This is a genomic window from Psychrobacter sp. I-STPA10 (genome assembly GCF_021012795.1).
Taxonomy (GTDB): Bacteria; Pseudomonadota; Gammaproteobacteria; order Pseudomonadales; family Moraxellaceae; genus Psychrobacter.
The window spans coordinates 1-57,671 of the sequence record NZ_VFYU01000019.1; the positions used below are offsets into that span (position 1 = coordinate 1).

Genomic DNA, 57,671 nt, shown 5'->3' on the forward strand with positions numbered 1-57,671 from the left:
CTCCCCCAAAGGTGGAGGGAACTGTTCCCCCTCCCACTGGGAGGGGGCTAGGGGGAGGGATTAGATTAAGGGAGAAGAAGTTTTAATTAAAACAAATCAGCAAGGTAATCTATGACCATAACACTAACTGCCCAGCCATTAACCAAACAAGCCTTTGCCCCTTATGGTACAGTAATTGAGCCTTATGATGACCATCAGCAAACCGATAAAAACACCTTTGTTATTAACAATGGCTATGCCACCCGTCATCATCGTATTGCCGAAGTGTTTACCGATGGTGGCAATGCAGGATTAAGCATTTTTGTTGCCAAGCCTCGCACTGTACCGATTGCCTTATCAGTGATGGAGTATCACCCATTAGGCTCACAGGCGTTTTTTTCGATGAATGGCTTAGATTATGTGGTGGTGGTTGCCAAAGCAGGTGATGCTCCCAAATCTGCCGATGATTTGGCGGTATTTTATGCCAAGTCTTATCAAGGGGTACAATATGACGCAGGTGTCTGGCACCACCCATTATTAGCCCTAGAAAAAGAGTGTGCATTTTTGGTGGTTGACCGTGTTGGTGGTGAGGGTAATAATTGTATTGAGGTCAATATTAGCGACTGGAATGTGGTAATTGAAATATAACAGTCTGCCTACTATAAATAAAAAGGAAATTTGGTGAATAATTCAGGATTTGTTGCAGGAACGCTAGTACATACAGATAAGGGTTTAGTACCAATACAGGATATTAAAGTTGGTGACCTTGTGTTATCAAAGTCTGAGAACGGTAGTGGTCAGGTAGAATATAAGCCTGTACTTAGCACTTTTAAGTCCACTCACAAAGAAGAGATATATAAGGTTGAATACCATAACGAGACTGCCGAAGAAGACAACGCATTTCACTTTTTGCTATGTAACCAAAACCATCCATTTTGGGTGACCAGAATGCCAAATGCCAATGAGGGCGAATGGTTACCTGCTTTTGCCCTGCCCGCAGGCTATTTGCAAGCTGTCAACGGTGATGTCTTGGCATTAAGTGACTACTCGTTTTTGCCCGTGCGTACCTTAGCCCACTTCCCGCAGGGGTGTGCTTATACCCAGTCGATTGAAGAGCACGACAGTTGGCAATACGAAGACTCAACTTACGATGTGATGTATCTGCAACTGACCGATACAGACTATCATTTTATCAGCCTAAGTGAAGATGCCAAGGAGCGAAAGTCAATAAGAGAAGCTTTTTGTGAGTTGAGAGCCATAGACCCAGTGACACGGTTAAGTCAATACGAACCCATCAAAACAGCGCCTGAGCGCTTTCAAAAACTTGATGTGTTATTAAAACAAGATATCAGTCCGTATTATCGCTCAAAAGAAATCTACCTCAACAAGATGTACTCGCCTTTTGTTATCGACGGCAAGGTTGTTAGAGACACGCACATTTTTGATGAAGCGGGCTTTAAAAAGGTAGTAAATAGGATGGAGAAGTATGGCATTGATTTGGGTGCCGATTATGGCGATAGTGTGCATTTGAGTATGCAACGCTATACCGATGACTGCCCCAACCCATATAAGGCTTATGTTTACAATTTAGAAGTCGCCGACCATCATACCTACTTTGTCGGGCATGATGGGGTGTGGGTGCATGAGTAAAATCAATCAAGGAAAGAATATGAGTTTTGTTGCAGGCACGCTAGTACATACGGATAAAGGCTTAGTGCCTATACAGAATATTAAAGTTGGCGACCTTGTGTTGTCAAAGCCTGAAAATGGTAATGGTGAGCTTGAATATAAACCTGTGCTCAGCACCTTTAAATCACCTGTAAAAGAGTACATCTACAAGATTGAGTACTATAACGTCACCGCTGCCGAACGTGGTGAAAAAGGGCTGAACTACATATTTTGTACCGACAACCACCCCTTTTGGGTCACCATGCAGCCTGTCAGTGATGCCAATGCGGATTTGCAAGGCGAATGGTTTGGTGCTGCCAATCTGCCACCCGCTCATCTGACCTCTGCGCATGGTGATGAAATAGAATTGAGCGACTATGCCATCATGCCAGTACGTACCTTACCCAACTTCCCTGCAGGTTGTGCCTATGTGCAACACGTTGAAGAGCATGATGACGGTTGGAATGATGCTGCGGGCGCTGAGTTTGTAGAATTTACTGACACTGGCTATCATTTTGTCAGTTTGGCAGAGACAGAAAACGCTTTTAGGCAACAGGTCAAAACATTGAGTTTACGTACATCTGATGCCAAGCATCTTATTAATGAAAATGCACCATTTTTGGTAGATTACCAATTATATGCCACATTAAGCACTAGGTTAGACCAAGATATCGATCCTAATACGCACAGTGTCACTAAATTTATAGATCATATGAACTCGCCTCTAATGGATGAGAAGGGTAAAGTTGTCTCTGAAAATAAAATTGGTATTGAAAGCTTGTACAAACAAGCCATCAGAAACCTTGAAAAGTATGGTGATGCCACAGGGCTAACAGAGACCAGCCTGCACGAGCAGATGCAACGCTATACCGATGACTGTCCCAACCCCTACGAGGATTACGTCTACAACATCGAGGTTGCTGACCATCATACCTACTTTGTCGGGCATGATAGGGTGTGGGTGCATGAGTAAAATCAATCAAGGAAAGAATATGAGTTTTGTTGCAGGCACGCTAGTACATACGGATAAAGGCTTAGTGCCCATTCAAGATATCAAAGTGAACGACATGGTGCTGTCTAAGTCCGAAACAGGAGAGGGTGAGCTGGTTTATAGCCGTGTTATTCGCACCATGAAGTCAGCAGACAAAAAACCCATTATGACACCAGTACAAGGTATCTACTGTACCCAAGAGCATCCGTTTTGGACGCACATCCATAGAGTGGGCAAACCTCGTTGGCTGGCAGCCCGACATATTAATTGGAGTGACCATGTCGAATGCTTGTATCCTTTTATAGATGGTATAGGACATCCATGTAAAATACGTGGTAGATACGAAGAAAGAGTATTTGGCAAAGATCCGTATGGGGTGGGTGGCGCTTATTTAATTGCAACCAGTGATCCCAATGTCGCCTTATATATGATAGATTCAGATGGCGACGAAGGTGGTCCAAACTATATACCAATGGGCGTTGTGGACTTTAGTAGTGGAGAGCCAGTAGAGATTTATAGCAATGATAAAAAGCATTACATTGGTTGGGATGGCTTTTTATCCAAAGCGCCTGATAAACCGTGGGCAGCCTATAAATTTTTGGACAAAGACAATCCCGAACATCATGCAGACATTGTTAGGTACTCCAAGCTGTGGGACGACTACCTAACCCCAGATTGGGATACAGATATCAATGCAACGTCCACTGCCTTTACAGATTATGTTTATAACATCGAGGTTGAAGACACGCACACCTACTTTGTTGGATATAATGGAGTATGGGTGCATGAGTAAAACTTTAGTACCATCAATAATGAAATTTGAGTTAATAATACCACATGAATAACAACATCTTGATAAACCAAAAACTAGACGTTATCAAAAACCTAACCTCAGCAAAACAGTTTAAGCAAATCTTTGCTAAGCCAGCATTGATAGAAAAAATAGAAAACATGGATTTTAACCAGTTTTTGGATTTTTTAATAGAGAAAGAGTTGATGATGGTGGTTGATTGGTCAGGGGAAGATAATGAGGGTGATCTTGCTTGTTATATTAACCAACAACTGAATTTTTTTGGCATTAACTTTGCTATTGATAACGAGCAAGTACAAAAACAGATTGCCACTAAACTTAAAAAGAAAAAACTACAGCGAGGTGATTATATTATTTTGCTGATTAAACAGTACCAAAAATTACTATCACCACATAAAATGGTCATTGCAGAATTTGTTACTTATTCTGACACTTATCTATTGAGTATCACCAAAAAAACCTACTTGAGCAAGCTCAAACAAATGCAGTTTCCTCATGACTGTTATTTTCGCAAATTTGGTGAGCGTAAAAAACGCGAAATACTTTATTGTCTACATTGTCCAGACCCAGACTGCCAATCTAATATGGCAGGTATTTGGGTACTAGATGTCAATGACCCCCCGCCATCAGAAGGGCTTTGTGATAGCTGTGGTACCATGCTATTTGATGAGACTGGCAAGCCTTATGCGACAATGGAGCAAGGTTTTGTTTAACTGCTACTAAATTAATAACAAAGTGAACTTATTATGAGATAGCTAAAAGGTAGCGTATAAGACTCGCCAAAGCAATCAAAAGCTTAGAAGAGTCTTTTTTGATGACACTAATCTCAATAATAATCTCTTAGTTATCTGCTATTCCGACTTATTATTACCAATACTACCGACCTTTTTGGTCGCTACAAAACCAACAGGTAATGCTATCACAGCACCAACAACGGCTACCATGATGATATCTGGAATGTCATCATATCCAATCACCAATGCAACTATCATCAGCACACCAATGATGACTGTGCTAGCAATAGAATACATCATACTAAAAAGAGGGAAGTTTAATGATTTCATGATGATAATTTCCTTATGATTTGTGTGGATATTACAAATATAGTTACTTTATATCTGATATATGTCTAATTGTTAAGCAATTAATACACACGCTGATCCCACACAATCACGATGACAATATTTAAAAACCATGTTATTATTAGGGAGATTATAAATCAGTAATTTATTTTCGATTTAACAGTCAACTTAATGTGCCACACTTGTATATTTGCAATCAGTTATCTATCCCAATACCACTAGTACACACGCTTTATTGATAAAATCTATTTATCTGTAGCCTTCCCTACCTTTTTTTCTTTGTGCATACCAACTTAACCTACAACTCTTACGATAAGCTGCAAAAAGTTTGATAGATTTTTTATACAAATTTCAGTACATTATGCCAACCTATATTTTTTTGGTATCACCTACCTATGAGCCACTCTAATAAATCACAGCAATCAACCCATGCCAGCAATATCACCACCAACGATACGGATATAGCAAAAGCAGCAGAAGCTAACACAACTGAAGATAAAGATATTGCCATTGTCACTGTTGATGATGAAGGTAGGGTTGAGCAGTTAAATGAAAATGACACTGTCGCACCACAAACCATACAAAATACAGATAACACAGAGCTTACTACCGAGTCGAACGTTAATAATACAAACAACCCATCAAATCATGACGCTATAAAACACAACCTGATAGAGGAAAATCACAACACTGAATCCTTTAAAGCAGACACCGACATCACCAGCACACACTCATCTGCCTCAAACAGCATCAAAACCACACCATCTAAAAAAGAAGCTCATAAACTGCCACAAGAACCTCAAGACTCAACCGAACCAAAAGATGACGAAACATTAAAAGAAGAAAAAGAAGCAAAGCTTGAATCTTATAAACAGTTTGTTGCCGAGCAAGCCAGCAATACAAAAATTGACTATCAAAAAATTCGCATCAATATTGAAGCCAATGCCCTTCCCAGTCGTATGTATTTTATTATGAATGCGCTGTCTGCGGTCATTGCCAGCTATGGTCTGGTTGTAAATTCTGCTGCGGTGGTCATTGGGGCAATGCTGGTGGCAATGATGTTAGGCCCTATTAGTGGTGTGGCACTTGCCATCATAGATTATCGCATGCCATTTTTAAAAAAATCCCTCTTAACCGTACTAGCTGGCGGTATTATGGTGGTATTTATAGGATTTATTATCGGACTGCTACATCAAGGTCAACCGCTGACCAATGAGATTTTGTCTCGTACGCAACCCACCTCTATGGACTTAATGATTGCTTTGGCAGGTGGTACAGCTGGCGCATACGCCATCATCTCCCCTCACCTATCCGTCGCTGTTGTTGGGGTAGCAGTGGCAACCGCATTAGTGCCACCTCTGGCTGCCAGTGGTATACTTTTTGCCAATGGTGAGATGTCATTAGCATTTGGTGCCCTACTACTGGCATTCACCAATATCATCGCCATTCAATTTACCAACGCGATGGTTTTATGGTTTACTGGCTTTCGCCGTCTGGTCAAAGATGACTATAAAAAAAGCACATCCATGGCATTTTTGCGCCGTAATGCTGTGCCCTTATTATTACTTTTTGGCTTGGGTATTTACTTATCAGTCAACCTAAATACCATTGCTCGGACACAGCGTTTTGAAAATGATGTCAACACAATACTGACTAATTATTTTATTGATAAAGGGGATGTACTTGCTGCCACACAATTTGTCAACCGAGACAATCATCAAGTGATCAGAGCGGTCATTCGTGGAGTAACCCGTCCTACTCCTGCTGATGTTAAAAAGCTAGAGCAACAAATTACTGATAAGATTAATAACAACTATTCCAATTTTTTACCTGTTCATCTTCAACTTCGTTATCTACCTGTTGTGGTCATCGAAGCTGATCCTACCTCTATCGAACAAATTGACCAAACAGATGCGGCTATTTTATCTAATGAAAACTAGTTTTGTATCCATCAAAACAAGGCGACTGACAACAACAATAACGATGGGCGTGAAACCCAAGCTAAAACTGTGCTAAAATCGCTGATTTGCAATTATCCTCTTACGCATTATGTAACAAATGAGTTTTGCCAGTTCACTGACAACTTTAATCGCCAAGTTAAAAAATGCAACCAGTACCACTTAACTAACAATCAGTCATAATAGGTAATATAAACAATTATCTTTAATGTACTGTAAGGAACAACCATCGTGACTCAGCCATATCGCAGCGCCGACATTCGCCAAGCCTTTATTGAGTATTTTCAAAGCAAGCAGCACACGCATGTGCCCTCTGCCAGCTTGATCCCACACAATGATCCCACATTACTATTTACCAATGCGGGCATGAATCAGTTTAAAGACTGCTTTTTGGGTATTGATAAACGTGATTATAGCCGTGCTGTCAGTGCGCAAAAGTGTGTACGTGCTGGGGGCAAACATAATGATCTAGATAATGTCGGCTATACCGCTCGTCACCATACCTTCTTTGAAATGCTTGGCAACTTCTCATTTGGTGATTATTTCAAAAAAGATGCCATCGCTTTTGCATGGGAATTTTTGACCTCAAAAGACTGGCTAGGACTCGATGCCGATCGTCTTTATGTCACGGTTTATGAAACAGATGACGAAGCCTATAACCATTGGCATGATGACATTGGCTTGCCCGCTGAGCGTATCATTCGTATTGGCGATAATAAAGGTGCGCCTTATGCTTCTGATAACTTTTGGGCAATGGGTGATACAGGGCCTTGTGGCCCTTGCTCTGAGGTTTTTTATGATCATGGCGAAGACGTAGAAGGTGGGCTACCAGGTACACCCGAAGAAGATGGTGATCGCTATATTGAAGTATGGAACTGTGTCTTTATGCAGTTTAACCGCCAAAAAGATGGCACTATGGATCCATTGCCTGCACCAAGCGTCGATACAGGCATGGGGCTTGAGCGTATTAGCGCCATCATTCAAGGGGTACATAGCAACTACGAAATAGATATGTTTGTGGCATTGATTGATGCTGCTGCCAAACTTTTGGGCATTGACAACCAAGGGCAAGCCTCGCTTAAAGTGATCGCCGATCATATCCGTGCGGTCAGCTTTTTAATCGCTGATGGGGTAATCCCTAGTAATGAAGGTCGTGGCTATGTGCTACGGCGTATTATCCGCCGTGCCGTACGCCATGGCAATAAACTGGGGGCGCAAGATGCGTTCTTTTATCAGATGGTTGCGCCTTTAATCGAGCAGATGGGGGCAGCCTATCCACAGCTTGTTGAGCAACAAGCCTTTATTGAAAGTACCATCGAAAAAGAAGAAAGCCAATTTGCCAAAACATTGGCGCAAGGCTTACGCTTATTAGCAACCGAACTTGAGCAGCTAAAAGCAGGCGATACCTTATCTGGTGATGCCGCCTTTAAATTGTATGATACTTATGGCTTTCCTGTTGATTTGACTGCTGATATTGCACGTGAGCATGATATCATCATCGATGAAGCTGGCTTTGAGACACAAATGGAAGCTCAAAGACAGCGTGCGCGTGATGCAGGTAAGTTTGATGTTGATTACTCCAGTGTGATTAACACCGATGCTGCCACTGAATTTTTGGGCTATGAACAGCTACAAGAAGATAAAGCCAGTATCATTGATGTGTATGTTGATGGCAAACCTACCAAGCAAATTAATGAGGGCGAAGAAGGTATCCTCATTTTAGATCATACTCCTTTTTATGCAGAAGGTGGTGGTCAAGCAGGTGAGATGGGTGAAATACGCACCCAAACTGGTGTGTTTAGTGTGCAAGATACCAAAAAATCTGGGCAAGCGATCATTCATCATGGTGTGGTCAGTGTTGGTTCTATTCATGTCGAACAAATTGCCGAAGCACAAGTGATGTCATCAATCCGTGCTGCCAGTGCCAAAAACCACTCAGCAACCCATTTATTACATGCTGCCCTACGCCAAGTTGTGGGTGATAAGGTACAGCAAAAAGGCTCGTTAGTGAGCAGCGAAGTCCTACGTTTTGATTTTTCATGCGATACCCCTGTTAGCCCAGAGCAGATCAACCGCATCGAAAAAATTGTCAATGAACAAATCCAAGCCAATGAAGCCACTCGTATTGAGCACATGAGCATCGAAGAAGCCAAGCAAAAAGGCGCAATGGCATTGTTTGGTGAAAAATATGGTGATACAGTACGTGTTCTGAGCATGGGGACACATCGCTATCAAGATGGCATTGATACCCCCTTCTCTATCGAGCTGTGTGGTGGGCTACATGTGCATCGTACGGGCGATATTGGTATATTTAAAATCACCAGTGAATCTGGTATTGCCGCAGGTATCCGCCGTATCGAGGCCCTTACAGGCATGGGAGCACTCAAATACATTCAACAAGGTGATGCCCAATTGACACAGCTTGCAGGACAGCTAAAAGCCAAGCGTCCTGAAATTGCACAGCGAGTACAAAACTTAGCAGACAAACAGCGTGAGCTTGAAAAACAGCTTGAGCGATTAAACCAAAAACTTGCCAGCTCACAAGCAGCAAACTTACTCGATAATATCCAAAACATCGCTGGGCATGATGTTGTTATCGCCACGGTTAAAGGCATTGATGGTAAAGGTATCCGCCCACTGATCGATGATCTAAAATCAAAACTGCCTAAGGCAATTATTGTACTTATCGGGGATAAAGATAATCAATTGGCTTTAGCCTCAGCAGTGAGTAAAACATTAACTAAGCAAATTAAGGCAGGTGATATTATCCGCCATCTAGCTGAGCAGCTTGGTGGTAAAGGTGGTGGTAAACCTGAATATGCCCAAGGTGGTGCACCTGCAACAGATAATTTAGCGCAAGTACTTGACGACTTACCCAACTGGCTAGAATCAAAGCTTGCTCCTCAAGACAGCTAATTCTCAAGACACTTCAAGAGAAACTTAAAGGAATACAAATATGGCTCTGATAGTACAAAAATATGGCGGTACTTCGATGGGTAGCATCGACCGCATCAAAAATGTTGCCAAGCGGGTGAAACGCTGGCATGACCATGGGCACCAAGTGGTGGTCGTTGTCTCTGCCATGAGTGGTGAAACCAACCGCTTGATTGATTTGGCACAACAAATCAGTAAACAGCCTGATCCTCGTGAATACGACCAAATGGTATCCACAGGAGAGCAAGTGTCTATCTCCCTGCTCGCTATGGCTATCAAAGAGTTGGGGGTTGGTGCACGCTCATTTACTGGTAGACAGATAGCCATTCATACGGATAGTACTCATAACAAAGCCCGTATCGAAAAAATCGATGTGCAGCGAGTGCAACAACAGCTCGATGCAGGTAATGTCGTTGTGGTTGCAGGGTTTCAAGGGGTCAATAGTGAAGATGACATCACCACACTAGGGCGTGGCGGTTCAGATACTACAGGTGTGGCAATGGCAGCGGCATTAGGGGCAGATGAGTGTCAAATTTATACCGATGTCGATGGCGTATACACCACCGACCCTCGAGTAACGGCAAAAGCTCGCAAACTAAGCAAAATTACCTTTGAAGAGATGCTAGAGATGGCAAGTCTTGGCTCTAAGGTATTACAAATCCGCTCAGTAGAATTTGCAGGCAAATATCAAGTGCCACTTCGAGTATTATCCAGCTTTGATGAAGGCAAAGATGGCAGCTTTGATGATGATTTTAAAAATAACGTTGGTACATTAATTACGATAGACGAAGGAGACGACATGGAACAGCCAGTAATCTCAGGCATCGCATTTAACCGTGATGAAGCAAAAATTGTAGTACGAGGTGTTCCTGACCATCCTGGTATTGCCTCTGCGATATTAACCCCAATCAGTAATGCCAATATCGAAATCGATATGATATTACAAAATCTATCAACCAATGGCACGACTGACTTTAGTTTTACCGTGAATCGTACAGAATTTGATAGAGCATTAGATATCTTAAATAACGAAGTCAAAGATGATATCAATGCCAAAGAAATACATAGTGATAGTAATGTGGTTAAGGTATCTTTGGTGGGTGTGGGTATGCGCTCACATGCAGGTGTGGCAAGTACCATGTTCCAAGTATTGGCAGAAAATAACATTAATATCCAAATGATTTCAACCAGTGAAATTAAAATTTCAGTCTTAATCAAAGAGCAGTATCTTGAAAAAGCAGTCAAATCTTTGCACACTGCCTTTGGACTAGACCGTGAAGATGGTGAAAGCCAAGTAGCTGGTTTATAAAAGATTATAAATATCTTAGTTAGAGTATCACGCTACTAAAATAAGTGACCAATATCACAACTGATATTGGTCACTTTTTTAAATCTATTGAAATTAACGTACAGTTATTCTATATTACATACCATAACCATGTTATAAACATTGATATAACAAGAAAAATTTAGGCTCTATTTTTATCTTGCACAGTGATAAGTTTTGTTAAAATCCGTGACAGCGTTGGGGTTCGACCTTATAATAGAACGCCTATTCATGGAAAGTCATTTGGGCAAATGACTGTTTATAGGGCAAAATTATGGAAATTATGATTTTTAATCAACCATCGCAAGGACAATACATATTGCGACATAAGGAGTGTGACGCATGTTAATTTTAACTCGCCGTGTGGGCGAAACTTTAATGATTGGTGATGAGGTCAGTGTCACCGTTTTGGGCGTGAAGGGCAATCAAGTACGTATTGGTGTGAATGCACCGAAAGATATTGCGGTTCATCGTGAAGAGATTTACCAACGTATCCAACATGAACGTGCGATGCAATCACAAATGCACCATTTAGAACAAGGAGGCTTTGCACCCTCGTTTGAAGATGAGGATTACTTTAATCGCTAAGCAATTAAGTTAACAAAATATTTGTGTTTTATGGATGTTGTGTAAGACACAAATATTAACTACGCCCCTAATCTGCTTACTACCCATTTAACCGTTGAATAAATGAGGATAATATGAGTATCAGACAGTCGGATGTTTCCGCTCTGCTCAATGGTCTACAAAAAAAAGCAATTGGCTTTAATGATGTTATCAATTTTATTGATGATTTTTACCGCTATTCACCAGTCAGTTTTACCAATGGTCAACTACACAACCATGTGGGTGAAAATGAAGGCAGCGCAAAAATTTTTGGCTTTGCAAAGCTACATCACTTAAACCAGTTAGATACCCTAAAACTTTTTGGGGAACACTATCACGAAGTGTTAGCTTCCCCCAATGGTACTAACCATCAAAACATTCGTAATTTTTTGCATTGGGGCTGGCAAGCATTTTTAATGGAGAAAAACCCATTAACACTCAGACCTGATGTAGATGTTAAGTCTATTTAACAGCTAAATAATAATAAACTTAATTAGGCTAATCATAAAATATGGTTAGCCTTTTTTATTATTTTATTATTTAAAATTGAAGTTAAGAACCTGTATTCACGACCCATAATGGTAGCTTTTTGCCTAAAATAGACGTACTACGGCGTTAAATTTTGGGTTAAATAGAGTGACTATTCGCCCCAAAATTTACCTTGTATTACGCAATTTTAGTTTAAAACTCCCCTGATTTTGGATTATAAATACAGGTTCTAAGAAAAAAGTCAGATATCAGCGCTTTTTACTACGTCCTTGTACTGCCTTAAAACGACCATCAGTTTTATTAATCACAAACACTCGACCCCGACGACGCACGATCTGACAATCTGGGTGGCGATTTTTAGCACTTTTTAGTGAACTTAATACTTGCATACAATCCTCTACTATCGAAGGTGAATGGAAACAATACGTTGTTAACTTATTAATTGTTATGTTATAACATAACAATATATATCATAAAGGATTTTATGCTAATTATCAATGGCAACCTCTCAATAATTTATCGTCAATATAAAAACAACTCAATAAAAATTAAAATACCAGTGTGATATAAAAGCGTACTTTTTCTCTTATACCACACGGGCTATTAGATAATTGGTTAGACAATCAAAATAATAGATGCTACTGAGCCGATGCACCCGACAACTTAACCTCAGCTCTATCTTCTTTGGCAATGCCTGCATAGTATTGACGCAAAATTGCTAATACTTCAGGGCGACTGAAGTTTTCTGGTACAGGCGCATCTTCTGATAATGCCTTACGCAGTTTTGTTCCTGATACTTTGACATGATGCTCGGCATCGTGTGGGCAGGTTTTGGTTGACCCCATAGCCTGACAAGCATTACACCAAAATGTCCAATCAATTTTGAGCGGCTGAGTTTGCATCGCATCTTTGTCAATCTCATCAAAGATGGCTTGTGCATCAAAAGGACCATAATAATCACCCACACCAGCATGATCACGTCCAACAATCAAATGACTACAGCCATAATTTTGACGGAATAAGGCATGCAATAACGCTTCACGAGGACCTGCATAACGCATATCAAGTGGATAACCTGCTTGAATGACGGTATCTTTTTTGAAGTAATTATCAATCAGGGTCTTAATTGCTTCTTGGCGTACTTCAGCAGGAATGTCACCGGGTTTTAATGCTCCCAATAATGAGTGAATCATCACCCCATCACAAATTTCAACGGCAATTTTTGCCAGATATTCATGTGAGCGGTGCATGGGATTACGGGTTTGAAAGGCAGCCACAGTTTGCCAGTTTTTTTGCTCAAATAAAGCGCGTGTCTCAGCAGGCGTTTTATAAATCTCAGGATATAAACTAGGAAACTCACCTTCACTAAGCACTTGTACTTTACCTGCAACATTGACTTCACCTTGCTCTAACACCTGTTTAACACCGGGATGCTCAGAGTCAGTGGTGGTAAATACTTGCTGACATTCATGATCTTTGTCAATCTCGTAAGTCTCTTCGACCGTTAAGATACCCATGATCTCACCATCACTACTCACCAATGCCACTTCATCACCTTGACTGAGGCTATCAGCTTGCTGCTTACTGGTAGATAAGGTAATGGGAATCGGCCAAAACAAGCCAGCATGTTCGCCTGATTTAAGCGTCATCTCATCAACCACACCTTGCCAATCTGCCTGATTCATAAAGCCTTCAAGGGGAGTAAATCCACCAATACCAAGCATGATTAAGTCGCCACGCTCACGTGAGCTGAGCTCAATTTTGGGCAGCGACTTAGCTGCTGCTAACGCTTGCTCACGTGCGCTGTCTTCTAGTAATAATGGCTTTAATTCATTGCTACCATGTGGTGGTACGATTTTAGTTTTTCCCAGTCTTTTGACAGCTTTGGGTTGATTGTTATCATTGCTATGGTTGTCATTGGCGGTTTGTGCTATTGACATAAAGATCATTTCCTTAATTTAAACAAAGGGTTTACAGGGTGAATAAAGATGAATAAGAAATAAAACTGCTTAGGCTATTTCTTATGAACTCAATCCATCAGATTTTGTATGCACATAGCCTACCGAAGTTCGCTTATTCTTTTCTATGCCTTGTTTGGATATGGATATGTCTTATTTGAATTTATTGAAATGCAGAACAATGGGTACTATAGCGTCATTCTCTTATTGCGAATAAACCCTGCTGATCAGCCACTAACTTTAGTGTTTTATTTTGATAGTCAGGCAGTTTTGATCAGTGACTCACTCAATGCTAAAAAGCTAAAAAACTGTGACTTAATCTGAATAATAACTAATATTACGAGCCAACTATGTATCAATATACTCAAGTAGACCAAGCGATGGTGGATGAGCGAGTGGCACAGTTTCGTGACCAAACTCGTCGCTATCTTGCTGGAGAACTGCCCGAAGAGCAGTTTTTACCCTTACGCCTCCAAAATGGATTATATATTCAGCGTCATGCGCCGATGCTACGTATTGCCATTCCTTATGGCTTGCTTGCCAGCTATCAATTGCGCAAAATTGCCGATATTACCCGCAAATACGACAAAAGCTATGGGCACTTTACTACCCGTACCAATATCCAATTAAACTGGCCAAAACTTGAAGATGTGCCTGACATCTTAGCCGAGCTTGCCTCTGTACAAATGCACGCTATCCAAACCTCGGGCAACTGTATCCGCAATACCACCACCGACCCCTATGCAGGCATTAATGCCAATGAGGTTGAAGACCCTCGCCCCTATTGTGAGATTATCCGCCAGTGGTCAACATTCCACCCTGAGTTTGCATTTTTACCCCGCAAATTTAAGATTGCAGTGATTGGCACTGAGCAAGACCGAGCTGCCACCCAAGTACATGACATTGGTTTGCACGTACTCAAAAATAAAGAGGGTGAAGTGGGCTTTGAAGTCATTGTTGGCGGTGGTTTAGGTCGTACCCCTGTGATTGGCAAGACCATCTGTAAATTTTTGCCACGTGAGCATCTGCTCAGTTATTTGGATGCCATTTTGCGAGTATATAACCTACATGGCAGACGTGATAACAAATACAAAGCTCGCATCAAGATATTGGTCGAGAGTATGGGTGAAAAAGAGTTTACCAAACTGGTCGAAGCGGAATGGAAAGCGCACAGCAAAGATGGTGAGCTAACCCTCAGCGACGAAAATTTTGCCACTGCAAAAAGCTATTTTACTGATTTTGACTATGAGCAGATTGATGCTCTCGCCTGCCAAACTGAGCTTAAAAAACAGCTAGATGCCAATAAAGCCTTTGCTGATTGGTATGCTCACAATACGGTAGCGCATAAAATAACAGGCTACCGAGCCGCTATTATCTCACTTAAGGCAGGTGTGGTGAATGGCAAGTATGTGCCAGCAGGTGATGTCAATGCTGAACAAATGGATGCGCTTGCCGATTTAGCCGATGCGTATAGCTTTGGCGAAATACGCGCAACGCATCAGCAAAATCTCGTTTTTGCCGATGTGAAAATGACTGATCTTTATACTTTATGGCAAGCATTAACTGAGCTAAAACTGGCACGAGCCAATATCGGTACATTGACCGATATGATTGTCTGCCCCGGTTTTGATTATTGCTCGCTTGCCAATGCCACCACCCATAACATTGCTGAGCAAATCGAAAATCAATTTGACAATCTTGACTACTTATATGATTTGGGTGAGATTCAGCTCAATATGTCAGGCTGTATGAATGCTTGTGCGCATCACCATGTCGGTGACATTGGCATCTTGGGTGTGGATAAAAAAGGCGAACACTGGTATCAAATTAGCCTTGGCGGTAGCTCAAAAGCCGATGCCAGATTAGGTAAAATTCTTGGTAAAGCTGTCCCAGCCGATGCCGTAGCTGACACTATTCAAAGCATCGTGGATGTCTATACTCGTGATCGCCAGCAAGAAGAGGACAACAGTGAACCATTTGCTGACTTTGTCGAACGTGTGGGCATTGCCCCATTTAAGGAGGCAGTCTATGGCTAATCATCACATACTTGACAATCAAGCTTATGACATTACTAGCAATGACACATGGCAAGCCATTGCTGTCGCTCAATTACCTGATGGCATTGCATCGAATGAAATAGAGCTAAGCGAACTGCTACACAAGCAAGAAAAACTAGACATTATCTTGCCTTTAACCGATGTACTGGCAGCACCAGAAGGATTGCTACATCAAACTTTAGAGCTGGTTACTGCTCGCTGTAGTCGTCTTGGTTTGTGGGCAGATACTGATATTTCAACCGAACAACTCGATGCCCTACTTGCCTTGCAAAAAGACAAAGACAACACCTTACTGCACGCATTAGACTTATTGGTATTTTATATGCCTGCCTTTGCTGATGGGCGTAGCTTTAGCCAAATTAAGCATTTACGCTTACAAGGCTACACAGGTGAAATTCGTGTTGCTGGAGCCTATGGGCGAGACCAAATCGCCTATCTGCTACGTGCTGGAGTGGATAGCTTTATTTTGCCCTCCTCTGAAGTGACCGAAGACATTCAAGCAGCTTTTGTGGCATTGCCTTCTGCTTATAATGGCGATAACGCCAGTCGCTTACCAATGTTTCGGTAAAGATGACAATGTTCCGCTAAATTTTAGATAAGAGCTTAAACAAACTTAAAACTATTTAGATAGCCATTTTATAAGGCTTTAACCCATAACTAACCAATAATTAACCAAAAGGATAATTTTATGAGTATTGACATCAATCTTGAGCAAGCCAATCAAGAGCTACAAGGCAAAACGCCTGAGCAAATCGTAGAATGGGCATTGGCAAAAGCCGAAAATCCCATCATTACTACCAACTTTCGCCCTTATGAATCGGCTATTTTGCATCTAATCGCCAAGCAGCGTCCTGACATTACCGTACTGTGGGTCGACTCTGGCTATAATACTGACGCAACTTATAAATTTGCCAATAAGCTGATTAAAGATTTAAACCTCAATGTGGTGACTTATATTCCACAACAAACTCGTGCACATCGTGATGTCACTTTAGGCGGTATTCCTGGTGTGGATGATGCCAAACATGAAGAATTTACCGAGCAGGTCAAACTTGAGCCATTTCGCCGTGCATTGGCTGAGCTAAAACCTGATGTATGGTTTAACGCCATTCGCCAAGACCAAACTGAGTTCCGTCAAGGCTTGGATGTACTTAGCCAATCTAAAGATGGCGTATTAAAAGTTGCGCCACTATTTTATAAAAATGATAAAGATTTAGACGCTTATCTAGAAGAAAATAACTTACCTAATGAGTTTGACTACTTTGACCCCACTAAGGTTGAAGAGCATCGTGAGTGTGGACTACATACTCAGCTTTAGTATGCTTAGGCTATTTAGATTATAACGAACAAAAACCCCTCTTAGCTGTTAGGCTCAGAGGGGTTTTTAAATTACTAAGTGACTGGCTTAGTCAACTCGTTGCCCTTGTTTATTGATTGAAAAAGATTCTCCATCTTTTTCAACTCTTGCAACACCTTCTGAAAAATCAGAAGCACTATCGTATTCTACAGGAATAACTATTTCCCCTTGTTTATCAATAAACCCATATTTATAATTATACTTCTTTTTAAAAGAAGGTTTAGATATAGACAAACTTACATTAACCTTATCTATTTTTGATACCTTTGCCATGCCTTCAGAAAACTCATGAATATCTGTATATTCTGCTGGTAATAGAATTTTACCTTGTTTATTTGCCAAACCATATTTATTTTTTAACTGACCATTATATTCTTTAAAGTTATTAATTAGCCTTATTAAGTTATCATCATGCATATAGCTTATATAGTCATATTTGAAAGGTACTATTACCTCATCAGCTTTATTAATTAGCCCCCACTTATCATCTTTTTTCACTGCTGCAACCATGCCAAAAAAAGGTTGCACATTATCATACTTCATTGCTATTACTTGTTTATTTTCTTTATCAATTAGTCCCCATTTACCATTTTTTTTAACTTCCACTATTCCTTGTGAGAACACACCGACTTCATCATATTCTATAGGGATAATAATTTTTCCTGAATTATTAATAAATCCAATTTTATTATTTTTCTTGACTGCTACCAAACCTTCTGAAAATATACCCACTTCATCATAATCTAAATTCAAAACCTCTTTACCTAACTTATTAATAAATATAAATCTATCATTTTTTATAACCAAAGCCGTGCCTTCAGAAAAAGAACTACTCATATCATATTCAAAAGGAATAACTACTTTACCTTGCTTATCAATAAATCCATATTTATCATCTTTTTTAACGGCTGCCAATCCTTCCGAAAAATTTTTCGCCTCATCATAATGAAAAGGAATAACTACTCTTCCTTGTTTATTGACAAATCCAATTTTCCCATCATAAAATGCATTCGAAAATACAATTTTTAATTTTCCTTGAGTTGCTCTTGCGAGTCCTTCTGAAAAATCACATTTGCCCTTATTATAAATTGTTATACCTGTTTGATAAAAAGATACACCTTTGGGTAAATTATATCCTTTATCCAATTCGCACGCTGCCATTACTTGACTACTTATTGCCATCAATAATGCCACTGTAAACATGGCCACTGGCTTTTTTATTATTAACATAACTAATCCTTAAGATGTTTTTTATTATAGTCAACTCAATATAAAAATTTTTTATTATCTTAAATCGACTATATTTCAATTAAAATATTTTAGAAAATAAATTTCCCTTAACTATTTTAAGTTGAAAAAATTTTAAATTTATTAAACAACCAAGTTAATTTAACTTTGTTAACTTAATTTTAATTAACTCGCTGACCTCGCTTATTAATTGTAAAGCTATTGTTGCCAACTTCAACCTCTGCTTTACCTTGATAAAACTCATAACATGAATCATAACGAAATGAGGTTATGGGCTTATTTTGTTTATTAATATAAGTACACTTATTATTCATACTCACACTAGCCAAACCTTCAGAAAATGAATCTACATACTGATAAGTCAATGGAATTACTACCTGCCCTTGCTTATTAATAAATCCATATTTACCATTATTTCTTACTACTGCCAATCCTTCGGAAAAAGAATAAGCTTCATCATACTGAAAGGGTATCACCACTTTATTAGACTTATTGATAAATCCCCATTTGTTGTTTTTGATAACAGGTGCTAGCCCTTCAGTGAATAAGCCAACATCTTCATATTGTGCAGGAATCACCATCGTGCCACGCGTATTGATAAATCCCCGTTTGCCATTAACCCAAACAGCTGCCATGTTATCTGAAAAAGTAGAGGCTACCTTATACTGTGGTCTGATAATAATTTGCCCTTTTTTATTAACAAAGCCATACTGATGGTTTTTATCAACAACGGGTGCTAATCCATTACCAAATTCGCAGTCTATTTCATCAACAAATTCTACATTACTTGGTAGATGATAGCCGTTCTCTAAAACACAGGGCTGATAATCAGCAAATGAATAATTACCAATAAATATACCACATACCACCATCACTACTGAAACTACACTTTTATTTGACATAATGATATTTCCTATATTAGATTAATCTATTTTTGATAATAAAAATTTGACTTGGCAACTATTTCTTCTCTATATTCCAAGATACTACCTCGATCAACGCTACTTCTTTTATTTATATATGTCAACTTAATACTACTTAAACGCTCATATTGGTTAGCATTCTGGCTTTAATCTAATGACCCTATATACTCCCCTTGTTTATTAATATAAAAAGATGTTCCATCACCTCTTATTATCTTAGCCATCCCGCCTTTAAACTTATAATACTGATTATTGTTTAATGATGAAATATGAAATTTATAGCTAATAGGAATAACTTCTTTGCCTTGTTCATTAATAAATCCAACTTTATCGCCAACGACAACAGCAGCTAAGTCCTCAGAAAAATCAAAAATAAGATCGTATTGAAAAGGAATAACTATTTTTCCTTGTTTATTTACAAACCCCCATTTACCATTTTTCTTAGATTTTGCTAATCCTTTATAAAAATCACTTAAATAATCATATTCTAAAGGAATGACTATTTCTCCTTGCTCATTTACAAATCCATATTTCTTATCTTTTTTAATTCTTATTAAGCCTTCATTAAGACTACCCATAGCATCAAATTCGTGGGGAGAAATTTTTTGTGCATGTCTATTTACAATACTAATTTTTCCTTTATTTTTTACTATAGCAAGTTCATCAGAATTAGTCGCAAAATCATACTCTACTGGCACAACCAATTTTCCTTGTTTATTCACAAAGCCATACTTTCCATTTTTCTTAACTAAGGCCAATCCCTCAAAAAAATTCTTAAAACCATCATACTCAAAAGGTATGACTACTTGTCCCTGTTTATTAATAGCACCCCATTTACCATCTTTTGTACCTCTTGCTAATCCTTGATAAAAAGAAGCTGCACTATCATACTCAAAAGGAATAATTACTTTACCTTGCTTATCAAGAAAGCCATATTTTTTATCTTTTGTAACGGCTACTAATCCCTCAGAAAAACCTCGGACTTCATCATATTCAAAAGGTATAACCACTTTTCCTTGACTATTAACAAATCCAAACTTGCCATCTTTTTTAACAGCAGCAAATCCTTCTGAAAAATGTTGCGCCCCCTCATATTTTAATGGAATAACTACTTTTCCTTGACTATTCACAAACCCAGATTTACCCTCTTTTTTAACCAAAGCAAATCCTTCTGAAAAAAGATAAGCCCAATCATACTCTAACGGGACAACTACTTTACCTTGCTTATCAATAAACCCATATTTGTTATCCTTTTTCACGGCTGCCAAGCCTTCAGTAAAAGGTCTAACTTCATCATATACAAAAGGTATGACAACTTGTCCTTGTTTATTTATCCATCCCCACTGACCATTTTTTTCAACTTCTGCTATACCATCAGAAAAAGCCAAAGCCAAATCATATTCTAATGGAATAACGATTTCTCCTTGTTTATCTACAAATCCATATTTTTCATCTTTTTTAATAACTGCTAATGCTTCTTTAAATTCACATAAAAAACCAAACTCAACTTTATCTGGTAGCTCATAACCTCTCTCTAACTTACATTCTGCCAACACTTGTTCACTGACGAACATAGATAATGTCACCGCTAGCACTGCTACTGACCTTTTGACTATTAACATAACCATTCCTTAAGATAATTTTTATAGTTGCAATATTAAAATAAGTTGTTGTATCCAAAGCTTACTAAGCTTATATTCCTCAAAACCATCAAATTCAATTGGTATAACCACTTTGTTTTGTCTATTTAAATAGCCAATCTTGCCATTTAAGGTAACATATAAATTTTTTCACCCTCTTTTTCAACTATTGCTAAATCTTTATAATAACCTGACTGAGATAACCCCCAAGCCTCATCATATTCCAAAGGAATCACGATCTTTCCTTGTTCATCAATATAACCATATTTATCATTTTTTCTAACTATTGCTAATCCTTTGGCAAAAGAACGAGCTTTATCATATTCAAAGGGTATTACTACCTGTCCTTGTTTATTAATAAATCCATATTTATTATCTTTTTTCACCGCGACAAGTCCTTCAGAAAAATCACCTGCATCATCATATTCAAAAGGTATCACTATATTATTGTGTCTATCAATAAATCCATATTTTCTATTTTTTCTTACGGCTGCCATATCTTCGGAAAAAGAACGAGCTTTATCATACTCTAGCGGTATCACTATTTTTCCTTGTTTGTTAATAAATCCTGCTTTTCCCGCTTTACTAACAACAGCCAATCCCGCAGAAAAATTATAAGCGGCATCATATTCTAAAGGGACAACCTTTTCTCCTTGTTCATTTACAAATCCATATTTGCGGTGTCTTCTGACTCTTATCAAACCATCAGTAAAAGAACTAGCAAAATCATACTCTAAAGGAATAACCACTTCTCCCTGTTGATTTACAAAGCCGTTTTTTTGATCTTTTTGCACATTGGCAAAATTTTCAGAAAAATCATATACCCAGTCATATTCTAAAGGGACAACTTCTTCCCCTTGTTTATTTACAAATCCATATTTACCATTCTTTTTAACGGCTACCAAGCCTTCAGAAAAATCACTGACTTTATCATACTCTATGGGTACAACTACTTTGCCTTGTTTATCTATCAAGCCCCATTTCAAATCTTTCATAACTTGCGCACACCCTTCAACAAAAGGACTTACCCAGTTATATTCTATAGGAACGACTACTTCTCCTTTTTTATTCACAAATCCCCATCTGCCAGCTTTTGCTACATTTGCCAAGCCTTCAGAAAAAGCACTAACATCATGATATTGTATAGCAACAACGACTTCTCCCTGTTCATTCACAAAACCCAACTGACCATCTTTTTCAACGATTGCCATACCTTCAGAAAAAGCATCCACATTATCATATTCTATAGAAACAACAACTTTTGCTCGCTTATCCACAACACCCCATTTGCCAGCTTTTTGCACTCTTGTCAATCCTGCAACCAAAGGAAATGCCAAATCATACTCTAAAGGAATAACCACTTCCCCCTGTTTATTCACAAACCCTACTTTTCCCTCTTTTTCGACTCTGGCCAATCCATCTGTAAAGTTACAATAACTTGTAAATTCAACCTTATCTGGCAATTGATAGCCGCTATCCAACTCACACGCTGCCATCACTTGGCTACTGATTGCCATAGATAACGCTACTACCAGCATTGCTACTAACTTTTTTATTTTTAACATCACTATTCACTTAACTTATTGTAAAAGAAAAAATAATTGATTTATTCGATATAAACCCAAGATATTAAATTATATTGAGTTAATTTACTCTCTGACCTTGCTTATTTATTTTAAAAAACTCACCGCCTGTTTCAACTCTTGCCATACCTTCAAAAAAGTCCCAAGCATTCAAATAATTCAAAGGTATTACTATTTTTCCTTGCTGATTAATAAACCCATATCTATTATATTTTTCAACTTTTGCCAACCCATCCTTAAAATCATAAACAGAATCGTATTCTAATTTTACAGGAATGACTATTTTTCCCTGCTTATCAATATAGCCATATTTATTATCTTTTTTAGCCACTGCCAACCCTTCACTAAATTCACTAATTTCATCATACTCTAAAGGAATAACCTTTTTTCCTTGCTTATTAATATAACCATATTTACCTTCTTTTTTTACTTTTGCTAATCCATCAACAAAAACAAAGGATTCATCATATTCTAAAGGAATAACTATTTTCCCTTTTTTGTTAATCAACCCCCATTTATTTGATTTTTTTATTATGATAAATCCATCGTCATCAATAATTTTATTGTTACCTTTACTCGCATTTCCAATATCATCGAATGCCAAGTCAACAACTATTTTCCCATTCATATTAATAAAACCAATTTTATTATTTTTTACAACCAATGCGATGTCATGCGCTTCATTAAATGGTAGTGCTAGGTCATATTGTGCGGCAATGACTTTTTCTCCCTTTTTGTTAATAAAGCCAACTTTTCTATTTTCTTCAATCACTGCCAATCCATTAGAAAAATAAGAAACATAATTATATTGTATTGGAATAACAACTTCTCCTTGTTTATTAATAAAACCCCATTTATCATCTTTTAAAATAGATATCAAACCATCAGTAAATTCACCAACTTTATCATATTCAAAAGGAATAATAACCCCACCATATTTATTTACAAACCCGTATTTTCCATCACGCTCAACTACCATCACCCCTTGTTGTTGCATACATGGTTTCGTAAATTTAATCCCTTGTGCTAAAATGTAACTTTCTTCTAATTTGCATTCATCCATTATCTGAGCATTGGCTAACATAGATAATGTCATGGTCAGTACAGCGACTAACTTTTTATTTTTTAGCATAGCCATCCTTTTATTTTTCAAAATCATTTCTCACAATACCACATTTTTTGATAATAAAAATTTGGCTTAATAGTCATTTCTACTCTATAGTCTGAGATACTACCCCGATTAACACTGCTTTGTTGATTTGCATCAGTTGTACCATCATCTTCCCAATGACAATAATGACAAATATCATAACCCGTTCCACGCTTAGGGTCATAGATTTCAGTTAATGTTTTATAACCGCAACAAGGGCAGGCAAATAAATCAGCTACGTCTCCCACTACTTCTACTCGTCTGTCTGTCAATATGCCATATAAACTTGCTAGATAACCATTACTAACGCCTGCATAAATATCACTCAAATAATCAGCCAGTTGTACTTGCAAATTATCTTGTGATAACTCTACGTCTACCGTATCAATTAATTGCTCATAAGATAGACATCTTATTTTAAATTCTGCAATGGTTTGAAAGACTTGCAACCTTAAGATTTGCTGCATAACATGTCCTATTTTTTAATATAATTTTTCAGTCCGTCTTTATTCAATATATGATTCTTTAATCATTAGCCCTATAATAGCAAATCTATCACCATAACTTTACCCATCTCAACCTTAACCACCTGAATTTTTATGGTTATCTTCTTTGGCGACACTTATGTCATTTGAGCAATTTACCCTATTTTTTTTAAGTACCTTTGTCATCTCTGCCACACCAGGTCCTAATATGCTACTTGCCTTTCAGCATGGGCTAAATTATGGAGTGAAACGCACCTTATGGACACTCGCAGGGCTTAGTATTGGACTGTTTATCCTACTGTTATCAACGTTACTAGGGCTGAACATCATCAGTCGCCAATTTCCGTGGTTATTGCTAGCAATTAAAGTTGTGGGGGCATTGTATCTGCTATATTTAGGGGTAAAATCATGGCAAACAGGTAAAGAAGACACCAAGCTGCTAAATGCCTCAAATACCCCTAATAATGCTACAAATAGCATAAATCCAAAGCGAGTTCATTCCTCACTGTCACTATTTCGTATTGGTGTGTGGGTGTCTTTGTCTAACCCCAAGGCGATATTATTTTTTGCTGCCTTCTTCCCGAAGTTTATTAATTTTTCTGCGCCCCTACTGCCACAATATGTGTGGCTCACCATTGGGCTATTTATCAGTGAGACAATTTGGCAACTGATTTATACTTTTGGGGGCAAAAAATTGGCAAGATGGCTGGCAACAGGACAGCGATTGTTATGGCTCAATCGCATTTGTGGATTGATTTTCGTAGGGATTGCAGTGGCTTTGCTTTGGGAGGTAGGACACGGGATGATTTAAGTATAAGTATATGATTAGGCATATTATTTGCTTAGGCTATTTAGATTGTAGCAAACAAAAACCCCTCTTAGTTCTTATGCTAAGAGGGATTTTTAAATTATTAAACGACTACTTTAATCAACGCGTTGCCCTTGTTTGTTAATATGAAAAGTCTCGCCATCTTTCACTACTCTTGCTGTACCTTCTGTAAAAACACTTGCCATATCATAGTCATAATCAATGACCAGCTGATTGTCTGTATTGACAAATCCCCATTTGCCATCTTTTTGTACACCTATCATTCCCTCAGAAAAATAAGCAATCGCTTCATACTCTATCAGGATGATAAGGTTATTATCCTCATCAATCATGCCCCACTTATTATTTTGTGCAACCCCTGCCATACTATTATGGAAATCACTCATACTGTCATAGACTAGCGGAATAATATTTACCCCATTTTCATCAAAAACCCCGACCTTGCCGGCTTTAAATGCTACCCATAAATTGTTTCGTGTATGCTTAAAACCATCATAAATAGCAGGCAGTAAAATTTTTCCTTGCTGATTAATAAGACCCCATAAATTATCTTTTACTACTGGTGCTAATTTACCTTTAAAATGAGCTAAATCATCATAAACAACGGGCAATACTACTTGCCCTCGTTGGTTTAAAATATCAAATTTGCCATCTTTTATCAGTAGCATTAATTTTTTTTCAAACTGAGTAATTTTATCATATTGCAAAGGAGCAAGAAAACTTACATATTCATCCACAACTCCCCACTGATCATTCTTTGCAATGGCTATCATTCCCTGTTGTAAAAAGCTAACATCATCATAAGTTAATTGATTAATAGCATTTCCTTGAGCATTAATAAACTGCCATTTTTCATTATCTTTGACTAATGAAATATTATTTTTTAAAGGTATGATGCTCTCATAAATAAAAGGAATCACAACTTCATTATTTTTATTAATAAAACCCCATTTATCATCTTTTTTAACAGGTGCGATATTGTTTTTAAAATTATAATTATTACCATCTACATAATAATTTAGTGACGCACCAACATAAACCAAAGGAATTATCAGTTCATTTTTTTTATTGATAAAACCTGACTTTCCAGATTTCGATACTCTTGCTAATCCCTCCGAAAATCTTCCAATCCAATCATACTGAAAATCTATAATTATACGATTATTTTTATCAACAACACCAAATAAATTGTCTTTTTTTACAACCGCTAAACCCTGATTAAAATTAGTTGCTAAGTCATATATAGTAGGAATAACCAGTTTTCCATTTTGATTAATATAACCAAACTTTTCACCAACTTGTACTATTGCTAATCCATCATAAAAAAGACCAATCCCATCATATTTTAGCGGAATGACTGTCTGTGCTTGATGATTAATAAAACCATATTTTTGATTCTTTTCGACCGCAGCCATACCATTAGAAAAAGAACTAATGTTATCATATTCTAAAGGGACAATAATTTGACCTTGTTTATTTACCACACCATATTTATCATTATTATCAACCACTGCCAGTCCATCTTTAAATTCACAATCAAAGCCAAAACCCACACCTTTAGGCAGTTGATAACCTGTATCTAATTCACAATTTGCCAACGCTGGCATACTAACTATCATAATTAACGCAGCAGTCATGATAGCTGTGTGTGTTTTTATAATCTGCATGATTATTCCTTGTATTTACTTTTGTTGTGTTTGCAAAATTTATCGCATAAAAAACCTCAAAACTTGCATTAAATACTAGCATTTATCTATGATACACAACAGCATACCATCTAAATTTCATTTAAGAATATCATAATGACATTTTATTACGTATTGGACTTTGTTATTTCCCTCATAATGCCCTATTTTAGCCTTAAATGAATATAATCATCCATATTCTTAGCTTAGCCAAAAGTTTCAAAGGATAACCATGAACACATTCCCGCTATTTTTTAAGTTTGAAAATCAGCCTGTTGCCATTATTGGTGGCGGCGAGGTGGCACAGCGTAAGGCTGATTTACTCAAGCGTGCAGGCGCAAATTTGACCATTGTTGCCCCCAAAATCAGTACAGATATTTATGCGTTATTGGGTAATGATAAGCAGGATGATAAGCAAAGAAGTACAGAAAATAAGCATCAACTTGTTTGTGAGACGTATGATAAAAAGTGGCTAGTAGGTAAGCGTATTGTTATTGCAGCTACAGATGATAAACAGCTAAATAAACAGATTTATCAAGATGCTAAGGCATTAAATATCCCTATTAATGTAGTGGATACGCCGCATTTGTGTGATTTTATTTTTCCTGCGATTGTCGATAGAAATCCGATTGTGATTGGTATTTCGTCTAATGGGCAAGCGCCTGTATTGGCTCGCCTGCTACGGGCAAGGCTTGAGACACTAATACCACAAGGCTATGGTAAGTTGGCAAAACTGGCAGGTAATATGCGTGCTGAGGTGAAAGCTAAAATTCCGACGTTAACGGGCAGGCGGCAGTTTTGGGAGCGCGCATTTGAGGGTCGAGTCAGTGAATTGATGTTTGCAGGACGTGAGGGGGACGCTGAGGCAACTTTGCGGCAGGATTTAGCACAGATAGCAGATGATTATTTATCGCCAGTAGCACAAACACCTTCAAAATCAGCCTCAACACATTCAACAAACGGTGAGGTTTATGTGGTCGGTACAGGGCCGGGTGATGCTGAACTACTGACGTTTAAGGCGCTGCGTTTGATGCAGCAAGCAGATATTGTCTATTATGATGCGTTGGTATCCCCGCAAATATTAGATTTATGCCGCCGTGATGCTGATAAGGTCTATGTTGGTAAAAAACGTAGCGAGCATGCGGTAGCCCAACAAGATTTAAATCAGTTGCTTGTGGATAATGCAAAAAAGGGCAAGCGAGTGGTACGTCTCAAAGGCGGTGACCCGTTTGTGTTTGGACGTGGTGGTGAGGAAATACAAGCCCTGCAAGCAGCAGGTATCCCTTATCAAATCGTTCCGGGGATTACTGCTGCTAATGCGGCGGCTTGCTATACTGGCATTCCGCTAACCCATCGTGACCATGCTCAATCGGTGAAATTTGTGTCTGGATTCTTAAAAGCAGGTGAACCCAATACTGATTTTGCCCAGCTATTAGACCCTGAGCAGACGGTGGTGTTTTATATGGGGTTAAGTGCGCTTGAGCGACTGACCCAAGGATTAATAAAGGCGGGCAAGCCTGCCAATACCCCGATAGCGATAGTCTCTCATGCCAGCCTGCCCAATCAGCGAGTATTAACAGGCACACTAACTAATATTGTGGCAAAACAAACCGATGCTAACCTACCAACCCCTGCGATTATCATCATGGGTGAGGTAGTAAACCTGCATCAAACGCTGGCATGGTATGGTGATGATATTGCTAAGCTTAGTCAGCAAGCACATGCACTCAATATGGTTTAAAAAGACAATCAAAGTATAACAAAGGGGGGGGTATTCCCTCTTTTTTTATGCATTCTGGATATTAATCAGTTCATTAACGCTTCATCATGCAAATTTAGCCAATTTTCACATGAAAGTAAAAAAACAGCTGTACGCCTTATAGATATTAGCCTAGCGGGGTGAATGTTCAATAGACCCTAACCATTATAGTCAACGAACTTGATAACTGTTACGGTGTTAGGCTCGTTTACTGTACAACCGTACTATCTGCACTCGTCTGCCTTGTACCAGTTTATAATTTCACTGGCTATAGTTGGTTAGGACTTACACAAAACAAAATTGCGTAAGTCCTTCATTAAATAGACTATCAAAAATCACACTCAAACAATCATATTCACACGACAACTGTTGTCACCTAGTTTAACTTTAAAGATGATTGATGTTTAGTTTTAGTTTAAGATGAGCTTAATAAGCAACAGTAAACCCTACTATTAAATTAGGACGATATCAAATTAAGACAACATTAAATTAGGACGACAATATGACTAACAATGCACACGACAATGAAACAAATAAACTATCTTATGCCACCCCAGACAACCAGTTTCATTGGTCAAAAAAACAGCAAAAGATTTTAGATGACTATCGAGCCAATCGCTTTGCTCAGGCATTGGCGTATCAGCCTGAAGTGGACAATACACCCATTCAAGCCAGTGATTTAGATATCACAACTTCACAACAAGAACAATGGCTTGCCCTTGCTAATGAGTGGATACAAGCAGACGATGACGCATTAGTAGATTATCAAAACTGTGCCGAACTGTGGCAAACTCATTTAAATTTAAATTTCTCACGTTGTCATAGTTTTACTATAAAGCTCAATCATTATTTATTTGCTAAGTTATCTCTATCCAAACAAATCAGCTTTACGGCAATATTAGCCAGTTTACAAGACCCCATTTATATACGGCAACTTTGTGAAGGTCATCGACAAACGCTATTTTATATTCAAGCCCACGTTCATCAGCTAAAACAGCAGTCACCTAAAGAATATGAAGTGTTATTTAACCGCCATCAGCAGTTATTGCCATCTTTGCGAGCATTTTATTTTTTTGCTGATGTGCCTTATCCTCGACAATCTTTTGAGCATATAAAGCGTCCATATTGGGAAGGTGCCCCCTCCATTCAGATTTTATTTATTCATCATACTTATAATTCAGCGGTATTTGTTCCTGCTTATAAGCAAGCAGTAAGTAGTAAAGCATTTAAAGACAGTGATACCCTACCACCTTTATTAGATTTTATTGCTCTATCGCTATCTGATGCTGAGGACAAGACTCAGACTGACACTAAAGAGAAGGACGAGCAAGCGTTTGCCTCTATTGCTACCTTACTAAATCATAAGTTCAATGATTACCGTTCCCCCTATCAAGACCATTCCTATAAAAATCTACGGCAAGTATTTAAGGTATTGCAAGATTATCATCATGAGCACTATCTAACATGGTTGCTTGAGCGTATCTATAATAAGAATTTTAGTAAGCTATTAGCCGTTTGGGTCAATCACTATCCTATATTTACAAGCCTAAAAATGCTTGAGCGTTTAAATACCCTATATACATCACTCAATGACTGTCCTGACTTCTCACAAATGACTAAAAAGCTGATAAATGAACAGTATTATAAGAAAAAACAAAAATATGATTTTCTCGTCTATCGTGCTGAGCACTTGTTACCAATTATCAAACATACCTTGACCGATATATTGATCAATGAGCCCACAGATTTTGAAAAAATTGAAATGCTATATATGAAGCAAGACAACAATAAACAAGTCACCAAACCAGATACACAGCAAACAACAGGTACTCAAACACCTACAAACTGTTATCATGTTGCCCCGATATTTGCTGAAGTTCGAGAAATGATAGCCAGTACACAGTCAGCAACTGCCTCGCCCAGTGATGACAATAATAGTAATGGCAGTGATACTAACAAAGCTGACGATACGAACGAAAAACAAGCACAAGAGCAACTACAAAATCAATCACAAATACTATCAGAATGGCTGACCACCCCACCTTGGTCTTATAAAAAATATCGCTTACAAGCACCAAAATTACCTGAACATTTATCTATTCATGGTTTTCCACGTCCGATTTTACAAGTTGATGGCAGTGAATTGGCATTGCCATTATTTGAAAATCTATTGGGTATCTTGATTAAATCCAATTTTAAAAAATGGATTAAACCGCTCACTGATGCAGATATGCAGGCAATATTATCGCCCTTTACTCGAACGTCATTAAATGACTTGGGGCAAGCATTGTGGGACGTAGGTTTCCCTGAGCCTTGTGGGTGGCTGATGAATGCAGAGGCATTGCCGACTATTGAGTCCCTACGGAAACAAAAACACCGTAAATTAATCCGTATGATGAAAGCCAATATTGAGCTTTGGTATGAGATTGAATTACAGAACAGTCAACGCAAGCAAAATAATCCGTCATTAAAATTTGCCCATAGTGTGGATATCAGTGCAATAGTGAACGAATTGTTATATCAGTATGCTAAAAGTAAGTCACACTTTCGCACGCTGATTAAACAAGCATTGGCTGATATTTGCGATATCACCTCACTCTCATTAATAGAATTGCGAGATTTGGCAGTGCCATGTTTGGGCTTTGATGCTCAAGGCGAGCGTCATTTTGTTTTAGATGAAGCGGGCAATCAGCGATTAACGCTACGTTTAGACGCTCATTTATCGCCATTATTATTGGATATGCAGGGGCAGTTATTAAACAGTTTCCCTCGTGCCAAAAAAGGCGATGATAAAGAACGCTTTCGACAAGTCAATAATGAGATTAAACAGCTTAAAAAGCAGTTGGATAAATTATACAAAACATTAAATCAACGATTTGAGCAAGAGTTAGAAAAAGCCCATCACCGCCAGCCTTTATTTATGTATGAGTATTTTTGCCATCACCCAATATTACAAAAATATGCACAGAATTTGTTATGGACAGTTACTATTCGCCCTGATAAACCAAATACTGCTGAGGAGGCGAAACAAAGTAGCGATGATGAGGACGAAGCAAAATCATTCTCCGCTGGCTTGTATGCTGATAATCCGCTCAACCATACGTTTATTATGGCAGAGGACGGCAGTTTTATTAATGCTGACTATGATGAGATTGCCCCTGAGCAGTTTGCAGAGTGGCAGAAAAAGTGGCAACAAAATGAGGAGCAAATGCAATATTGTGTGATATTGACTTACCCCAGCTATATAAGCCAATCACAGTTAGATTCATGGGTAGAGCTATTGGCTGACCATGCCATCGCCCAACCGATTGAGCAGATAAATATACCCTGTCTGCGTGCCACCGAAGAGGAAAAGAGTTTGGGTAAAATCACTCGCTTTGATAACTGTTATTTTCATATTAATGAGCTGGTTGCTCAGCTAAAAGAGGTTGTAGGTGGTGGTTATTATTTTAGAGAGATTAAAGATAACTCGTTGGAAATAAGCAGCGTAGTAGAATTTAGCAATGAGCCTGAATTATATGACGATCAACTTTATTCCAGAAAAAATAAGCGTTTTGGTGAAGATAATTATCTGTATATTCGCTTATCTGAGCCCTTTCCCGCCTACTCATATAGTGAGCAACACGGTAGAAATATGCCTTTTTCTATGCTTAGCCAAAAGGTGCAGATAAAACCTATTGATATTTGTGATAAAAATCCACTTATTATTAGTAAGGTATTGCAAGCACTGTCCTCTATTGCTAAATGCTAATAAAAAATATCACTTAATTAACCATTAGTTGATTAGGACTTATACAAAACAAAATTGCGTAAGTCCTTCATTAAATACCTTATCAAAAATCACACTCAAACAATCATATTCACACGACAACTGTTGTCACCTGATTTAACTTTAAAGATGATTGATATTTAGTCTTAGTTTATGATGGGCTTAATAAACAACAACAAACCATTATTATTGTTAAATTAGGACGACAATATGACTAACAATGCACACGACAATGAAACAAACACACTATCTTATGCCACCCCAGACAACCAGTTTCATTGGTCAAAAAAACAGCAAAAGATTTTAGATGACTACCGAGCCAATCGCTTTGCTCAAGCATTGGCTTATCAGCCTGAAGTGGACAATACACCCATTCAAGCCAGTGATGTAGAAACCACAACTTCACAACAAGAACAATTGCTTGCCCTTGCTAACGAGTGGATACAAGCAGACGATGACGCATTAGTAGATTATCAAAACTGTGCCAAACTGTGGCCAACACATTTAAATTTAAATTCCTCAGATTATAGCTTTACTGTAGATCTCAATCATCGTTTATTTGCTAAATTATCTCTATCCAAAAAAATCAGCTTTACGGCAATATTAGCCAGTTTACAACACACCACTTATATACAGGAGCTTTGTCAACGTCATCGACAAACGCTATTTTATATTCAAGCCCACATTCATCAGCTAAAACAGCAGTCACCTAAAGAATATGAAATGTTATTTAACCGCCATCAGCAGTTGTTGCCATCTTTACGGGCATTTTATTTTTTTGCTGATGTGCCTTATCCTCGGCAATCTTTTGAGCATATAAAGCGTCCATCTTGGGAAAACACTCCCTCCGTTCAGATTTTATTTATTCATCATACTTATAATTCAGCGGTATTTGCTCCTGCTTATAAGCAAGCAGTGCGTAGTAAAGCATTTAAAGACCGTGACACTCTGCCACACTTATTAGATTTTATTGCCCTATCGCTATCTGATACTGAAAACAAGGCTAAGACTGACACTAAAGAGAAAGACGAGCAAGCGTTTGCCTCTATTGCTACCTTACTAAATCATAAGTTCGATGATTACCGATCTCGCTATCAAGAAAACATACAGCAAGTGCTTAAGGTATTGCAAGATTATCATCATGAGCAATATTTAACATGGTTACTTGAGCGTATCCATAATAAGAATTTTAGTAAGCTATTAGCCGTTTGGGTCAATCACTATCCTATATTTACAAGCCTAAAAATGCTTGAGCATTTAAATACCCTATATACGTCACTCAATGACTATCCTGACTTCTCACAAATGACTAAAAAGCTGATAAATGAACAGTATGATGAGGAAAAACAAAAATACGATTTTCTCGTCTATCGTGCTGAGATCTTGCTACCAATTATCAAAAATATTTTGACCGATATATTGGTCAATAAGCCCACAGATTTTGAAAAAATTGAAATGCTACATATAAAGCAAGACAGCAATAAACAAGTCACCAAACCAGATACACAGCAAACAACAGACACTCAAACACCTACAAACTGTTATCATGTTGCCCCAATATTTGCTGAAGTTCGAGATATGATAGCCAGTACACAGTCAGCAACTGCCTCACCCAGTGATGAAAAGCAGGCACAAGAGCTGTCAGAATGGCTGACCACCCCACCATGGTCTTATAAAAAATATCGCCTACCAGCACCAAAATTACCTGAGCATTTATCTATTCATGGTTTTCCACGTCCAATTTTACAAGTTGATGGCAGTGAATTGGCATTGCCATTATTTGAAAATCTATTGGGTATCTTAATTAAATCCAACCTTAAAACATGGATTGATCCACTCACTGATGCAGATATGCGGGCAATCTTATCTCCCTTTACTCGAACGTCATTAAATGACTTGGGGCAAGCATTGTGGGACGTGGGTATCACTGAGCCGTGGGGGTGGCTGATGAATGCAGAGGCATTGCCGACTATTGAATCCCTGCGTCCACAACAAAACCGTGATTTAATCCGTATGATGAAAGCCAATATTGAACTTTGGTATGAGGTTGAGTTACAAAATAATCCGTCATTAAATTTTGCCAATAGTGCGGATATAAGTGCAATAGTAGGCGAATTGTTATATCAGTATGATAGAAGTACCTCACACTTTCGCACGCTGATTAAACAAGTATTGGCTGATATTTGTGATACCACCTCACTATCATTAATAGAATTGCGAGATTTGGCAGTGCCATGTTTGGGCTTTGATGCTCAAGGCGAGCGTCATTTTGATTTAGATGAAGCGGGCAATCAGCGATTAACACTACGCTTAGACGCTCATTTATCGCCATTATTATTGGATATGCAGGGGCAGTTATTAAACAGTTTCCCTCGTGCCAAAAAAGGTGATGATAAAGAACGCTTTCGACAAGTCAATAATGAGATTAAACAGCTTAAAAAACAATTGGATAAATTATATGAAACGTTAAATAAGCAATTTGAGCGAAATTTGCTACTAGCAGAATCTCGCCAGCCTTTATTTATGTATGAGTATTTTTGTCATCATCCAATATTACAAAAATATGCCCAGAATTTGTTATGGACAGTCACTATTCGCCCCGATCAGCCAAACAAGGAATACATCTCCGCTGGCGTATATGCTGATAATCCGCTAAACCATACCTTTATCATGGCAGAGGACGGTAGTTTTATGAATGCCGACTATGATGAGATTGCCCCCGAGCAGTTTGCAGAGTGGCAGAAAAAGTGGCAAAAAAATGAGCAACAAACGCAATATTGTGTGATATTGACTCACCCCAGCTATGTAAGTCAATCACAGATCGATTCATGGGTAGAACTATTGGCTGACCATGCCATCACCCAACCGATTGAGCAGATAAATATACCCTGTCTACGTGCCACCGATGAGGAAAAAAGCGTGGGTAAAATCACTCGCTTTGATGACTGTTATTTTCATATTAATGAGCTGTTTACTCAGCTACAAAAGGTTATAGGTGGCGGTTATAAATTTAGAGAGATTAAAGATGACTCGTTGGAAATAAGCAGCGTAGTAGAATTTAGCAATGAGCCTGAATTATATGGCGATCAACTTTTTTCCAGAAAAAATGAGCGTCTTGGTGAAGATAATTATCTGCATATTCGCTTATCTGAGCCCTTGCCCTACTATAGTGAACAACATGGTAGAAGGGTAACTTTTGATGAACTTAACCAAAAGGTACAGATAAACGCCATTGATATTTATGATAAAAATCCAATCATTATTAGCAAAGTACTGTTGGCATTGTCCTCTATTGCTAAATGCTAACACAATGAATCAGCATAACCATCATTTATCATACAATTAAAAAAAGGACTAAAAATGGTCAATAGCAATGAGATAAAAAGCAATACCACAGGTATTCCACAGGCACTATTATCAACCGACTGGCAAAAAACCACCCGTAAACGCAATATTATATTGAATGAAACGGTGTCACGCTGTGCCAGCAATCACACAACATCAGTTTCAACCTCGGCCTCAACAACGGATAAGCAAGATAACACAGAGGATAAACAACAAGTTCCTCTAGTTGATGCACTCACTGCCCCCGTTATCGCCAGCACAGGCGAGCCACTGCCCAGTGATGCCTTTGAGCAGTTGTTATTAATGCTTAAATTCAGCTCGTTGGATAAACCCATTATCACTTTATCCTCCGTATTACCTGCTTTTACACCCGAATCACTGGCGACACTTGCCAATGAGTTATGGGACGACTATGAGGACACCAGTGGCAGGGACAAAGACAGTTGGTTTGATAGTTTTGATAAAAATAAACGCTGGTTTATGACCGCCTCAGCATGGCTGGCAGATAAAAGTATTGCCGATAAGGTTTGGCAATTTATTAAAGACTATGAATCCATGCCTACCCAGCGTGGCTCCATCACCCACAGCTTTAAAGTATTGGCAACGCTTGCCAGCAACTATCCTGATAGTGAGCGTGCCGAGAAGTCATTGCAAATGCTGATAAAAATCAGCCAAAAAGCCCGTTCTACATTGCGTCCACATGCCGATAAGGCATTGAGTCATTATGCCAAATGCTTAGGCTTAAGCACTGAGCAGTTGGCAGATAAGTTATTGCCTAATTTTGGCTTGGATAAATACGGCACATTGGTGGTTGATTATAATCCCCATCAGCCAGATTCACGCAAAATTACCGTCAGTCTAACCGATGATTTAACCTTTGCTTATCATGATGAAACAGGTAAAGCGTTTAAAAACCCACCCAAAGCAGGGAAAAATGATGATGAAAATGCCGTCAAAGAATTTTTGGCTCAACACAAACTGGATAAAAAACAGCTTAAAGAGTTGCGTATCAACTTGCCCAAAAGACTAGAGCAAATGATGATAGAGCAACGGGCATTATCCTTAAGCGATTTTATGGATTATTACGTCCATCACCCCGTCATGGCTCAGTTAAGCAAACGACTACTATGGCAAGTACAGCTCACAGATAATAATGAGGTAAATGACAGTCATCATAGCAGTGACAATGACAATAATAGTGCTAAGAGCAAGGACAACACTAAGAGTAAAAACAATGCTAAGGATAAAAGCAATAAATGCCAATTATTTTGGCTGAGTGAAAGTCTTGAATTGCTTGATGCTGAGGATAATTTACTTAGTGAAGGTATATTAAAAAATAGCTTAGTGGCTAACAATGATAACAAACATGATGCTAAAGATGCTAAAAAAGACACGCCTCAATCGGTAGCAACCCCAACAGTAACAATAACTCTCGTCCACCCCATTTTGTTAAGCAAAGAACAGCTTGCAACTTGGTCAGAGCAGTTTAATGATTATCAAATCATACAGCCATTTGCACAGCTAGCCCGTCCTGTTTATTCTCTGAGTGATAAAGAAAAATCAACGGGTGAAATACACCGTTTTGATAATGATACCTTTGCCACAGGCAGTGTCATTGGTTTACGTTCTGGTACTCAAAATTGGGAAGTCATACAGTATCGAGGTGGCTATTGTGGTGCTTATGACAAAGTAATAAATGGGCATAAACTGTCCATCACCTTGCAAGAAGGCTATCCTTTGTATGAAGGTGTACCTAAACCTGATAATGGGCAACAAATAGAGCCTTTATTAGTGCCAAAAGATATTGATGATATCACCGCCAGTGAGTTTTTATTAGCCGTTGATTCGATGGTTAGGCTATAGGCTAGTAGGCTAGCGATTTAATTGGCAATACTAAATTGGCTATATTGGCATAAATAAAAAAACTGACAATTAGGATTTACCATGTCTAGTAAAAAACACACATCAGAGCAAACAACAGCACAACTATCAGAGCAGACAGCACAGCAACAGCAACGTCCGCCTGCAGAAGTGCGTTATGCCAATGAATTGCAACGCCTGCAAGAATATGACCAGACACAACAAAAAACACAGCCCAGACCCACCCCACAAGGGTGGCAAATGTCGATGTTAGCAGTGCGAGATTTTATTTTGGGCAATGCCTCGCTTGATATTGAAAAAAAGCTGGTCTGTCCCGCAAGTATGATTGAGCGAATATTGGTAACGCTTGCCAGCCAGCGGGCATTATTGCTTATCGGTGAACCCGGTACTGCCAAATCCATGTTATCTGAATTATTGGCAACCGCCATCAGTGGTAACAGCACCTTGACGGTACAAGGCAGTGCTGCTACCAGTGAAGACCAAATTCGCTATGGCTGGAATTATGGCTTGCTATTGAATGAAGGTCCTAGCACTAAAGCGTTGGTTGCCTCACCTGTGATGCGAGCCATGCAAGAGGGCAAAATTGTCCGCTTTGAGGAAATTACTCGTTGTCCACCAGAAGTACAAGATGGCTTGTTATCCATATTATCTGAGCGTCTATTAATGGTGCCAGAATTGGCACATAACGATGAACACGCCACCATTTATGCAAAGGCTGGTTTTAACTTAATTGCCACTGCCAATACACGTGACAAAGGGGTCAATGAGATGTCTGCCGCCCTAAAACGGCGTTTTGCTTTTGAGACGGTGTTTCCCATTGCCCATATTGACGATGAAATGAGTTTGGTAAAACGTCAAGTCAAGCAATTATTAACTGAGCAAGGCATTGATACTGCCCCCTCTGATGAGGTGATTAAGATTTTGGTTACCATGTGCCGAGAGCTACGCACAGGCATAAAAACCTCGGGCAATGCCATTGAAAAGCTATCGACTACGCTAAGTACTGCCGAGGTGGTCAATGTAGCACAGGCGGTATGTTTGCATGGTTATTTTTTACGTGGCGATGCAGGCTCCCCTGCCGATATTTTAAATGCCATGCTTGGCTGTGCCATCAAAGATAACAATGATGACAAGCTTAAGTTACGCCGTTATCTTGACCACCACGCCAAACAACGCCCAGAATCTGGCTGGCAGGATTTATACCAATCCCGATTAGAGCTATTAGGGTAATTGGTGATGACAACTGTGACTGAGCCAACCACTACTCACCCAGCAAAAAACGCTATTCAAGCGGTACATTTTATTGGTATTCGCCATCATAGCCCTGTGTGTGCTACCTTGGTGCAACAATGGATATTGACGCATCGCCCTGCGGTGGTATTGATTGAAGCCCCCAGTGATATTAAGCCACAGTTGGCACAGTTTTTTTTGCCACACCAATTGCCCATTGCCTTATACAGCTATCGCCAAGAGCGAGTTTTAGCACAGCCTATTGCCGATTTGGATTTAGAGGGCAATAACTTAGAGGGCAATAATTTAGAAAACAACAATTTAGACGCTCAAGATAATATCCAAACAGCTCAAAGTTGGTTTCCCTTATTAGACTATTCACCAGAATGGCTCGCCATTCAGATAGCAGGTAAAATTAATGCCGAGATTGATTTTATTGACCTACCCCATTGGAGCTATCGGGCAAGTATTCATCATAATTGGCAAGACAGTACAGACAATCAAACCCCTTCATCTACTCAATCATTGGATAACGATAACCAAGCAAACAATCGTTATCATCATATCCTTACCCAACTATTAGAACAAACGGGCTGTGATAATCAAGATGCCTTATGGGAGCGATGGTTTGAACAAACCACTGACCTGAATCATTTTGACAACCAATACTTTGATAATAAGCACTTTGACAATATTGAAACTCGGTTGGCTTATTATTTTGATGTGTTACGAGGTGACGCCAAAGGCTCACTAGAAGACCGTTGCCGAGAAGGATATATGGCACAATGGATTGCTTATCATCAAGACAAACTGGCAACGAGTCAGCAAAATAAGTACTCCAATAAGCAAAACAAACAAGGGGGTATTTTGGTGGTGTGTGGGGGTTGGCACATCAATGGTATCAAACAGCAACTTAGCCAGTTACAACCACATTCAAAACAACAATTAAAACAACAGCCAACACAACAAAAAACAGAGGAAACCTTATTACCCTCACCACCTGATATGCAGCGTTATGTTAAGCAGTTTTTTCAATTGCAACATGCTCAATCACAACATGAGCAGACAGAAGATAATAAAAATAATGCTGATATTAAAGGTGCTGAAAATAAGGATAGCAATGACTATAACGATGACGCTGAGTTTGATAATTTGTTACCACATACGCAAATTATCAGTCAAGGCAACTATCTAATACCGTTTAGCTTTAAGCAGGTCGAAAGCCTTATGGGTTATGGGGCAGGTATGCCCTCACCGCAGTATTACCAGTGGTTGTTTGATGCCAAGATGAACCACCAAATCGCCCATGACACCGCCATGATAGCCATTTGCCAAGCCATACGGCAAGCAAAACAGCCCCTATCCACAGCGACACTAACGGCATGGCAACACAGCAGTGCCAGTTTGGCAGCTCTGCGTGGTTTGGCTACCCCGAGTCGGCAAGAACTGCTAGATGCCATGTTAAGCTGTGTGGTCAATGATACCTTACCGATGGTCAGCCCTTGGAATGATTCTAAACTAAACCACGCCAGCAACGATGGCTGGCAATATTTGCGTTTATTACATAGCGATGACCACCCATTAATCCGCCTTGCGTTGACCACATTAACAGGACAACGCAGTGGCAGACTGGCACAGGATACCCCCACACCACCCCTACTCAGTGCCATTGAAACGTTGCTACAACGTTTTGACTTAATGCCCACTGACCAGCCACAAACATTAAAATTAAGCTATCGTGACCCCGTTGAGCGAGAAAAATTACATATTTTATGGCAATTATCAGTACTTAACATTTCTAGTGTGCAGTTAATTACCCAAAACACCAATCTAAACACTAACCAACAGTCAAACAACAACTCAAATAACAACCCAAACACTAACCAAAAAGTAAATAGCCCTTTAGCCACTGAACAATGGCAACTACATAAAAATGCACATTGGCAAGTCGAGCTTATCCAAGCTTCACGTTATGGGGCAAACCTTGTACAAGCCAGTCAAACAGCATTAAATGAACGCTTTTATCAAGTTCAGCAACTGCCTGATGCTGACAGCCAAATTGATGCCATCACCCAAATTTTTAGTAGCGTTATTCATTGTGGCTTTGATACATGGTCAGCCCAACTGATTACTCAGCTTGAACGGCTATTGCCACATATCCAAAAACGCCAAGCCATCAGCAGATTGGGTAATCGGCTGATTAGTATGCAATTGCAAGGATTTTGGGGGCAAGATATTGAGCGTCTATTGGCGATGCCCTTAATTTTGGTGATTCAGCGTTTGCTATGGTTGGTCGATGGTGATTATAGTCATAGTAACAGCCAACATCATCAAGACAAACAAGCCGACATCACCAGTATCCAAATCATCACGCATGGCATTGAGCAAGCAGACAGACTCAATCAAATGGCACAAATAACACTAAGCTCACTTAACCCACTTAACTCATTTAGCCCACTTAGCTCGCCCAGTTCTCAATCAGCAAATTTACCAACCACACAAGTAACACCGCTTGACCCATTGAGTATGTGCCAAGTGCTACAACGTCTAAGCCTTGATAATCAAACCAGTGCAACATTAAGAGGCAGTGCCGTTGGCAGTTACCAACGCTTGATTCATCAGTTTGGTCAATCTGCTCAGCTAGATTTAGTTGCCATAGATTTAATTGGTATTATCAAAAGCGTGCCTGTGGTTGATAAATTGGGTGATTTTTTATTGGGATTGTTTGCCACTGCCCGCCATGAAATCACTCGCCAAGCGGATTTATTAGACAGTTTGCACCAAATTTTTAGCCAAATAAATGACACCGAATTTTTAACCGCATTGCCCAGTTTACGCCAAGCATTTGGCTGGTTTCCCCCACGAGAACGACAGCAACTTGCCAAACAACTTGCCTCTATTATGGGATTAAATAACGAGCAAGCACAACAGTGGCAACGGTTAATCCAACAACCCCTTCCCCAAGACAGCCAAACATTGGCAAGACAAATAAGTCATGCCAGCAAAATTGAGCAACAAACCTTAGCCTATCTGCAACAAATTTATCCGCCATTTTGGCAACAAATTTGGGAGCAAGACTGATGACATTATCTGCACCACAGCCAATAGCAACTACAAAGTCACAAAATAGCGATGACGACCAGCCCCCATTATCTATTCAAGACCGCTGGCGACTGTTATTAGGCGAAGTATGTGACAGCAGTTTTGGGCAAAATCAAAATTCCACCGTGAGCCAAATGAATCAACATCTCACTTGGCTATATGGTCGTGAACAAGCAGGTTTAGGCTTAAATACTGGCAATGGTGTTGGTGGTAGTGACAGCAATCAAGAACAGTTGCAACGCCAAGTAGGGCAAGGTGCGTCCACCTTAAGCACGCCAGAGTGGATAAATAACATTGAAGTGCTGTTTCCCAAACAAACCGTCGAACGCCTACAAAAAGATGCATTAGAACTCTATCAACTCGATGACTTGGTGACCTGCCCTGAAGTTTTGCAACGGGCAACACCCAATCCCACCTTATTATCGGCAGTATTGCGTACCAAACATCTGATGAATCCTGAGGTGCTGGCTATGGCTCGTAAATTAGTCAAGCAAGTGGTCGAGGAATTACTAAACAAATTAAAACTGGATATCGAGCGTAGTACTCTTGGTAAAAGAGAACCTGTCCAACTTAAAAAGCAAGGCAGTAGCAAACAACTGGCATTTAAAGCCACCATCAAACGCAACTTACAGCATTATGACCCCAAACGCCGTCAGCTTATCTTAGCCCAGCCGTGGTTTTATAGTCACCACAGCCCCAGTCTAAAAGAGTGGCAACTGATTATCTTGGTTGACCAAAGTGGCAGTATGGTCGATTCGGTCATTCATTCTGCCATTGTTGCAGCAAGTTTTTGGGGCATACGTCGCTTACGTACCCATCTGATTGCCTTTGATACCAATGTTGTTGATTTGACCGACGAGGTACAAGACCCTGTCGAATTGCTGATGCAAGTACAGCTTGGCGGTGGCACCAATATCGCGAATGCGGTGCAGTATGCCAGTGAGCTTATCACTATACCCAAACGCACCATGGTGGTGTTAATCAGTGACTTTTATGAAGGTGGTAATGAGGCGTGGCTTGTGCAACAAATCGCCCAATTACATACTCAAGGCAGCAAAGTATTGGCACTGGCTGCCTTAGATGAAAATGCCAACCCAAGCTACTGCCATGATACTGCCCAACAACTTGCCAAAGCAGGTGCCAGCGTCGCCGCCATGACCCCTGCCAAACTGGCAGATTGGGTGATTGAAGTGATGGGATAATATTAACTAGTCATTAAAATAACTAGCCATTCAAATATAGAAATATAACTATGAACCAATCTACACCCACACTTGCCAAACTACCAAATATTGCCAGCCTAAGCCCTGATAAACTTAGCCATATTGCCAATAAAGGACTGGTCAAACGGGCGCAAAAAGCCCTTGAAAAAGGTGATATTCCCAGTCTTAGTACCGACGATGACCTAACCCTTACTGCCAGCTTTGATGATGGTAATCAAGTCACATGGCAAATCAAGCAAGCCATCAATGATAGCCAATGTGATTGTCCTGCCATTGCCCATAGTTTGTGTCGCCACCAGCTACAAACTGCCCTTACCTACCGTCAATATTACCAAGAAAATTTTGGCAACCCTGATGACCAACAGCCTGCCATTCATACCCTCACTGCTGAGGACATCTGCCAATATAGCAATGATATTTATTATAAAAACACCCGACAACGTGCCAGCAAACTGTGTCAACCCAATATCAGCATTATCCTATCCGATGGCGAACAAGAGCCTTGTGCCACTGCTCGCCTACCAATGGCAACAGTTAGATTTTGGGGAGGGGCTTTATTACAAGAATGTATTTGTGACTGCCATAAAAAACAAGGCTGTGAGCATATTTTACTGGCGTCTATTGCCTTTGTTAAAGCTGGTGATACGCTACAAAACCAATCAGCCAATAGCTTATCGGTTACCCTAACCGCTGATGATGTGAGCAACCTTAATAATAAAAACAGCCGTCAACAAAACACGCAACAAAAAAATTCAGCTAAAAATAATACCTTAGATACAAATACCAACAACACCCCAACTACCAAAGCTCCCTCTAACCAGCAAGCGAGCAAAACAGTTGACAAAAAAACGGATAAGCAAATTTATCAAAAGCTTACTCAACAACTATTTTCACCGCAGGCTATCCAGCACGTTTTCTCATTATTAAGCGATGAGGAGCAACAACTATTTTGCCAACTGTATCAATTTGGCATTAGCGGCAATAACATTGGTGATGGCATACACGCCAACCAACAACGCCTTGCCAATATCCGCCAAGACTGTCAAAAAAAGCAATATATCTGGCTGATGGACATCATCGATGACCTACAAGACTGGCTAACTGCCTATCAAATACGCCGTAGTGACTTTGATTTTGCACAAGGCAATCGTCTAATTGCAGATTACCTACTCAGACGGCTGGCAGGGCAACAAACTGAATTTTCCCAAGTTAGCCTTGGTGTCGGGCTTAAACACACCACCAACATTACTACCACCCAACTGCTCAGCCTTGGTTGTCAAATCCAAGCCTACGCTGATACTTATCACGCCCAAACCATGCTCTTAGACATTCATAGTCATAGCTTATCTTTGCTGTATCACACTTGGTCAGCACCACAAACCCAATCTCAAACTCCGTCCCAAACTCAGCCACAACAACGACAAGCACCAATACAAACAAATGACCCCGTAACCAACCAGCAAAAACAACAACAAATTCGCCAACAATCCCTTGCCCCACAGCTGACATTGGCTGAGCTACAACATGGACTATTAACCAGTCAACGAGGCAAACGCTACGCCAATCACCGCCTCACCCTAAACAAAACTCGCCGAGCTTATAACCAACGCTTACCTTATACTGTCACTGCCGAACAATTAAGCAACCTACCCACACCCATTCGCTTTGCCACAATTGCACAGCTAAAAGCTCATTATCAAAAACGCACTCCCAACTTTATCCAGCCTCGTTATCAGCACCCTGACTTTGTTATCTTGCCCATTGCCCAAATACACTATATCGGCTATGACCCTGCTGAACAAAGGGTGGCAATCTTAGTCACAGATACAGACATCTCTAGCAATCCCGATAGCACACCCAGCCATTTCTGGATACAACAACACTACCGTAAACATACCCCCTATGCGTTAGAAATGCTTTGCCAAGCGTTTTTAAATGACAGAAATGATGATAGCAAAGACAGTTTAAATAGCATTTTAGATAACAAAGATTTAAGCCCTCACTACAGCACCACTGTCCACCATGTCGCAGGTACGCTTTCATGGCAACGCTATCAAGGGCAAATGATGGCAGTTATCACCCCTTGGGCAATATTTCATGATGACCAGCACATCGTCCCCAGTATTGACCTGCCTGCCCATCTGTCACATTCAAATAACAAGCAATCTGCTAAAGAGTGGCTAAGCCAGTTGCCTTGTATTGACTTAAGCGAAATCAACACCAATGATACCAGCAGTCTATCTACCTTCCTAACCAATCCCCTAACTAAACCCATCACCGATTCACAGACCCTATTATCTGCCTGCCAACACTGGCTAGATGACGCTTTATTATGTGGTAGTGAGCGTTTATCTGAACGCTTTTGGTATGAGCGTCAACAACTTATCCAATATGCAGGACAAATTGGACATCATACCCTAGCCACATGGTTAAACCAGCTACAGCCTAACACTACCAACCCCAAAGACTTTATTATTATATTAATGGCGATTACGGTGATGAGTGAAGTGGCACATATTGGCTGTGTTTAAAAAGAACAGTATTAAAAGGGACAGCATTTAAAATGAACGATGGTTAAAAACCACCCAAAACACTGATATACTGACACATTCATATCCGCCGAATGTTATCTCTATTCTATCTTTTATAAACGCAGTAGCCATCAGCCATGCCCAATACCCCAACTGATACCACCCAAACTACTAACAACAGTACCCCCCCTGCCTTGACCATCTTACATACCTCCGACTGGCATCTAGGCAGACGGCTTTATGGACAACAGCGTTATGCTGAATTTGAGGCTTTTTTGGCATGGCTTACCGATACCATTGAGCAACAGCAAGTAGATGTGGTCATTGTCGCAGGTGATATTTTTGACACCATGACCCCAAGTAACAAAGCCCAAGCCTTATATTATGAATTTTTGGGTAAAATCTCCCAGTTACACTGTCAGCATGTGGTTATTGTTGCAGGCAACCACGATTCCCCCACCTTTTTGGACGCCCCCAAAACTGCCCTAAAATATCTAAACGTGCATATTATCGGTACAGCTTGCGAAGACCCTCGTGACGAAGTATTGACTTTAATGGACAATCAAGGCAACCCATATTGTATCGTTACTGCCGTCCCCTACCTACGTGACCGTGATGTGCGAGGCAGTATCGCTGGTGAGTCCAGTAGCGACAAAGACGCCAATGTCATTGCAGGTATTCAAGCACACTATCAACAAGTTGCAGAACATGCCAAAAGCATACAGAGCAAGCTTATTGCCAACCATCAGTGTCATATCCCCATCATTGCCACAGGTCATCTATTCACCGTAGGTGGAAAAACCACTGATGATGATGGCGTACGTGACTTATATGTCGGCACACTTGGGCAAGTGTCCGCCAGTATATTTGATGACTGCTTTGACTATGTGGCACTCGGGCATCTGCATGTACCACAAAAAGTTGGCGGTTGTGAGCATATCCGCTATAGTGGCTCGCCCATTGCCATGGGCTTTGGTGAAGCTCGGCAACAAAAACAAGTATTACTCGTTCGTTTCACTCATATAGATGTGAAAAATCAAACAGATAAGCAAATAACACCGATTGCCGTACCTTGCTTTCAGCCAATGGCACAAATATCAGGCACACTTGAGCAAATTGAGGAAAAAATCCATCATGCTGTCACTACTTTATGCCATACAGAAAACAACACACAAAATCGCACACTTTGGCTAGAGGTCATATATACTGGACAAGAGGTGGTCAGTGACCTGCGTGAGCATATCCAAAGCATCATTTGTGACCTACCATGTGAGGTATTAAAAATCAAAAATACCAGTACTTATAACAAAGTGCTACAACAACAAAGTGATGATGAAACCCTACAAGACTTAGATGAACGTGAGGTTTTTGAACGCTGTTTGGATACTTATCAAGTTCCTGACAGTCAAAAGCCCACCCTACGCCAAGCTTATGAGCAGATTTTACACACCCTCCAACAACAAGACAGTCAGGCAGAATAAGACCCAACCATGCGCATCTTAGAACTACGTTTTAAAAACCTAAACTCACTTAAAGGCGAATGGCACATTGACTTTAGCCATGACAGCTTTATTAACGAAGGCATCTTTGCCATTACAGGGCAGACAGGGGCAGGCAAAACCACCATCTTAGATGCCATCTGCTTGGCACTATATGGTGAAACACCTCGTATTCCCACCATCAGCAAATCGACCAATGAAGTGATGACTCGACAGACGGGCGAATGCTATGCTGAAGTGGTGATTGACCTAAATGGCACCTGCTATCGTTGCCGTTGGGGGCAACGCAGGGCTTATAACAAGCCTGACGGCAACCTACAAGATGCCACCCATGAAGTCGCCCTGATAACCCCAAAACCTGACCTAAACTCTGAGCAAAACGCCAACAATAAACAAGCTCAAAAAACAGGCGACAAAATCATCGAAAGTAAACTGTCGCGTACCAAAACAGCCATTATCGACTTGACAGGTATGGACTTTCAGCAATTTACCCGCTCTATTTTATTAGCACAGGGCAGTTTTTCAGCGTTTTTAAATGCCAAATCTGATGAACGTGCCGATATTCTAGAAAAAATCACTGGTACCGATATTTATGCCATCATCTCTGAAAGTGTCCATGAGAAAAAACGCCAAGAAGAAGAACTGTTAAAGCAATTAAAAGCCAAACTAGAAGGCATTGCCCTACTCAGTAGCGAAGAAGAACAACAGCTTAAAACCCAAGTACAACAGCTAAACGCAACGCAACATGAGCAACGCCATAAACTACAAGACATAAATAAAAAAATCACATGGCTAGAAGAAATTGAGCAACTTAAACACAACCTAAACACCTACCAAATCGAATATGATAAGGCACAACAAGCACAGCAAGCGTTTGCCAGTGAAGCAAAACGTCTGGCAATGGCAAATCAAGCATTAGAGATTGAAAGCCAATACAGTCAACTATGCCATCAGCGTCAACTGCTTACTCAGCGACAGCAAGAACAGCAACAACTACAAACCCTTATCCCACAACAACAACAGAAAACTCAGCAAAGTCAGCAAACACTGACTGAACACACACAAGCAGAAAAACAAGCAAATGCACAACTACAGCAACAACTGCCATTCATTAACAAAGCTCGCCAGCAAGACAATGAGCTATTGCACCAACGTCAAGGGCTAAATGAACAACATGAGCAACAAAACAACCTCACTGAGCAGATTGAGCGACTACAACAACAGCTTAGAACCCAACAAACCACCCAAACACAAACGCAGGCACAGCTTAAAGAAACACAAACATATTTAAGCAATCATCAACACCATCAAAACCTAACCCTTGATATTGAACAAGTTGACCATCATGGCACACAGCTCAAGCATTATTTACAGCAGACAATAACACTTGCTCAACAGCGACAGCAAAACCAGTCAGCTATGCAAGCATTGACACTTAAACAACAGCAACTGACACAACAACAAAGCCAAATCCACAGCCAAATTGGCGATAAAAAACAGCAATTAAGCAACCTACAACAGCAACTAACCACTCTGACACAAGGGCAAGCCGTTAGCCAATTACGTCAGCAACAAGAAGAGCTTAATCAGCAAATTAGCCAACTCGATAAGCTCCATGCTCAACTTGAGCAAATACAAAAAACCACGCAACAACTAAACAGCACTCATCAGCAACTGCCAAACCTAAACGGGCAAGCACAGCAACTGCATCAGCAAATACTAGATACACAAGCCGAGCTGAAACACGCCCAACAAAACCGACAGCAACAACAAGAAAAACTGTCGTTATTACAACAAGTTGCCAAACTTGAAGACTATATCGAGCTGTTACAAGACAATCAGCCCTGCCCGCTATGTGGTGCAACCGAGCATCCCTACGCCCATCAGCACCCCCTACACAGACAGACACAAACACAAAGTCAGAATAACAGCCAAAGCCAAAATGATGATGCGTCAGATACCCCCTCGCCCATCTCACCCACTTCGCCTATTGTCGAGGCACAAAACAAACTATCGCAACTTGATGACAATATCAGCAAGTATACTCAGCAAATTGCCGACTTGAACGTACAGTATGCCAATCATCAGGCACATATCAAACAACAACAGCAACAACTAAACGCCTTACATCATCAGCTCAACGAGCAACAACAAGGGATACAGCAACCATTACAAACGCTCAATCACTTAAAAACTACAACCCTAAGCAAAGCCTTAGAGGATTTAAATACCTCTACCGCATTACAGGCTATATTAGAAACCCAGCCATCACCGAGCAATGACGACTGGCAAACAGCCAACAACACCTTAACAAACCTCAATCAGCAAATAGCCAATGCAATGACAGAGGTGCAACAAGCTCAGCATAACGTAGCACAGCTAAAGCAAACCCTACATACACAGCTTGACCAATACGATGAGCTATCACAGCAAATCAGCACACAAAATAGCGAGCTTGAATACACACTACAAAATGAACAAAGCATCAAGGGTGAGCTTAACCAACTAAGTACTGACATTCAGCTACGACAACAGCAGGACAACAACCAACAAACACAAATTGAAAATAACTATCAACACCTTGAAAAACACATCACACAACTACGCACGCTGATACAAAAATATCATGTCGATAATATCCAATCAGCCGAATTGTGTTTAGATGACCTAAATGCCTTAACTAAGCAATTAACTGAACAGATAAATGAGCCAATAAGTAACAAAAACTTACTGGTAGAACAAGAGTTTGACATTTATCTAGAGCATTTACGCAACTACCGCAAAGCGTTAACCGAGTGCAAACAGACCTACCAAAGCAAACAGCAAGCAGAGCATGAGTTAGAAAAAACGCTTGGCACACTTGAAGCACAAATCCAAAGCAAACAACAGCAACTTAACGAGCAAAAACAAGCACTGACCCATATCACAGAAAGCATACAGGCAAAACAACAACATATTGATGAGCTTGTGCAAGCACGCCACGAATTATTTGCTGATAAAAACCCTGATAATGAAGAGCAACGCCTACGCCAACACCTAGATGACAGCAAAGACAAACTGGCTCAAAGCAAGACCGAATACGCCAGCCAGCAACAACGCTTACAACAGCTACAACAAGATGCAGAAAAACTGACGCAATTACTTAACCTTGCCAAACATAACTTAACCACTCAGCAGGCAAGTTTTGCCACCGCATTACAGCAACAACAATTTGCCGATGAGCAAGCCTTTTTGCAAGCACGGCTACCACAAAGTGAGCGGGAACAACTAAGCCAACAGCAAAACCAACTGGCATCGCAATTACAACAAGCCCATTTATTACTGACCCAAACTCAGCAAACGCTTAACGCTAAACAACAAAACCCCCTCACCGATGCCGATAAAGACAGCTTATTGCAAATCCAGCAAGACACCAGCCAACAAGCCGATAATATCGCTGAGCAGATTGGGGCGATTAACCAACAGCTTAATAGCAACTTGGCAAAAAAAGCCGATGTGCAGAGCCAAGTCGATGCCATCGAAACCCAAAAGCAAGAATATCAAATATGGCAACAGCTCCATCATTTAATTGGCTCAGCCGATGGCAAAAAGTTTCGCACCTTTGCTCAGGGCTTAACCTTTGAAATCATGGTGAAACATGCCAATACGCAACTGCACAAAATGAGTGACCGTTATCTACTTATCCGTGATGACAGCAACCCACTTGAGCTAAACGTCATTGATAACTATCAAGGCGGTGAGATACGCAGTAGTAAAAACCTATCAGGGGGTGAAGGCTTTATCATCAGTCTGGCTTTGGCTTTGGGACTATCACAAATGGCAAGCCAAAATATTCGCGTGGATTCACTGTTTTTGGACGAAGGCTTTGGCACGCTTGATGAAGATTCGCTCGATATTGCCTTAGAGACGCTGACCAACTTGCAACAAGAAGGCAAACTCATTGGCGTTATCTCGCATGTGCAGGCGTTAAAAGAGCGTATCTTAACCCAAATCAAGGTGGAAAAAGGGGCTGGTGGCTACAGCCAGTTATCAGGGGTGGGCTGTCGTAAGGTGGAGTGATATAGTCAAAGAACTACTAAACAGCTACGGTGTTGCCCTCGTTTGCTGTACTAACTGTACTATCTTCACTCGGTCGCCTTGTATCTGTTTTAGTATTCTTCGTCTATACATAGCGAAGTATAAGTAAAATAGAGTAATCATCTATCATTTTACCTGCATTGCGGTGACCATTTTTCCTGCATTGCAGCGACTTTGATATAAAATCACCCTACGATTATTAGGTTTCAATGTTTTTGAGTAATTAACCTACCAACCAAAACCAGTCAAACAGTTTTAACAAAAATAGATTGTTTTAGTGAAGGGATATATCTAAGACTTATTTACAAACCCAACCTAAAAACTTAAATACTCAAGATCAAACTTAGTCTGTAAGTGGGTCTCTAGAGCAGGCAAATTAAACGCATCATCTTCACTAACAAAGCTGATACTAATACCCGTCTGCCCTGCCCGCCCCGTACGCCCAATACGGTGCACATAATCATCAGGCTGATCAGGCAGGGTATAATTAATCACATGGCTTACCTCATCGACATGAATACCCCGCCCTGCCACATCTGTTGCCACCATAATGGCAGCTTTATCAGATTTAAAACGCTCTAAGTACTTTTCACGCTGAGCTTGTGCCACATCACCTGAGAGCATCACTGTGTCAAATTGCCCTCGTAGCGCCTGATACAAGCGTTTTACCTGATCTTTACGATTGGCAAATATCATCACTTTATTGACATCAGGCTGCTGCAAGATTCGCTTTAATGCCTCAAGCTTTTTGTCTTCAGTCATGATATAAAAATGCTGTTGTACCAGCTCACTGGTTTTGTGCTCAGGCTCAATTTCTACAAACACAGGCTGATACAACCAGCGATAAGCAAGATTCATCACATCTTGATTAAATGTCGCTGAAAATAGCAAGCTTTGACGATCGGTATTAGGTGGCATTTTTGCAATTAAGCGTTTCACATCAGGTATAAAACCCATGTCCAACATTCTATCGGCTTCATCTAATACCAACACTTCAATGCGATCCAAAAACACCTCACTGCGCTGAATCAAATCAATCAAACGTCCTGGTGTGGCAATGATAATATCAACAAAATCCTTTTCTAATTGTTGTTGCTGTTGTTGATAGTCAACACCACCCATCAGACACACACTATGCAGTGAAATATATCGAGTCATCTGCAAGCAGTCTTCATAAATCTGCTGTGCCAACTCTCGGGTTGGTGCTAGGATAAGTGCACGTGGCTCACCTAAATAACGCTGCTCATCTTTTGCAAAGGGACGCTTTAATAAACTTTCTATCAACGTTAGTAAAAAGGTCGCGGTTTTACCCGTCCCCGTTTGTGCTTGTCCAATAGCATCTTGCCCTGCTAACGTATGCGGCAAGATTTGGGCTTGTATTGGTGTGAGCTGCTCAAACCCCAAATCTTCTGTTGCCTTTAAAACAGCGTTTGATAAAGGCAACGAATCAAACGTGGTAAATACGGACAACGGATCAGCAGTATTTTCTTGTCCCTTGTCAGATACAGCAGCTGATGGATTCTGGCTTGATGATGAGTTGGGTATTGAGGTTGAGATAGACAACAGAAATTTCCTTATTAATATCTGGTTATTTGATTATTATTTTTTGACAAAAAATAAGCCAGCATAAAGGATTGATGATGGCAAATCCTTTATGCTGGCTTAAATACTGGCATATCTGGTATCAGTTGTCACGTTACATTTGCAATGAAATGGCTAAGTAAAGTGCACAGTGTATATAACAATAAGGACAAAAAGACCACCCTTCTCATAAGAAAAAGGTGGATGGCTTGTTCAATGACTAAATTAGCCTACTTAGTGACTAAATATTAATGACTAAAGAAAATCTATAGTATCAATAATATTACCAATAAAGGCAATTGGGCTGCTTTATTGTACTATTGTACTTTAGTGACTTCTTCAGCTTGTAAGCCTTTTTGACCTTCAACAACTTTAAATTCAACTTTCTCACCATCTTGTAGTGAACGATAACCCTCACCTTGAATGGCACGAAAATGGACAAAGATATCCTCACCACTTTCACGTTGAATAAAGCCAAAGCCTTTAGAATCATTAAACCATTTAACCACACCTTGCTCACGATCTGACATAATATTACTTCCTAAACAAACAAAAAAATACCAGTACTTAAATAACTATTAGCAACTCCAGTAAACCCTACCAACAGCTTTTACCTTTTACAGTTATCATACTGATGTTTACATTACACCACAGTTAGTAGCATATCATCTATCTATTATTGATGAAGATGCCATACACCTAACAATACAACATTCATCACCTATTTTCAAAGCAAAAAACTAAGAAAAATCACAAAAAAAGATAGATAACTACCATATTAGAAACACACTCTATATTGTTACTGAACTCAGTGCTATCATAATCCTCTTAACTGATGTTAACTGATTAAAAAATAACCATTTAACTCAGTTAATCACTAAATGACCTAACAATCATTATTCTAATTGAATTCACCAGTTATTTAATATACTTCATATAAGCAAAAGTTATATATAGATTTGAAGCACATACAGCAATAATACAGAAATATTTTTCTCTTAAAAAATATCATATCATGCTAATTTTACAACACAAAGTATTTTATTATAATTTCCTCTACTTTCTTTGTTCTTTGGAGTTTAAATGACTGCTGTACTAAGTGAAAACCAACAAACTTCTACTCTTAACAAACGAGTTTTGTTATTAAATGGTCCTAATTTGAATTTACTGGGTAAGCGTGAGCCTGAGATTTATGGATATGACACACTGACCGACATCGAAAATAGACTTAAAAAGCAAGCACAACAGCATGATATTACCTTAATCTGCCATCAATCGAATCATGAAGGCGAACTGGTTGATATCATTCATCAATATGGACTATTAAAACCCAAAGCTGAGCAAGTACAAGCCATTATTATTAATCCTGCGGCATTTACCCATACCTCAGTGGCGCTACGAGATGCCTTACTTGCTGTCTGTGTACCTTTTATCGAAGTACATTTGTCTAATGTGCACAAACGTGAACCTTTTCGCCATCATTCATATTTTAGCGATTGTGCCATTGGGGTGATATGTGGACTGGGTGCACAAGGCTATGAGATGGCATTACAGTATATTATTGCACAGCAACGATGACTTGATGAATGGTTGGATGGATAATTTGTTAATAACTTATTAAACTTCTGGCAAATAACTTGTATAGTATTCATCTAACCCCTACTTTATAAACGGTTATAAGAACTCACCTCCAAACACCTTCATACACTAAAACGCTAAGGTAATTTGTATTATGGCATCCTCAAGCAAACGCTTTATGAAACTGGCAGGTATGACCGCCAGTATTGCTGGTAAGGCGGCAAAAAACTCTCTCAAACATCTTTCAAGCGATCAAGACAAACGCAATGAAGCACGTTCTGAGTTAATGAAAGATGTGGGACTACAGATTGCTGATACATTAGGAGAGATGAAAGGGGCCGTGATGAAGGTTGGACAAATTGCTTCACAGTACAAAGATGTGTTCCCGCCTGAGATTGCCGCATCATTAGAAAAACTACAAAAAGATGCCCCTGCCATGCCCTATGAGGTGATAAAAAAACAAGTTGAACGTGAGCTTGGTGAACCAATCGAAACCAGCTTTGCTCAATTTGAGACCACTCCATTTGCCGCCGCTTCAATCGGTCAAGTACATAAAGCAGTATTGCCCTCAGGACAACGAGTGGTGGTTAAAGTACAATACCCTGATGTTGATAAAAACTGTGACAGTGACCTAAAACAAGTCCGTATGGCACTAAAAATTGCTGGCGTGCTAAATATGGATCGCAAGCTACAAGATCAAATATTTAATGAGATTCGAAGCAGTCTGCATGATGAATTAGACTACGTTAAAGAAGCGCATAATTTGGCAATATTTGCTGATTTTCATCGTGATGATACGGGGTTGATCATTCCCAAAGTCATCTCTAGCCATTCTGCTAAACGGGTACTGACCTTAACCGAAGAGTTGGGGGAGCCTTTATCAGTGGCAGCAACGTGGGATAATGAGATCAAACAAAAAATTGCCAAACGCTTATTTCACTTTAGTGCAGGGCAGTTATTTGAGCTATATCGTATGCACTGTGATCCACATCCCGGGAACTTTGCCTTTCGCCCTGATGGCAGTGTCATTGCCTATGATTTTGGCGGTATTCGTAGCTATAGTGATGCCGAAGTACAGTTATTTCGCCGCTTTATCCTACATGCTTTGCGGGCAGATATTACTGCCATGGAGCAAGATTTGGTGGCATTGGGTATCCGCCGCAAAGATGATGAAATTATTCCTAGTGAATTCTACCAACGCTGGCTACAGATTAGCCTAAAACCTTTATCTATCCCACCCTATCACCAGGGTGAGTTTGACTATGGCACCAGCAATGTTCATTTTGAAGTCATGGAACAACTTAAAGAATCATTAAAATACTTAAATCAATTTCAACCCTCTGCCACTACCATGATGGTAGATAGAACCGTCTCAGGGCAGTATTGGAATTTAGTCAATCTTGGTGTCAGCGTTGACTTTCTAGAAGATGTCAAAACTTATATTGACTTTTAAGAAGATGCTAGCCAGTAATAAGCAAAACATCAAGCGTTTTGTTATATAACAACTGACCGCCATCAGTTTATACTTTTAGCGGTCTTTAGCGAGGAGGGCTTTGGGTCGGTTTTGTATTGCTTTTTGGATTGCCGCGACTATATTTACCACATCAAATCATCTGGAATCACATAAGCAGCATAAGGATCATCCTCTGCTATCTCATTCTCTGATTTATCATTAGACACCACAATAAAGCCTTCCATCTTGCTATTAATACGATCTGCTAAGGGGCGTGGTAGTAAAGCGTATTCTTCATCAAAACGGGCAATCACCACATGACCTGCCACAATTTGATCATATAGTTTTTGGGTCACATTAAGCTTTTTTATCTTTGTGCCATCAACAAACTGATAACTGATGTCTCCTTGGGTATCTGTAATCTGATGCTGCTTAATCATCTGCACAATATTTGCCTTAAGCATTTTTTCTTCTAAAACTTGCTGCTTTTGTTGATTGAGTTTTTGATCCTTAGCAAGTTTGTTGGCTTGCGCCTCTGCCACCGCTTTTTTGCTTTCGATATCTGCGGCACTGCCCGTACGCTTCGCATGTTGTGACTGTTTATTTATTTTTTTTGCTTTTTTGCTATCCACCAATCCAGCTTTTAATAGCTGCGCCTGTAAGGCATTTTTAACCATAACACAATCACCTAAAGTTGATAAAAAATTAAAATAGACAAAAAGTAGCACTGTCTAAATCATATATTCTATGGTAGCAAATTTCAGTTAAAATGGTTTAGAATATTTTTATGCGACTATTGTTAAGTCAAACAATATAATAGCAAAACTACCTTATCTCAAAGGTCAAGGATGACAAAATGACACACACTAACAATCGCTCCACTAACAACCCATCTAATAATCCAGCAAACAACTTAGAAGATCCATTTCTAATCAGAGAAGATAATGAGGCAGTGATAACACTTACCCTCAATCGTGCGAAGCAGTTTAATGCGCTATCGGTTGATATGTTACATGCTTTGCAAACTGAGCTAGATGATATTGCGACACAAAAGAATATCCGAGTTGTGGTCATACAAGCAACAGGCAAAGCATTTTGTGCAGGTCATAATCTCAAAGAAATGCGCGCAAATTCTGACAAGGATTTTTATAACCACTTATTTGATCAATGCAGCCAAGTGATGCTAACCATCAATCGCATGCCGCAGATTGTCATTGCTAAAGTACAAGGCATCGCTACTGCTGCTGGTTGCCAGTTAGTGGCGGCTTGCGATTTAGCAGTGGCAGCAGATACCGCTAAGTTTGCCACCTCTGGCATCAATGTCGGACTATTTTGCTCCACACCTGCGGTTGCCGTTAGCCGCAATCTACCTCGTAAACAAGCTTTTGAGATGCTTATCACTGGTGAATTTATTGATGCCTCTACCGCCCTGCAACAAGGACTTATCAACCGCATTGCTGCTGCTGACCAGCTAGATGAAGCCTTACAACAGTTAATCAATGCCATTACTGATAAATCTGCTGTTGCCGTAACCACGGGTAAAACAATGTTTTACCAACAGCTAGATATGAGCCTTGAAGCAGCTTATGACTATACCAGAGAAGTGATGGTCAACAATATGATGGCAGATGATGTGGCAGAAGGTATCGATGCATTTATTGAAAAACGCCATCCTATTTGGCGTGATTGCTAGAGTAAACACGATTAAAACGATCAACAAAGTTATTATTTATCACTTATTATATGAATCCAAGCTATACCCCACTCTCAACTTCAACCCCCTGCTAGCCTTCCCCTTACTTCAGGAGGAGGGTTTAGGAGGGGTCATATACCAAATTATTAAAATAATTTGAGAGTGAAGTAATTTATACTAACTATTAACT

40 protein-coding genes are annotated in these 57,671 nt (G+C 39.7%); 27 read left to right on the forward strand and 13 right to left on the reverse strand.

Annotated elements, in window-relative coordinates; translation table 11 throughout:
• Positions 1-111 precede the first annotated feature (111 nt).
• From FHK89_RS09835 to FHK89_RS09855, 5 genes are read left to right on the forward strand one after another with little or no spacing between them, the layout of a single operon-like run.
• A complete protein-coding gene (locus FHK89_RS09835) occupies positions 112-627 on the forward strand; it encodes an ureidoglycolate lyase (RefSeq protein ID WP_227429488.1) in 516 nt (171 codons plus the stop codon).
• Between the two features lie 33 nt (positions 628-660).
• Complete coding sequence (locus FHK89_RS09840; protein ID WP_230659529.1) at positions 661-1,629, forward strand: polymorphic toxin-type HINT domain-containing protein; 969 nt, start codon at positions 661-663, stop codon at positions 1,627-1,629.
• Between the two features lie 19 nt (positions 1,630-1,648).
• Entirely contained in the window at positions 1,649-2,620 is a 972-nt protein-coding gene (locus FHK89_RS09845; RefSeq protein ID WP_230659531.1) for a Hint domain-containing protein, read from the forward strand.
• Complete coding sequence (locus FHK89_RS09850) at positions 2,613-3,431, forward strand: hypothetical protein (protein ID WP_230659533.1); 819 nt, start codon at positions 2,613-2,615, stop codon at positions 3,429-3,431. Before FHK89_RS09845 ends, FHK89_RS09850 begins: the two co-directional genes overlap by 8 nt.
• 44 nt (positions 3,432-3,475) lie before the next feature.
• Positions 3,476-4,162: a DUF6630 family protein gene (locus FHK89_RS09855; protein WP_230659535.1), complete on the forward strand. Its 687-nt coding sequence runs from the start codon at positions 3,476-3,478 to the stop codon at positions 4,160-4,162.
• Between the two features lie 138 nt (positions 4,163-4,300).
• Here FHK89_RS09855 and FHK89_RS09860 read toward each other — a convergent pair whose 3' ends face one another.
• Positions 4,301-4,513 (reverse strand): hypothetical protein, encoded by a 213-nt coding sequence (locus FHK89_RS09860; protein ID WP_230659537.1) that lies wholly within the window; start codon positions 4,511-4,513, stop codon positions 4,301-4,303.
• Between the two features lie 413 nt (positions 4,514-4,926).
• Between FHK89_RS09860 and FHK89_RS09865 the strand changes: the two genes are divergently transcribed.
• The 5 genes from FHK89_RS09865 (at position 4,927) to FHK89_RS09885 (ending at position 11,826) form a co-directional block, all read left to right on the forward strand.
• On the forward strand, positions 4,927-6,471 hold the full coding sequence (locus FHK89_RS09865; protein ID WP_230659538.1) for a TIGR00341 family protein: 1,545 nt from the start codon (positions 4,927-4,929) through the stop codon (positions 6,469-6,471).
• Positions 6,472-6,720: 249 nt separating this feature from the next.
• Positions 6,721-9,405 (forward strand): alanine--tRNA ligase, encoded by a 2,685-nt coding sequence (gene alaS, locus FHK89_RS09870; RefSeq protein WP_230659540.1) that lies wholly within the window; start codon positions 6,721-6,723, stop codon positions 9,403-9,405.
• Positions 9,406-9,445: 40 nt separating this feature from the next.
• Positions 9,446-10,732, forward strand: a complete 1,287-nt coding sequence (locus FHK89_RS09875) for an aspartate kinase (protein WP_230659542.1) — start codon at positions 9,446-9,448, stop codon at positions 10,730-10,732.
• 360 nt (positions 10,733-11,092) lie between these two features.
• Complete coding sequence (gene csrA / locus FHK89_RS09880) at positions 11,093-11,338, forward strand: carbon storage regulator CsrA (protein WP_442966580.1); 246 nt, start codon at positions 11,093-11,095, stop codon at positions 11,336-11,338.
• Positions 11,339-11,451: 113 nt separating this feature from the next.
• The gene (locus FHK89_RS09885; protein WP_230659544.1) at positions 11,452-11,826 is read left to right on the forward strand and encodes a HopJ type III effector protein; all 375 of its coding nucleotides are present in this window, start codon (positions 11,452-11,454) and stop codon (positions 11,824-11,826) included.
• Positions 11,827-12,093: 267 nt separating this feature from the next.
• On the opposite strand, the gene ykgO is transcribed toward FHK89_RS09885, so the two are convergent.
• Positions 12,094-12,234, reverse strand: coding sequence for a type B 50S ribosomal protein L36 (ykgO, locus tag FHK89_RS09890; RefSeq protein ID WP_230659546.1), 141 nt, complete (start codon positions 12,232-12,234; stop codon positions 12,094-12,096).
• Positions 12,235-12,483: 249 nt separating this feature from the next.
• A complete protein-coding gene (gene sat, locus FHK89_RS09895; protein WP_230659549.1) occupies positions 12,484-13,785 on the reverse strand; it encodes a sulfate adenylyltransferase in 1,302 nt (433 codons plus the stop codon).
• A gap of 368 nt (positions 13,786-14,153) precedes the next feature.
• Between sat and FHK89_RS09900 the strand changes: the two genes are divergently transcribed.
• The 3 genes from FHK89_RS09900 to FHK89_RS09910 all read left to right on the forward strand — a co-directional run bounded on the left by FHK89_RS09900 (position 14,154) and on the right by FHK89_RS09910 (position 17,178).
• On the forward strand, positions 14,154-15,839 hold the full coding sequence (locus FHK89_RS09900) for a nitrite/sulfite reductase (RefSeq protein WP_230659552.1): 1,686 nt from the start codon (positions 14,154-14,156) through the stop codon (positions 15,837-15,839).
• A complete protein-coding gene (locus tag FHK89_RS09905; RefSeq protein WP_230659555.1) occupies positions 15,832-16,428 on the forward strand; it encodes a DUF934 domain-containing protein in 597 nt (198 codons plus the stop codon). The genes FHK89_RS09900 and FHK89_RS09905 overlap by 8 nt, the downstream gene beginning before the upstream one ends.
• A gap of 120 nt (positions 16,429-16,548) precedes the next feature.
• Complete coding sequence (locus tag FHK89_RS09910; protein ID WP_230659558.1) at positions 16,549-17,178, forward strand: phosphoadenosine phosphosulfate reductase domain-containing protein; 630 nt, start codon at positions 16,549-16,551, stop codon at positions 17,176-17,178.
• Between the two features lie 87 nt (positions 17,179-17,265).
• On the opposite strand, the gene FHK89_RS09915 is transcribed toward FHK89_RS09910, so the two are convergent.
• From FHK89_RS09915 to FHK89_RS09940, 6 genes are all read right to left on the reverse strand, one after another.
• Positions 17,266-18,447: a WG repeat-containing protein gene (locus FHK89_RS09915; RefSeq protein WP_230659561.1), complete on the reverse strand. Its 1,182-nt coding sequence runs from the start codon at positions 18,445-18,447 to the stop codon at positions 17,266-17,268.
• 179 nt (positions 18,448-18,626) lie between these two features.
• On the reverse strand, positions 18,627-19,367 hold the full coding sequence (locus FHK89_RS09920; RefSeq protein ID WP_230659564.1) for a WG repeat-containing protein: 741 nt from the start codon (positions 19,365-19,367) through the stop codon (positions 18,627-18,629).
• A gap of 167 nt (positions 19,368-19,534) precedes the next feature.
• Complete coding sequence (locus FHK89_RS09925) at positions 19,535-21,010, reverse strand: WG repeat-containing protein (RefSeq protein WP_230659566.1); 1,476 nt, start codon at positions 21,008-21,010, stop codon at positions 19,535-19,537.
• A gap of 146 nt (positions 21,011-21,156) precedes the next feature.
• Complete coding sequence (locus FHK89_RS09930) at positions 21,157-22,593, reverse strand: WG repeat-containing protein (protein ID WP_230659569.1); 1,437 nt, start codon at positions 22,591-22,593, stop codon at positions 21,157-21,159.
• Positions 22,594-22,672: 79 nt separating this feature from the next.
• Positions 22,673-23,743, reverse strand: coding sequence for a WG repeat-containing protein (locus FHK89_RS09935; protein WP_230659572.1), 1,071 nt, complete (start codon positions 23,741-23,743; stop codon positions 22,673-22,675).
• A gap of 23 nt (positions 23,744-23,766) precedes the next feature.
• Positions 23,767-24,228: a CPCC family cysteine-rich protein gene (locus FHK89_RS09940; RefSeq protein ID WP_230659575.1), complete on the reverse strand. Its 462-nt coding sequence runs from the start codon at positions 24,226-24,228 to the stop codon at positions 23,767-23,769.
• A 157-nt stretch (positions 24,229-24,385) separates the two neighbouring features.
• Between FHK89_RS09940 and FHK89_RS09945 the strand changes: the two genes are divergently transcribed.
• Positions 24,386-25,057, forward strand: a complete 672-nt coding sequence (locus FHK89_RS09945; RefSeq protein WP_230659578.1) for a LysE family translocator — start codon at positions 24,386-24,388, stop codon at positions 25,055-25,057.
• A 113-nt stretch (positions 25,058-25,170) separates the two neighbouring features.
• Here the strand turns inward: FHK89_RS09945 and FHK89_RS09950 are convergent, their stop codons facing one another.
• A complete protein-coding gene (locus FHK89_RS09950; RefSeq protein ID WP_230659583.1) occupies positions 25,171-26,742 on the reverse strand; it encodes a WG repeat-containing protein in 1,572 nt (523 codons plus the stop codon).
• A gap of 250 nt (positions 26,743-26,992) precedes the next feature.
• Between FHK89_RS09950 and cysG the strand changes: the two genes are divergently transcribed.
• The 10 genes from cysG to FHK89_RS10000 all read left to right on the forward strand — a co-directional run bounded on the left by cysG (position 26,993) and on the right by FHK89_RS10000 (position 51,158).
• Positions 26,993-28,501, forward strand: coding sequence for a siroheme synthase CysG (gene cysG, locus FHK89_RS09955; RefSeq protein WP_230659586.1), 1,509 nt, complete (start codon positions 26,993-26,995; stop codon positions 28,499-28,501).
• 520 nt (positions 28,502-29,021) lie between these two features.
• Complete coding sequence (locus FHK89_RS09960) at positions 29,022-32,270, forward strand: DUF4132 domain-containing protein (RefSeq protein ID WP_230659588.1); 3,249 nt, start codon at positions 29,022-29,024, stop codon at positions 32,268-32,270.
• A 228-nt stretch (positions 32,271-32,498) separates the two neighbouring features.
• A complete protein-coding gene (locus tag FHK89_RS09965) occupies positions 32,499-35,594 on the forward strand; it encodes a DUF4132 domain-containing protein (RefSeq protein ID WP_230659591.1) in 3,096 nt (1,031 codons plus the stop codon).
• Positions 35,595-35,648: 54 nt separating this feature from the next.
• The gene (locus FHK89_RS09970) at positions 35,649-37,496 is read left to right on the forward strand and encodes a DUF4132 domain-containing protein (protein ID WP_230659594.1); all 1,848 of its coding nucleotides are present in this window, start codon (positions 35,649-35,651) and stop codon (positions 37,494-37,496) included.
• A gap of 81 nt (positions 37,497-37,577) precedes the next feature.
• Positions 37,578-38,744 carry an AAA family ATPase gene (locus tag FHK89_RS09975; protein WP_230659597.1) on the forward strand — a complete coding sequence of 389 codons (1,167 nt, stop codon included), beginning with the start codon at positions 37,578-37,580 and terminating at the stop codon, positions 38,742-38,744.
• Between the two features lie 6 nt (positions 38,745-38,750).
• Positions 38,751-41,825, forward strand: a complete 3,075-nt coding sequence (locus tag FHK89_RS09980; protein WP_230659600.1) for a DUF5682 family protein — start codon at positions 38,751-38,753, stop codon at positions 41,823-41,825.
• Positions 41,825-43,048: a VWA domain-containing protein gene (locus FHK89_RS09985; protein ID WP_230659604.1), complete on the forward strand. Its 1,224-nt coding sequence runs from the start codon at positions 41,825-41,827 to the stop codon at positions 43,046-43,048. The genes FHK89_RS09980 and FHK89_RS09985 overlap by 1 nt, the downstream gene beginning before the upstream one ends.
• 50 nt (positions 43,049-43,098) lie before the next feature.
• Positions 43,099-45,600, forward strand: a complete 2,502-nt coding sequence (locus FHK89_RS09990; RefSeq protein WP_230659607.1) for a hypothetical protein — start codon at positions 43,099-43,101, stop codon at positions 45,598-45,600.
• Between the two features lie 137 nt (positions 45,601-45,737).
• Positions 45,738-47,081, forward strand: a complete 1,344-nt coding sequence (locus FHK89_RS09995; protein WP_230659609.1) for an exonuclease SbcCD subunit D C-terminal domain-containing protein — start codon at positions 45,738-45,740, stop codon at positions 47,079-47,081.
• Between the two features lie 9 nt (positions 47,082-47,090).
• Entirely contained in the window at positions 47,091-51,158 is a 4,068-nt protein-coding gene (locus FHK89_RS10000; RefSeq protein ID WP_230659612.1) for an AAA family ATPase, read from the forward strand.
• Positions 51,159-51,491: 333 nt separating this feature from the next.
• Here the strand turns inward: FHK89_RS10000 and FHK89_RS10005 are convergent, their stop codons facing one another.
• Positions 51,492-52,646 (reverse strand): DEAD/DEAH box helicase, encoded by a 1,155-nt coding sequence (locus tag FHK89_RS10005; protein ID WP_230659637.1) that lies wholly within the window; start codon positions 52,644-52,646, stop codon positions 51,492-51,494.
• A 428-nt stretch (positions 52,647-53,074) separates the two neighbouring features.
• Positions 53,075-53,287: a cold shock domain-containing protein gene (locus tag FHK89_RS10010; protein WP_227430965.1), complete on the reverse strand. Its 213-nt coding sequence runs from the start codon at positions 53,285-53,287 to the stop codon at positions 53,075-53,077.
• A gap of 553 nt (positions 53,288-53,840) precedes the next feature.
• Between FHK89_RS10010 and aroQ the strand changes: the two genes are divergently transcribed.
• Positions 53,841-54,335, forward strand: a complete 495-nt coding sequence (gene aroQ / locus FHK89_RS10015) for a type II 3-dehydroquinate dehydratase (RefSeq protein WP_230659615.1) — start codon at positions 53,841-53,843, stop codon at positions 54,333-54,335.
• Positions 54,336-54,489: 154 nt separating this feature from the next.
• Entirely contained in the window at positions 54,490-55,788 is a 1,299-nt protein-coding gene (locus FHK89_RS10020) for an ABC1 kinase family protein (protein WP_230659618.1), read from the forward strand.
• A 143-nt stretch (positions 55,789-55,931) separates the two neighbouring features.
• Here the strand turns inward: FHK89_RS10020 and FHK89_RS10025 are convergent, their stop codons facing one another.
• Positions 55,932-56,465, reverse strand: a complete 534-nt coding sequence (locus FHK89_RS10025) for a DUF2058 domain-containing protein (protein WP_230659621.1) — start codon at positions 56,463-56,465, stop codon at positions 55,932-55,934.
• 179 nt (positions 56,466-56,644) lie between these two features.
• On the opposite strand from FHK89_RS10025, the gene FHK89_RS10030 reads away from it, so the two are divergent.
• Positions 56,645-57,481 carry an enoyl-CoA hydratase gene (locus FHK89_RS10030; protein ID WP_230659624.1) on the forward strand — a complete coding sequence of 279 codons (837 nt, stop codon included), beginning with the start codon at positions 56,645-56,647 and terminating at the stop codon, positions 57,479-57,481.
• Positions 57,482-57,671: the final 190 nt, after the last annotated feature.

Coding starts and splice junctions, on each gene's coding strand:
- FHK89_RS09860 (WP_230659537.1), bottom strand. CDS start 4,513: ATGAAATCATTAAACTTCCCTCTTTTTAGTATGATGTATTCTATTGCT.
- FHK89_RS09905 (WP_230659555.1), top strand. CDS start 15,832: ATGGCTAATCATCACATACTTGACAATCAAGCTTATGACATTACTAGC.
- FHK89_RS09930 (WP_230659569.1), bottom strand. CDS start 22,593: ATGTTAAAAATAAAAAAGTTAGTAGCAATGCTGGTAGTAGCGTTATCT.
- csrA (WP_442966580.1), top strand. CDS start 11,093: ATGTTAATTTTAACTCGCCGTGTGGGCGAAACTTTAATGATTGGTGAT.
- FHK89_RS10010 (WP_227430965.1), bottom strand. CDS start 53,287: ATGTCAGATCGTGAGCAAGGTGTGGTTAAATGGTTTAATGATTCTAAA.
- FHK89_RS09835 (WP_227429488.1), top strand. CDS start 112: ATGACCATAACACTAACTGCCCAGCCATTAACCAAACAAGCCTTTGCC.
- FHK89_RS09965 (WP_230659591.1), top strand. CDS start 32,499: ATGACTAACAATGCACACGACAATGAAACAAACACACTATCTTATGCC.
- FHK89_RS09975 (WP_230659597.1), top strand. CDS start 37,578: ATGTCTAGTAAAAAACACACATCAGAGCAAACAACAGCACAACTATCA.
- FHK89_RS09990 (WP_230659607.1), top strand. CDS start 43,099: ATGAACCAATCTACACCCACACTTGCCAAACTACCAAATATTGCCAGC.
- FHK89_RS09945 (WP_230659578.1), top strand. CDS start 24,386: ATGTCATTTGAGCAATTTACCCTATTTTTTTTAAGTACCTTTGTCATC.
- FHK89_RS10025 (WP_230659621.1), bottom strand. CDS start 56,465: ATGGTTAAAAATGCCTTACAGGCGCAGCTATTAAAAGCTGGATTGGTG.
- FHK89_RS09980 (WP_230659600.1), top strand. CDS start 38,751: ATGACAACTGTGACTGAGCCAACCACTACTCACCCAGCAAAAAACGCT.
- FHK89_RS09920 (WP_230659564.1), bottom strand. CDS start 19,367: ATGTCAAATAAAAGTGTAGTTTCAGTAGTGATGGTGGTATGTGGTATA.
- ykgO (WP_230659546.1), bottom strand. CDS start 12,234: ATGCAAGTATTAAGTTCACTAAAAAGTGCTAAAAATCGCCACCCAGAT.
- FHK89_RS09960 (WP_230659588.1), top strand. CDS start 29,022: ATGACTAACAATGCACACGACAATGAAACAAATAAACTATCTTATGCC.
- FHK89_RS09850 (WP_230659533.1), top strand. CDS start 2,613: ATGAGTAAAATCAATCAAGGAAAGAATATGAGTTTTGTTGCAGGCACG.
- FHK89_RS09865 (WP_230659538.1), top strand. CDS start 4,927: ATGAGCCACTCTAATAAATCACAGCAATCAACCCATGCCAGCAATATC.
- FHK89_RS10000 (WP_230659612.1), top strand. CDS start 47,091: ATGCGCATCTTAGAACTACGTTTTAAAAACCTAAACTCACTTAAAGGC.
- FHK89_RS09995 (WP_230659609.1), top strand. CDS start 45,738: ATGCCCAATACCCCAACTGATACCACCCAAACTACTAACAACAGTACC.
- FHK89_RS09900 (WP_230659552.1), top strand. CDS start 14,154: ATGTATCAATATACTCAAGTAGACCAAGCGATGGTGGATGAGCGAGTG.
- FHK89_RS09925 (WP_230659566.1), bottom strand. CDS start 21,010: ATGTTAATAGTCAAAAGGTCAGTAGCAGTGCTAGCGGTGACATTATCT.
- FHK89_RS09845 (WP_230659531.1), top strand. CDS start 1,649: ATGAGTTTTGTTGCAGGCACGCTAGTACATACGGATAAAGGCTTAGTG.
- FHK89_RS09885 (WP_230659544.1), top strand. CDS start 11,452: ATGAGTATCAGACAGTCGGATGTTTCCGCTCTGCTCAATGGTCTACAA.
- FHK89_RS10030 (WP_230659624.1), top strand. CDS start 56,645: ATGACACACACTAACAATCGCTCCACTAACAACCCATCTAATAATCCA.
- FHK89_RS09940 (WP_230659575.1), bottom strand. CDS start 24,228: ATGCAGCAAATCTTAAGGTTGCAAGTCTTTCAAACCATTGCAGAATTT.
- FHK89_RS09875 (WP_230659542.1), top strand. CDS start 9,446: ATGGCTCTGATAGTACAAAAATATGGCGGTACTTCGATGGGTAGCATC.
- sat (WP_230659549.1), bottom strand. CDS start 13,785: ATGTCAATAGCACAAACCGCCAATGACAACCATAGCAATGATAACAAT.
- FHK89_RS09935 (WP_230659572.1), bottom strand. CDS start 23,743: ATGCTAAAAAATAAAAAGTTAGTCGCTGTACTGACCATGACATTATCT.
- cysG (WP_230659586.1), top strand. CDS start 26,993: ATGAACACATTCCCGCTATTTTTTAAGTTTGAAAATCAGCCTGTTGCC.
- FHK89_RS09950 (WP_230659583.1), bottom strand. CDS start 26,742: ATGCAGATTATAAAAACACACACAGCTATCATGACTGCTGCGTTAATT.
- FHK89_RS09855 (WP_230659535.1), top strand. CDS start 3,476: ATGAATAACAACATCTTGATAAACCAAAAACTAGACGTTATCAAAAAC.
- aroQ (WP_230659615.1), top strand. CDS start 53,841: ATGACTGCTGTACTAAGTGAAAACCAACAAACTTCTACTCTTAACAAA.
- FHK89_RS10020 (WP_230659618.1), top strand. CDS start 54,490: ATGGCATCCTCAAGCAAACGCTTTATGAAACTGGCAGGTATGACCGCC.
- FHK89_RS09915 (WP_230659561.1), bottom strand. CDS start 18,447: ATGTTAATAATAAAAAAGCCAGTGGCCATGTTTACAGTGGCATTATTG.
- FHK89_RS09985 (WP_230659604.1), top strand. CDS start 41,825: ATGACATTATCTGCACCACAGCCAATAGCAACTACAAAGTCACAAAAT.
- FHK89_RS09970 (WP_230659594.1), top strand. CDS start 35,649: ATGGTCAATAGCAATGAGATAAAAAGCAATACCACAGGTATTCCACAG.
- FHK89_RS09910 (WP_230659558.1), top strand. CDS start 16,549: ATGAGTATTGACATCAATCTTGAGCAAGCCAATCAAGAGCTACAAGGC.